43 protein-coding genes, 5 pseudogenes and 1 CRISPR repeat array (2 of these 49 only partly in view) are annotated in these 57,671 nt (G+C 66.9%); of the genes and pseudogenes, 26 read left to right on the forward strand and 22 right to left on the reverse strand.

Going from position 1 to position 57,671, the window contains the following annotated elements:
* From FHS42_RS22510 to FHS42_RS22560, 11 genes are all read left to right on the forward strand, one after another.
* Window positions 1-108, forward strand: the final stretch of a protein-coding gene (locus tag FHS42_RS22510; RefSeq protein ID WP_184574716.1) for an ATP-binding protein. Its footprint begins 1,365 nt before the window's first position; 108 of the gene's 1,473 nt are visible here — the last part of the coding sequence; its start codon lies off the left edge, out of view; the stop codon is at window positions 106-108.
* Entirely contained in the window at window positions 105-542 is a 438-nt protein-coding gene (locus FHS42_RS22515) for a roadblock/LC7 domain-containing protein (RefSeq protein ID WP_246495195.1), read from the forward strand. The genes FHS42_RS22510 and FHS42_RS22515 overlap by 4 nt, the downstream gene beginning before the upstream one ends.
* Window positions 539-895, forward strand: coding sequence for a DUF742 domain-containing protein (locus FHS42_RS22520; RefSeq protein ID WP_184574718.1), 357 nt, complete (start codon window positions 539-541; stop codon window positions 893-895). The genes FHS42_RS22515 and FHS42_RS22520 overlap by 4 nt, the downstream gene beginning before the upstream one ends.
* Window positions 873-1,475 carry a GTP-binding protein gene (locus FHS42_RS22525; RefSeq protein ID WP_184574720.1) on the forward strand — a complete coding sequence of 201 codons (603 nt, stop codon included), beginning with the start codon at window positions 873-875 and terminating at the stop codon, window positions 1,473-1,475. The genes FHS42_RS22520 and FHS42_RS22525 overlap by 23 nt, the downstream gene beginning before the upstream one ends.
* A gap of 402 nt (window positions 1,476-1,877) precedes the next feature.
* A complete protein-coding gene (locus FHS42_RS22530) occupies window positions 1,878-3,248 on the forward strand; it encodes a cytochrome P450 (RefSeq protein ID WP_246495242.1) in 1,371 nt (456 codons plus the stop codon).
* Between the two features lie 11 nt (window positions 3,249-3,259).
* The gene (locus FHS42_RS22535) at window positions 3,260-4,354 is read left to right on the forward strand and encodes a cytochrome P450 family protein (protein ID WP_246495197.1); all 1,095 of its coding nucleotides are present in this window, start codon (window positions 3,260-3,262) and stop codon (window positions 4,352-4,354) included.
* 71 nt (window positions 4,355-4,425) lie between these two features.
* Entirely contained in the window at window positions 4,426-6,480 is a 2,055-nt protein-coding gene (locus FHS42_RS22540; RefSeq protein ID WP_184574723.1) for an APC family permease, read from the forward strand.
* A 651-nt stretch (window positions 6,481-7,131) separates the two neighbouring features.
* Entirely contained in the window at window positions 7,132-8,451 is a 1,320-nt protein-coding gene (locus FHS42_RS22545) for a class I SAM-dependent RNA methyltransferase (RefSeq protein WP_184574888.1), read from the forward strand.
* Between the two features lie 570 nt (window positions 8,452-9,021).
* On the forward strand, window positions 9,022-9,585 hold the full coding sequence (locus tag FHS42_RS22550; RefSeq protein ID WP_184574725.1) for an AAA family ATPase: 564 nt from the start codon (window positions 9,022-9,024) through the stop codon (window positions 9,583-9,585).
* A gap of 45 nt (window positions 9,586-9,630) precedes the next feature.
* Window positions 9,631-10,902: an ATP-dependent nuclease gene (locus tag FHS42_RS22555; RefSeq protein WP_184574728.1), complete on the forward strand. Its 1,272-nt coding sequence runs from the start codon at window positions 9,631-9,633 to the stop codon at window positions 10,900-10,902.
* Entirely contained in the window at window positions 10,899-12,806 is a 1,908-nt protein-coding gene (locus tag FHS42_RS22560) for a UvrD-helicase domain-containing protein (protein ID WP_184574730.1), read from the forward strand. The genes FHS42_RS22555 and FHS42_RS22560 overlap by 4 nt, the downstream gene beginning before the upstream one ends.
* Before the next feature lie 245 nt (window positions 12,807-13,051).
* Here the strand turns inward: FHS42_RS22560 and FHS42_RS22565 are convergent.
* Window positions 13,052-13,515, reverse strand: a pseudogene (locus FHS42_RS22565) (IS5 family transposase); the annotation flags it as partial.
* 628 nt (window positions 13,516-14,143) lie between these two features.
* On the opposite strand from FHS42_RS22565, the gene FHS42_RS22570 reads away from it, so the two are divergent.
* Entirely contained in the window at window positions 14,144-14,500 is a 357-nt protein-coding gene (locus tag FHS42_RS22570) for a hypothetical protein (RefSeq protein ID WP_184574732.1), read from the forward strand.
* A gap of 250 nt (window positions 14,501-14,750) precedes the next feature.
* A complete protein-coding gene (locus tag FHS42_RS22575) occupies window positions 14,751-15,749 on the forward strand; it encodes a LysR family transcriptional regulator (RefSeq protein WP_184574735.1) in 999 nt (332 codons plus the stop codon).
* A gap of 329 nt (window positions 15,750-16,078) precedes the next feature.
* Here FHS42_RS22575 and FHS42_RS22580 read toward each other — a convergent pair whose 3' ends face one another.
* The gene (locus FHS42_RS22580; protein ID WP_184574737.1) at window positions 16,079-16,228 is read right to left on the reverse strand and encodes a hypothetical protein; all 150 of its coding nucleotides are present in this window, start codon (window positions 16,226-16,228) and stop codon (window positions 16,079-16,081) included.
* A 492-nt stretch (window positions 16,229-16,720) separates the two neighbouring features.
* Here FHS42_RS22580 and FHS42_RS22585 point away from each other — a divergent pair, with 492 nt between their 5' ends.
* From FHS42_RS22585 to FHS42_RS22595, 3 genes are all read left to right on the forward strand, one after another.
* Entirely contained in the window at window positions 16,721-17,491 is a 771-nt protein-coding gene (locus FHS42_RS22585; RefSeq protein WP_184574739.1) for an ABC transporter ATP-binding protein, read from the forward strand.
* 114 nt (window positions 17,492-17,605) lie between these two features.
* Entirely contained in the window at window positions 17,606-20,119 is a 2,514-nt protein-coding gene (locus FHS42_RS22590; protein ID WP_184574741.1) for an ABC transporter permease, read from the forward strand.
* Between the two features lie 851 nt (window positions 20,120-20,970).
* Complete coding sequence (locus FHS42_RS22595; protein WP_184574743.1) at window positions 20,971-21,123, forward strand: hypothetical protein; 153 nt, start codon at window positions 20,971-20,973, stop codon at window positions 21,121-21,123.
* 72 nt (window positions 21,124-21,195) lie between these two features.
* Here the strand turns inward: FHS42_RS22595 and FHS42_RS22600 are convergent, their stop codons facing one another.
* The 3 genes from FHS42_RS22600 to FHS42_RS37365 form a co-directional block, all read right to left on the reverse strand.
* On the reverse strand, window positions 21,196-21,690 hold the full coding sequence (locus tag FHS42_RS22600) for a hypothetical protein (protein ID WP_246495207.1): 495 nt from the start codon (window positions 21,688-21,690) through the stop codon (window positions 21,196-21,198).
* A gap of 78 nt (window positions 21,691-21,768) precedes the next feature.
* A complete protein-coding gene (locus FHS42_RS22605; protein ID WP_246495214.1) occupies window positions 21,769-22,374 on the reverse strand; it encodes a YqxI family protein in 606 nt (201 codons plus the stop codon).
* Window positions 22,375-23,254: 880 nt separating this feature from the next.
* Complete coding sequence (locus FHS42_RS37365; RefSeq protein ID WP_246495215.1) at window positions 23,255-23,491, reverse strand: hypothetical protein; 237 nt, start codon at window positions 23,489-23,491, stop codon at window positions 23,255-23,257.
* 983 nt (window positions 23,492-24,474) lie between these two features.
* Between FHS42_RS37365 and FHS42_RS22615 the strand changes: the two genes are divergently transcribed.
* Together FHS42_RS22615 and FHS42_RS22620 are read left to right on the forward strand one after the other, a co-directional pair.
* On the forward strand, window positions 24,475-26,046 hold the full coding sequence (locus tag FHS42_RS22615) for an alpha/beta hydrolase (RefSeq protein ID WP_184574745.1): 1,572 nt from the start codon (window positions 24,475-24,477) through the stop codon (window positions 26,044-26,046).
* Window positions 26,047-27,343: 1,297 nt separating this feature from the next.
* Entirely contained in the window at window positions 27,344-28,549 is a 1,206-nt protein-coding gene (locus FHS42_RS22620; protein ID WP_184574747.1) for an IS110 family RNA-guided transposase, read from the forward strand.
* Window positions 28,550-28,557: 8 nt separating this feature from the next.
* Here the strand turns inward: FHS42_RS22620 and FHS42_RS22625 are convergent.
* From FHS42_RS22625 to cas6, 9 genes and pseudogenes are all read right to left on the reverse strand, one after another.
* A pseudogene (locus tag FHS42_RS22625) lies at window positions 28,558-29,465 on the reverse strand (IS982 family transposase).
* A gap of 108 nt (window positions 29,466-29,573) precedes the next feature.
* Window positions 29,574-31,691: a CRISPR direct-repeat array (repeat unit 29 nt; unit sequence GTTGCGAACCCTCCTGGGCTGATGACGAC).
* Window positions 31,692-31,780: 89 nt separating this feature from the next.
* A complete protein-coding gene (cas2, locus tag FHS42_RS22630) occupies window positions 31,781-32,044 on the reverse strand; it encodes a CRISPR-associated endonuclease Cas2 (protein ID WP_184574749.1) in 264 nt (87 codons plus the stop codon).
* 6 nt (window positions 32,045-32,050) lie between these two features.
* Window positions 32,051-33,031 carry a type I-B CRISPR-associated endonuclease Cas1b gene (cas1b, locus tag FHS42_RS22635; RefSeq protein WP_184574751.1) on the reverse strand — a complete coding sequence of 327 codons (981 nt, stop codon included), beginning with the start codon at window positions 33,029-33,031 and terminating at the stop codon, window positions 32,051-32,053.
* Complete coding sequence (locus FHS42_RS22640) at window positions 33,031-33,558, reverse strand: CRISPR-associated protein Cas4 (RefSeq protein ID WP_312866989.1); 528 nt, start codon at window positions 33,556-33,558, stop codon at window positions 33,031-33,033. Before FHS42_RS22640 ends, cas1b begins: the two co-directional genes overlap by 1 nt.
* Window positions 33,555-35,978 carry a CRISPR-associated helicase Cas3' gene (gene cas3, locus FHS42_RS22645; RefSeq protein WP_184574753.1) on the reverse strand — a complete coding sequence of 808 codons (2,424 nt, stop codon included), beginning with the start codon at window positions 35,976-35,978 and terminating at the stop codon, window positions 33,555-33,557. Before cas3 ends, FHS42_RS22640 begins: the two co-directional genes overlap by 4 nt.
* Complete coding sequence (gene cas5, locus FHS42_RS22650) at window positions 35,960-36,658, reverse strand: CRISPR-associated protein Cas5 (protein ID WP_312866990.1); 699 nt, start codon at window positions 36,656-36,658, stop codon at window positions 35,960-35,962. Before cas5 ends, cas3 begins: the two co-directional genes overlap by 19 nt.
* Window positions 36,655-37,710 carry a type I-B CRISPR-associated protein Cas7/Cst2/DevR gene (cas7i, locus tag FHS42_RS22655; protein ID WP_184574757.1) on the reverse strand — a complete coding sequence of 352 codons (1,056 nt, stop codon included), beginning with the start codon at window positions 37,708-37,710 and terminating at the stop codon, window positions 36,655-36,657. Before cas7i ends, cas5 begins: the two co-directional genes overlap by 4 nt.
* Window positions 37,710-39,119: a hypothetical protein gene (locus tag FHS42_RS22660; protein ID WP_312866991.1), complete on the reverse strand. Its 1,410-nt coding sequence runs from the start codon at window positions 39,117-39,119 to the stop codon at window positions 37,710-37,712. Before FHS42_RS22660 ends, cas7i begins: the two co-directional genes overlap by 1 nt.
* Entirely contained in the window at window positions 39,116-39,769 is a 654-nt protein-coding gene (gene cas6, locus FHS42_RS22665; protein WP_246495217.1) for a CRISPR-associated endoribonuclease Cas6, read from the reverse strand. Before cas6 ends, FHS42_RS22660 begins: the two co-directional genes overlap by 4 nt.
* 1,285 nt (window positions 39,770-41,054) lie before the next feature.
* Here cas6 and FHS42_RS37370 point away from each other — a divergent pair.
* Window positions 41,055-41,318: pseudogene (locus tag FHS42_RS37370) on the forward strand (DUF5655 domain-containing protein); the annotation flags it as partial.
* A gap of 46 nt (window positions 41,319-41,364) precedes the next feature.
* Here FHS42_RS37370 and FHS42_RS22675 read toward each other — a convergent pair.
* The 4 genes from FHS42_RS22675 to FHS42_RS22685 all read right to left on the reverse strand — a co-directional run bounded on the left by FHS42_RS22675 (window position 41,365) and on the right by FHS42_RS22685 (window position 45,910).
* Window positions 41,365-42,030, reverse strand: a complete 666-nt coding sequence (locus FHS42_RS22675) for a nitroreductase (protein WP_184574763.1) — start codon at window positions 42,028-42,030, stop codon at window positions 41,365-41,367.
* Window positions 42,031-42,216: 186 nt separating this feature from the next.
* Window positions 42,217-43,311, reverse strand: coding sequence for a tyrosine-type recombinase/integrase (locus FHS42_RS36275; protein ID WP_312866992.1), 1,095 nt, complete (start codon window positions 43,309-43,311; stop codon window positions 42,217-42,219).
* On the reverse strand, window positions 43,203-44,702 hold the full coding sequence (locus FHS42_RS36280) for a hypothetical protein (RefSeq protein WP_221476756.1): 1,500 nt from the start codon (window positions 44,700-44,702) through the stop codon (window positions 43,203-43,205). The genes FHS42_RS36275 and FHS42_RS36280 overlap by 109 nt, the downstream gene beginning before the upstream one ends.
* A complete protein-coding gene (locus FHS42_RS22685; RefSeq protein ID WP_184574765.1) occupies window positions 44,699-45,910 on the reverse strand; it encodes a tyrosine-type recombinase/integrase in 1,212 nt (403 codons plus the stop codon). Before FHS42_RS22685 ends, FHS42_RS36280 begins: the two co-directional genes overlap by 4 nt.
* 71 nt (window positions 45,911-45,981) lie before the next feature.
* Between FHS42_RS22685 and FHS42_RS22690 the strand changes: the two are divergent.
* From FHS42_RS22690 to FHS42_RS22700, 3 genes and pseudogenes are all read left to right on the forward strand, one after another.
* Window positions 45,982-46,491: pseudogene (locus FHS42_RS22690) on the forward strand (DUF5655 domain-containing protein); the annotation flags it as partial.
* Window positions 46,492-47,125: 634 nt separating this feature from the next.
* Window positions 47,126-48,754 carry an Hsp70 family protein gene (locus FHS42_RS22695; protein WP_184574767.1) on the forward strand — a complete coding sequence of 543 codons (1,629 nt, stop codon included), beginning with the start codon at window positions 47,126-47,128 and terminating at the stop codon, window positions 48,752-48,754.
* 11 nt (window positions 48,755-48,765) lie between these two features.
* Window positions 48,766-49,497, forward strand: coding sequence for a hypothetical protein (locus tag FHS42_RS22700; protein WP_184574769.1), 732 nt, complete (start codon window positions 48,766-48,768; stop codon window positions 49,495-49,497).
* 161 nt (window positions 49,498-49,658) lie between these two features.
* Here FHS42_RS22700 and FHS42_RS22705 read toward each other — a convergent pair whose 3' ends face one another.
* Together FHS42_RS22705 and FHS42_RS22710 are read right to left on the reverse strand one after the other, a co-directional pair.
* The gene (locus FHS42_RS22705) at window positions 49,659-50,123 is read right to left on the reverse strand and encodes an SPDY domain-containing protein (protein WP_184574771.1); all 465 of its coding nucleotides are present in this window, start codon (window positions 50,121-50,123) and stop codon (window positions 49,659-49,661) included.
* 41 nt (window positions 50,124-50,164) lie between these two features.
* Window positions 50,165-50,353, reverse strand: a complete 189-nt coding sequence (locus FHS42_RS22710; protein WP_184574773.1) for a hypothetical protein — start codon at window positions 50,351-50,353, stop codon at window positions 50,165-50,167.
* 661 nt (window positions 50,354-51,014) lie between these two features.
* Here FHS42_RS22710 and FHS42_RS22715 point away from each other — a divergent pair.
* The 4 genes from FHS42_RS22715 to FHS42_RS22730 all read left to right on the forward strand — a co-directional run bounded on the left by FHS42_RS22715 (window position 51,015) and on the right by FHS42_RS22730 (window position 55,633).
* Window positions 51,015-51,674: a tyrosine-type recombinase/integrase gene (locus FHS42_RS22715; RefSeq protein WP_246495221.1), complete on the forward strand. Its 660-nt coding sequence runs from the start codon at window positions 51,015-51,017 to the stop codon at window positions 51,672-51,674.
* Window positions 51,675-51,902: 228 nt separating this feature from the next.
* Window positions 51,903-52,109 carry a helix-turn-helix domain-containing protein gene (locus FHS42_RS22720; RefSeq protein ID WP_184574777.1) on the forward strand — a complete coding sequence of 69 codons (207 nt, stop codon included), beginning with the start codon at window positions 51,903-51,905 and terminating at the stop codon, window positions 52,107-52,109.
* Window positions 52,110-52,175: 66 nt separating this feature from the next.
* On the forward strand, window positions 52,176-53,264 hold the full coding sequence (locus tag FHS42_RS22725; protein ID WP_184574779.1) for a tyrosine-type recombinase/integrase: 1,089 nt from the start codon (window positions 52,176-52,178) through the stop codon (window positions 53,262-53,264).
* Between the two features lie 512 nt (window positions 53,265-53,776).
* Complete coding sequence (locus tag FHS42_RS22730) at window positions 53,777-55,633, forward strand: hypothetical protein (protein WP_184574781.1); 1,857 nt, start codon at window positions 53,777-53,779, stop codon at window positions 55,631-55,633.
* Between the two features lie 253 nt (window positions 55,634-55,886).
* Here the strand turns inward: FHS42_RS22730 and FHS42_RS22735 are convergent, their stop codons facing one another.
* Together FHS42_RS22735 and FHS42_RS37375 are read right to left on the reverse strand one after the other, a co-directional pair.
* Complete coding sequence (locus tag FHS42_RS22735) at window positions 55,887-56,393, reverse strand: hypothetical protein (protein ID WP_184574783.1); 507 nt, start codon at window positions 56,391-56,393, stop codon at window positions 55,887-55,889.
* Between the two features lie 1,034 nt (window positions 56,394-57,427).
* Window positions 57,428-57,671, reverse strand: a pseudogene (locus FHS42_RS37375) (transposase); its annotated part runs 16 nt beyond the window's last position; the annotation flags it as partial.

Here is a 57,671-nt window from a genome sequence, read left to right on the forward strand (position 1 = left end):
GCGCGCTCAGCGGAGGAGACGGCGCGGCGAATGGGCGCGTTCGCCCGCGGCACCCGGTCAGGGCGCGCCACCGCCCCCAACGATGAGGAAGGGAACTCCCCGGCATGACCAGTGTGAACGATCACATGACCAACGACCTGGGCTGGATGCTCGACGAGGCCGTACGGATGCCGGAGGCGAGCCACGCCATCTTGCTGTCGGCTGACGGCATGTTGCGGGCGCACTCCCACGGCATCGGCAGGGACGAGGCGGAGCGGCAGGCAGCCGCGCTGTCCGGACTCCAGTCGATCAGCCGCAGCACCGCTGAGTTCTGTGCGCACGAGAACACCCCATGGCAGCAGACCTTGGTGGAGTTCGCCGATGGCTATGTCTTCCTCGTCGCGGCCGGACAGGGCGCCTATCTGGCGGTGTCCGCCACCGCGCAGGTGGACATGGAGGCCGTGACGTACCGGATGCAGAAGCTGGTGGACCGGCTCGGCAAGGAGCTGACCAGCCCGCCCCGGCGCGGCACCGCCGAGCAGGGGATCGGCAGCCCGGCATGACTCCGCCCCGGCGCGAGCGGGGGCTGGTACGCCCGTACGTCGTCACTGGCGGCCGGGCCTATCCGACCCGCAACATCTTCGACCTGGTCACGCTCGTCATCGCGCAGCACGATCGGCCGCTGAGCGGTCTGGGCCCTGAGCCGCGGCGGCTGATGGAGTTATGCCGAGGTGGCGCCCTGTCGGTCGCGGAGGTTGCCGGGCACCTGGGGCTGCCGGTCAGCGTCACCAAGGTGCTGCTCGGCGACCTCGTCGATAGCGGGCACATCGTCACTCGGGCCCCGATTCCCGAGGCCCAACTCCCCGAATCCCAGCTCTTGCAGGAGGTGCTCGATGGGCTCCGCGCTCGCCTCTGAAGACGTCTACTTGCGGCAAACGGTCCGCACCGCGGCCAAGCTCCTGGTCGTGGGTCACTTCGCGGTCGGCAAGACCACGTTCGTCGGGTCCCTGTCCGAGATCAAACCGCTACGCACCGAGGAGACCATGACGCAGGCCGGGGCGTTGGTGGACGACCTGGCCGGAATCGAAGGCAAGTCCACCACCACGGTCGCCATGGACTTTGGCCGGCTGACCCTCAGCGATCAACTGGTGCTCTATCTGTTCGGCGCGCCGGGCCAAAAGCGGTTCACCCGACTGTGGCAGGACATGACGCAGGGTGCACTGGGCGCGCTTGTGCTCGCCGACACCCGGCGGTTGGACCAGTCCTTCGATGTGATGGGCCTGCTGGAGGAGCACGAACTTCCGTACGCGGTCGCCGTCAACCACTTCGCGGGCGCGCCCACATATGACGACGCCGAGATACGCGAGGCGCTCGACCTGCTGCCCGAGACTCCGCTGATCACGTGTGACGCCAGGGACCGCGGCTCCTCCACCGAGGCGCTGATCTCCCTGGTGCAGTACCTCCAGGTCCGCAACGCCCGCCGGACGTCCGCCTAGCGCCCGGCTGCCCCCGCAGGCGCCAAGGGCCCCTGCACTCCACCTGGCAGGTGCGGACCACCAAGCGGTACGCATCTGCCGGGCACGAGCTCAACTCCCGCACAGCGCACCCGTATTCGTCCCCACTCACCACATGCCACCGACTCAGCCCCACGTGTCAGGTGTCGCCAACTGCGCCCCGCCGGTCATATATCAGCGACCTCGCCCCACGGGGCGCGTGCCGTGAAATCCGTACCATCGGTCACGCGCCGCCGATCCGGTCCCACCGGTTACGTGTCACTGACCGTGTCCCACCCGCCAGTTCCGTTCCGATCAGGAGCATGAGTGACCTCTCAACCAGACGTCGGCTCCGGGCCGCCGCCAGGCTGCCCCGCGCACACCGGCCAGCCCACCGGCGAGCTGATGTACGGTCCCGACTTCGCCGCCGACCCGGCCGCCGCGTACCAGCGCATGCGCCGCTTCGGCCCGGCGGCCCCGGTCCAACTCGCCCCCGGCGTGGACGCCACCCTCATCACCGGCTACCAGGCGGCTCTGAGCGTGCTGCGTAGCCCGGAGACGTTCGTCAAGGACCCTCGCCGCTGGCGGGCGCTGGCCAATGGCCAGGTGCCCATGGACAGTCCCGTCGTGCCGATGATGATGTACCGGCCCAACTGTCTGTTCTCCGACGGAGAGGAGCACCGCAGGCTGCGGCAGGTGGTCACCGACTCTTTGGAGCGGATCGACCCCAACGAGCTGCGCGGATACGTCGAGGAGAGCGCCGACACCCTCATCGACCAGTTCTGCGCACGCGGCGAGGCGGACCTGCTCGCCGAGTACGCACGGGCCATTCCGATGCTCGTGGCCAACCACATGTTCGGCTGCCCGCCCGACGTCGGTGAGCGGCTGTTGGCGGGCATGTCCGGGATCTTCGACGGCGTGGACGCCGAGAAGGCCAACGAAGTGCTTACCCAAGCCCTGGTCGAGTTGGTGGCGCTCAAGCGCGCCAAGCCGGGTGCGGACGTCACCTCCTGGATGATGGCCCACCCCGCGGGGCTGACCGACGAGGAGATGCTCCATCAGCTCGTGGTGCTCATGGGCGCGGGCACCGAGCCCGAGCAGAACCTGATCGCCAACGGGATGCGGCTGCTGCTGTCCGACGACCGGTTCGCCGGCAGCCTGTCCGGGGGCAGCCTGCCGGTGGACGACGCCCTGGACGAGGTGCTGTGGACGGACCCGCCGATGGCGAACTACGCCGTCCACTACGCCGTCCACGACGTGGACTTCTCCGGACTGCAACTGCGCGAGGGCGAACCGATCATGATCAGCTTCGCCGCCGCCAACACCGACCCCACCCTCGCATCGGACCAGCGCGCGGGTAACCGCGCGCACCTGGCCTGGAGCGCGGGCCCGCACGCCTGCCCGGCGCAAAGCAGCGCCCGGCTGGCCGCATCGGTGGCCGTGGAGAAGCTCCTTGACCGGCTGCCCGACCTCGAACTCGCCGTTCCCGTCGAAACATTGATGTGGCGGCCGGGACCGTTCCACCGCGCGCTCATCGCCCTGCCTGTCCGCTTTCCGCCGGTCGCCCCCCTGGCGGCCGGCACTTCGCACGCATCCGCCAGTTCAGCGCCTGCCCTGACCGACGAGACTTCTGGAGAGACCTCATGGAACGCCAGTCCTGCCCCGTCGTCATCGACCCCACCGGCCGCGACATTCACGGCGAAGGCGACGGGCTCCGCGCCCGCGGGCCGGCGACGCTGGTGGAACTCCCTGGCGGGGTGGTGGCGTGGGCGGTAACCAGCCAAACCATGCTCAGGGACGTGCTGGCCGACCCCCGCGTCTCCAAGGACCCGCGCCAGCACTGGCCCACCTGGATCAACGGCGAGATATCTCCTGAGTGGCCGCTGTTCACCTGGGTCGCGGTGCAGAACATGTTCACCGCGTACGGCACGGACCACACGCGGCTGCGGACGCTGGTCTCCAAGGCGTTCACGCTGCGCCGGAGCACCGCGCTGCGCCCGCGCATCGAAAAGATCACCGCGGACCTGCTCGACGGGTTCGCCGCCGCCGAGCCCGGCGCGACCGTGGACCTGCGAGAGGGGTACGCGTACCCGATCCCGATCCAGGTGATCTGCGAGCTGTTCGGCGTCGATGACGCCGCCATGCGCGATGGGCTACACACCTGTGTGGACAGCATCTTCCACACCTCCGCCGATCCGGAGGAGGTCACCGCCACCTACACCGAGATGTACCGGCTGCTCGGCGAGCTGGTCGCAGCCAAGCGCGAGCGGCCCGGCGACGACATGACCAGCGGACTGATCGCCGCCCGCGAGGAGGACGGCGACTCGCGGCTGACCGAACAGGAACTGGTGGACACCCTGCTGCTGATGATCAGCGCCGGGCACGAAACCACCGTGAACCTCCTCGACAACGCTATCCACGCCCTCCTCACCCACCCCGAGCAGCTCGCCTTGGTCCGCTCGGGGAAGGCCAGCTGGGACGATGTGATCGACGAGACACTGCGCTCACAGGCCCCGGTGGCCAACCTGCCGCTGCGGTACGCGGTGGAGGACATCGAGTTCGAAGGGGTGACGATCCGGCAGGGCGAGGCGATCGTCGCCGGGTACGCCGCCGCAGGGCGTGACGAGAAGGTGCACGGCCCTGACGCCGGCCGCTTCGATGTCACCCGGCTCAACAAGGAACACCTCTCCTTCGGCCACGGCGTGCACTTTTGCGTAGGCATGTCACTGGCCCGGCTTGAGGCGACCATCGCACTGCCCGCGCTCTTCGAACGCTTCCCTGATGTGGCGCTGGCCGTGCCGCCCGAGGAGCTGCTCCCGGTGGACTCCTTCATCTCCAATGGCCACCGCGCCCTGCCCGCGCGGTTGCACCAGCACCCCTAAGTGAAGTCAGGGGGCGCGCTGCACGGGTGGCGGGTGGGCGACCGCCAAGCGGACCGCCTACGATCCTCTGCGTGTCCAAACTGACCGACCTGCCGAAACGGATCTTGATCGGCAGGGCGCTGCGTAGCGACAAACTGGGCGAGACTCTTCTCCCCAAACGCATCGCCCTGCCGGTCTTCGCCTCCGATCCGCTCTCGTCCGTGGCGTACGCGCCGGGCGAGGTACTTCTCGTTCTCTCCGTGGCAGGCGTGTCGGCCTACCACTACAGTCCATGGATCGCCGTCGCGGTCGTCGTGCTGATGTTCACGGTGGTCGCCTCGTACCGCCAGAACGTGCGCGCCTATCCGAGCGGCGGCGGCGATTACGAAGTCGCCAACACCAACCTCGGCCCCAAGGCCGGGCTGACCGTCGCCAGTGCGCTCCTGGTGGACTACGTTCTGACGGTCGCGGTGTCGATCTCCTCCGGTGTGGAGAACCTCGGCTCCGCGGTGCCGTTCGTCATCGAGAACAAGACCCTGTTCGCGGTCGGCACCATCGTGCTGCTGACGCTGATGAACCTGCGCGGGGTCAGGGAGTCCGGCAAGCTCTTCGCAATCCCCACTTATGTGTTCGTCGCCGGGGTCTTCCTGCTCATCGCCTGGGGCGCCTTCCGCGGCCTGGTGTTGGACGACTCCATGCACGCGCCCACCTCCGACTACGAGATCCACCCGGAGAAGACCGGGCTCGCCGGTTTCGCGTTGGTCTTCCTCTTGCTCCGGGCGTTCTCCTCCGGCTGCGCGGCGCTCACCGGTGTCGAGGCGATCAGCAACGGAGTGCCCGCCTTCCGCAAGCCCAAGAGCAAGAACGCCGCCACCACCTTGCTGATGATGGGCACCTTCGCGGTCACCATGTTCTGCGGCATCATCGCGCTGGCCATGGTCACCGATGTGAAGATGGCCGAGGACCCGGCGAAGGACCTGCTGCGAAACGGCGAGCCGGTCGGCGCCGACTTCACCCAGGACCCGGTGATCTCGCAGGTGGCGGCGGCCGTCTTCGGAGACGGATCGTTCCTGTTCGTAGTGCTCGCCGCTGCCACCGCGCTGGTGCTGTTCCTGGCCGCCAACACCGCCTACAACGGCTTCCCCCTCCTCGGCTCGATCCTGGCCCAGGACCGCTACCTGCCGCGCCAACTCCACACTCGGGGCGACCGACTCGCCTTCTCCAACGGCATCGTGCTGCTCGCCCTGGCGGCGGCGATACTCGTGTACGCCTACGGCGCCGACTCCACCAAGCTCATCCAGCTCTACATCGTCGGCGTCTTCGTGTCCTTCACGCTCAGCCAGACCGGCATGGTCCGGCACTGGAACCGCCATCTGCGCGCCGAAAAGGACCCGGCCAAGCGTCGCCACATGGTCCGCTCCCGGGCCATCAACGCCTTCGGCGCCTCCTTCACCGGCCTGGTCCTGATCGTCGTCCTGGTGACCAAGTTCACCCACGGCGCCTGGGTCGCTCTCCTGGGCATGGTCATCTTCTACGTGACGATGAGCGCGATCCGCCGCCACTACGACCGGGTCGCCGAGGAACTGGCCAGCGACGAGGAGCCGGCGGACCTGGTACGTCCGTCCCGGGTGCACTCCATCGTCCTCGTCTCCAAGATCCACAAGCCGACATTGCGGGCCCTGGCCTACGCCAAGCTCATGCGCTCCGACCGGCTTGAGGCGCTCAGCATCAGCGTGGACCCGACCGAGACCAAGGCTCTCCAGGCCGAGTGGAGCGAACGCGGCATCGACGTACCGCTCAAGGTGCTCGACTCGCCCTACCGCGAGATCACCCGCCCGGTCATCGACTACGTCAAGAGCCTGCGCCGCGAGAGCCCGCGCGAGGTGATCAGCGTCTACATCCCCGAGTACGTGGTCGGCCACTGGTACGAGCACCTGCTGCACAACCAAAGCGCCCTGCGCCTCAAGGGCCGACTGCTGTTCACACCGGGCGTCATGGTGACCTCGGTCCCCTGGCAGCTCGACTCCTCGGAGGCAGCCAAGCTGCGCGCCCGCAAGCGGGCCGAATGGAGCGCACCTGGCGCAGTACGCCGCGGCCCGGCCCCGCGCGCCCCCCGTCAGGAGAAAACGGAGACCGGCAAGCCATAGCAGACTCGGCGGGGCGCGCCACTCATGGGCCCGCGGGCCGCTTGGGGGCGCGCCGTGGCGTTTGCGGGCCGGCTCTGCGGACGGGACGGGACGGGCCGGGCCGGTGCGGGCTTTGCGGGCTTCGGGCCGCGGGGGCGTGGAGTGGGCCTGAGCCGCGGGACTCTGGGGCCGAGGGGCTGCGGGGCCGAGGGGCTGCGGGGCTGCGGGGCTGCAAGGCTGCGGGGCTATGGGGCTGGGTCCCGGGGTGGGCTTGAGCCGCGGGCCTTGGCCGGCCGATGGCGGACCGGCTCAGCGTCGGTGATGGCGGTATCGGCGGTGTCGGTGTCGATGGCATCGGTGTCAGCGGCGATGGCATCGGTGGCGGCGGTGCCGGTCGCGGCGGACGGTGAGGCGCGGCAGCAGCGGCACGTAGACTGATGAGCTGGCGTTCTTGCGCCCCCTCACACCCGTGGCCCGCCGGCCACTCCTCGCCGCCCACCTCCCCCCGTCTTCTCGTTCCCTCCCGTCAGGAGCCCGTCCGCCGTGACACACCGCACGAACCGTACGCACCGGCCGAGCGCAAGCCACGCGCGGCAGGGAACCGCCGAGGCCGGCTCCGCAGACGGTCTCGGCACCGCAGCCGACGCCGACCGCGCGGACGCACCCGCATCGCTGGTCGGCGAGCGCTACGAGGTCGAGGTCGGGGCCGTCGCACACGGCGGGCACTGCGTGGCCCGCACCACCCTGCCCGGTGAGGACCGGCCGCGCGTGCTGTTCGTACGGCACACCCTGCCGGGGGAGCGGGTCATCGCCTGCGTCACCGATGGCGACGCCGACTCCCGCTTTCTGCGAGCCGACGCCGTCGAGGTGCTGGAGGCGTCACCGGACAGGGTGCCCGCACCCTGTCCGTTCTCCGGGCCCGGCGCGTGCGGTGGCTGTGACTGGCAACACGCGTCGCCCGGCGCGCAGCGCCGCCTCAAGGTCGAGGTGATCACCGAACAGCTCGCCCGATTGGCCGGCCTGACCCCCGAAGAGGCGGGCTGGAACGGCACGGTCGAGCCCGCGCCCGGAGACAAGGTACCCAAGGGCGAGGTGCCCGCCTGGCGCACCCGCGTGCAGTACGCGGTGGACGCGGACGGCTACGCCGGGCTGCGCCGCCACCGCTCGCACGAGGTCCAACGCGTGACCCACTGCCTGATCGCGGCGCCCGGCGTCAGCGAACTGGGCATCGAGTCCCGAGAGTGGCCGGGCGTGTCGGGTGTGCAGGCCATCGCGGCCACCGGTTCCTCGGACCGGCAGGTACTGGTCGAGCCGGAACCCGGTGGGCGGCTGCCGATCGTGGAGTTGGACAAGCCGGTGTCGGTGCTGCGGATCGATGAGCACGACGGCGGCGTCCACCGCGTCCATGGCCGCGGCTTCGTCCGCGAGCGCGCCGATGGCCGAACCTTCCGAGTCGGCTCCGGCGGCTTCTGGCAGGTCCACCACAAGGCGCCCGACCTGCTGGTGGAGGCAGTGATGCAGGGCCTGACGCCACGCAAGGGCGACATGGCACTCGACCTGTACTGCGGCGTCGGCCTCTTCGCGGGCGCACTCGGCGAACGGGTCGGAGAGAGCGGCGCCGTACTCGGCATCGAGTCGGGCAAGCGCGCGGTCGAAGACGCTCGACACAACCTGCGCGACCTGGAGCGGGTCCGCATCGAACACGGCAAGGTGGAAACGGTGCTCCCGCGCACCGGCATCACGGAGGCCGACATCATCGTCCTGGACCCACCCCGCGCGGGCGCAGGCAAGCAAACAGTGACCCACCTCGCAAGCCTGAACCCCCGCCGCATCGCCTACGTAGCCTGCGACCCGGCAGCCCTGGCCCGCGACCTGGCGTACTTCAAGGAAGCGGGCTACCGACCGCGCTTCCTGCGGGCGTTCGACCTGTTTCCTATGACGCAGCATGTGGAGTGTGTGGCCATCCTCGAACCGGCCGCAAAGGGCTCCTGACCTGCGGTTTTGCCCGTGCGCATTATGTGCGTTGTGGGCGTTACGGGCGATATCTTGACGCTGAAATGACGCTCGTGACGCTCATTTGACGCTCGTTCTGATGGGGTGTCAGACGCCCGTTCGGTAGGTCAGGCGGCATCAAGGCTGCGGGTGACGAAGTAATGACGAGGGCTGGTGATGCTCAACGCAGAGTCGCCGGGTCCTGCGGATCAGATGTCGCGGAAGAGGCCAACCAGCGCTGTGACCTGCCGCGATGGGGAGTTCTCGATCGCTGACCTGCGTAAATGGCTTTCGGTTGTTTCACGCTTATACCGGTTGATGGGGATATGTCGACCAGGTCGGCCTCGCTCTAGGTGGTCGACGTACGGTCGCGGGCGCCGCGAGCTACGTTGTCGCCTCTGGTGAGGTGCTCTTGCGCCGTTGGCGCCCACCGGTTTGCCGAATTTCCCCTGGGCGGGGACCACGGAGAGCGTAGGATTCCGGAAATATCGATCAAGGGCCGTGCCGCCCGGGGGCTCCTTCTTGGAGAAGAGGGTGGCACGGCTCCTGTCGGCGGGGGATTGTGTGTACTTGGCGCATCTGCGGGTCGAGAATTTCCGGGTCTTTGGACTTGCGGCGCAGGGCGAGGGTGAGCGTGATGATTCGCTGAGCCTGTCGTTCACGGCCGGGACGAACGTGCTTGTGGGGGAGAACGACAGCGGGAAGACAGCGATCGTCGACGCGATCCGGTTGTGCCTGCAGTCCGCGGCGGCGGATTACTACCGGGTCTCCTTGGATGACTTTCACCTTGGGACAAAGGAGAGGGCGGAGACCTTCACCATTAGGTGCGCCTTCACCGACCTGTCGACCGAGGAACAGGCTGTCTTCCTGGAGTTGCTCACCCACGACCGCGCCGGCGCCGCTTGGTTGTGTGTCACGTTCAAGGCCCAGCGGATGGATCCGCTGCGCAACCGGGTCTCGGTCACCACCCGGACCGGATCGGACGGCAACGGCCCAGCCTTGGACGGCGCTGCCCGCGAACTCCTGCGCGCCACCTATCTGCGCCCCCTTCGCGATGCGGAGGCGGAGCTGCGCTCGGGCCGCGGGTCACGGCTGTCCCAGATCCTCGCCGGCTACCCGGCCATGAAGGATTAGGATGTCGACGACTTCGACCCCGCCGGTGATGAACCTCCGTCGACCTTGAGGGGAATTCTGCGGCGGGCTGAGCGCGATATCCGCGACAACAAGGCTGTCGCGGAGGTGAGCGAGGACATCAACTCGGCCTACCTGCAGCGATTCGTGATCGGTGACGACGTCCTGCGCGCCGAGATCAGCGTTGCCACGGACGCGACGCTGGTCCGCGCGCTGGAGCGGCTGGAACTGAACCTCTTCACAGCATCCGACGAGTGGACGCGCCGCGGACTCGGTTACAACAACGCCCTGTTCATGGCTGCGGAACTCCTCCTGCTGGGCAAGAACGAACTGGCTCCTCTACTGCTGATCGAGGAGCCCGAGGCGCACCTCCACCCCCAGCTGCAGACCCGGATCATGGACCTGCTGCGGGACAAGGCGCAGGGGCCGCAGGATGGTGATAGGGCACCTGTGCAGGTCATCCTCACCACCCACAGTCCCAACCTCGCCTCCTCGACGCCGGTCGAGTGCCTGACCCTCGTCGCCCGGGGACGCACCTTTCCGCTGCGGCGCGGTGTGACGCGCCTGACTGAGGGGGACTACGCGTTCCTAACCCGGTTCCTGGACGTCACCAAGGCGAACATGTTCTTCGCCCGAGGGTTGGCGATGGTCGAGGGAGACGCCGAGGCGATATTCCTGCCCTCGCTCGCCGACGCCCTGGGCATGCCCTTCAACGAACACGGGGTCAGCGTGGTCAACGTCGGCCACGTCGGCCTGTTCCGCTACAGCCGGGTCTTCCAACGCGACGGTGAGCAGATCCCGGTCCGCGTGGCCTGTATCCGCGACCGCGATCTCGTGCCCGCCGACACTCCCGAGGGCATGAGGGGCAAGCTCGCGCGCTGGACCGATATGACGAAGGAGCAGATCTCCGCGCACGTCACGGCCCTCACCACCGGCGACGACGGGCCGGTGAAGACGTTCGTGTCCGACTGGTGGACGCTGGAGTACGACCTCGCGGTCACGTCCTGGACCATGGCCAGGCTGATGTACCGCGCGGTCAAGTTGGCATCCGTAGCCGCACCGTCCTGGCCGGACGCCGACAAGACGGAGAAGGCCATCGCACGGGCCGACCGGGTTGTCGACACGTGGATAGGGCAGGGCCTTTCCCTGGGAGAGGCTGCCCTGAAGATCTACCGGCCGCTCAAGCTGGATAACGTCAGCAAGCCGATCACCGCACAGTTCGCCGCACAACTGCTCACTTCGACGCCGCTGACTCGCAGCGACGTCCCGCCCTACCTGCTCGATGCCTTCACGTACCTGTGCGGCGAGGTGGCTCCGTGACCCGCACCTACCTGCCCAGTGCCTTCGCCACGGACAAGGTGGAGGCCATGGTGAAGCTCCTGGGGCTGGACCCGCTCGATGCCGAGCAGTGGGACTTCTTGCAGAGCGAGAGCACGCAGGACCTCCAGGCCGCCCCGGGATCGGGCAAGACGACCTTGATCGGGCTCAAGCTCACGCTGATGGCCGACGCGTGGACGTCCCCGACGCGGGGGGTGTGTGTGCTGTCGCACACCAACACGGCCAAGAACGAGATCGCCGACCGAGTGGGCCTTCTCGCCGCAGGACGGAGCCTTCTGCGCTATCCGCACTTCATCGGCACCATTCAGTCCTTCGTGCACACCTTCCTCGGGCTGCCGGCCGTGCGGGCCAGGGGAGTGGAGGTCCGGTCCGTCGACGACGCGGCCTTCGAGGCCGCAGCCCTCCGGCTTCTGCAGCGCCCCGAATACTCAACCCTGCGCAGCTTCGTAGCACACCACCAGCACGAGAGCACTGACATCGTCACTCGGGCGACGTTCACCTACCGGGACGGCGAACTCGCGGTCACCGGAGCGACCAGGGACCTGCCCTTCGGCGCCCAGTCGCCCAGCGGAAAACAACTAGCCGACCTCAAAAGGAATCTGGCACGCCGAGGCATCTTCCGCTTCCAGGACATGTACGCCATCGCCCAGGAGTATCTGGTCCGGCACCCGGGTATCGCCGCGGCGGTCACCACGCGCTTCCCGTTCGTTCTCCTCGACGAAACGCAGGACACCAGCGCCGCCCAGCACGAACTGCTGGACCTCGTGTTCGCCTCCTCGTCCACCGTCGTGCAGCGGGTGGGCGACACCAACCAGGGCATCTACAGCGACGCGGCCTCCGTAGGTGGGCCCGCCTCGCTGTTCCCGCTGCCGGGGGCACCGGAGCTGCAGGTCAGCCGCCGCTTCGGGCCGCAGATCGCGGCCGTGGCCAGCCGCTTGGCCGTCCGGCGACCCCAGGAGGTTCGCGGAGCCGGCCCCGACGGCCAGGTGGCGGTTCTGCTGTTCGACGAGACCACGGTGTCCGACGTCGTACCGACCTTCGAGCGCATGGCCGCTGTGACCGTCCCTGAGGACGTCTTGGTGCGACGTCCACCGCGTGTACTGGGTGCGCGACAAAGCCCGAAAACCTCACCGGTCTACCCGCAGTCGATCTCCTGCTACTTGCCCGGATACACCTCGACTAGCCGCCCGACGGCTCACCGCACCCTGATCGACGCGGCCCGCGCGGCAAGCGGGCAGTGGAGGTTGGGCCCGGACAGCCACGAAGCGGCCACCGAGTTGTGGAACGCTGTGCGCGCGTCCGTCTCGGCACCGACCGGCGACGGGCTTCCGGCCCTCGGCCGCCTGGAAAGGTCAGCGGCGACGACCGGAGGCAGGGTGCGGATCCTACTGCGTGAGCTCCTCGTCAACGCGGACGAGTTCGACGCAGCGGGCTGGAGGATGGCCTCCGAGCAGCTGGCCGTCCAGCTGAAGCTCCTCAACGGCTGTCAACTGCGCCACTCTGCAATGGAGTTCATCACCTGCGCCGCGGCAGGCACGACTGTCGGGCCCGCTCCTGCGGCCGTCGCTGCGGTACCTGCGGCGCGGGCCGTGCCCGGGACCATCCAGAGTGCGAAGGGCGAGACCCACGCGGCAACACTGATCCTGGAGTGCCTGGGGAAGACCGGCAGGAAGTTCGATGTGACCGAGGCGCTACGCATGATCGCCGAGGGGAGCGACCCGCTGCGGGAACTGAAGAGTGTCCAGGCCGCCGTGCAGCTCGTCTTCGTCGGCGCGACACGCCCCACACACCTGCTGGTGCTCGCCGCCCACCGCGACCGCAGCAAGAAGTACGCGGACGCGATGACCAGCGCTGGCTGGGACATCCGGGATCTCACCGAGCACTGACCGCACCCGCCCCGCCGTCCCTCCCCGGGTGCGGCGACGGTCTCTGCCGTTTCATGCCGGGTTCGGGGCGTGAGGGTGAGTGCTCCGCGTACGGCTGCGAATGCCCGCCGGGCGGCAGCCGGGTTGGGGGCTGGATGGGCGGCCCGCGACGGACCACGGCCGCGGCGACCGTCAGCCTCTTGCGCACCGCCGGGTGTCGGTGGAGAGCCGTCCGGCGGTGTAGCGGGAGCCCGGCTCTACGGTGCTTATCCTGACCCGGCTGGTGCACCACTTAGAGGTCCTAACAAAGCTCGTTGTACGTGGCGGTGGGTGATCAGGCAGGTGGCGAGGCCGAGGAAGGCTTCGGGATGTCGTCGCGCCGTTCCCAGCGGATCCGCAGCCGGCGGAAGTCGTGCAGCCAGGTGATCGTGCGCTCGACCACATAGCGGAAGATGCCCAGGCCGGAGCCGTGTGGCTGGCCTCGCTCGGCGATGACCGGGCGGATGCCGCGCGCCCACAGCAGACGCCGGTACTTGTCGTGGTCGTAGCCGCGATCGGCGAGGAGCGCGTCGGGTCGGCATCTGGGCCGGCCGATGACGCCGGCCACGGCCGGAACCTTGTCCAGCAGAGGCAGCAACTGCGTGACGTCGTTGCGGTTTCCGCCGGTCAGCGAGACAGCGAGCGGGATGCCCTGTCCGTCGGTGAGGACGTGGTGCTTGCTGCCCGGCCGTGCCCCGAGCCCTCACCTCGTCAGCAAGTGAGCAGACAGGGGTGGATGCTCTACGACAAGCCGTTCACGCTGAGAACAAGTGCGATTGGCAATGGGCATGTTCGCTGATACTTAGCTGCCTGGCCCCAACCGGTCACGATGGATTGTCGGGGCCAGGCCGATCCACGAGATACTCCGGTCCGGATGCCCTGATCGGGCCCCGAGACTGGAGCCCGCAATTTCCCGTGGAACGTTTGGGGGCGACTATGGCCGCTCAATTACCTGGAGTTGGATATTAACATCGGCTCTTTGAGTATTCAAGCCAAGGTCGGTCTTCGTGAGACCGGCAAGGAATTCCCGATAGGGCGAACGGAGATCCCTGTCGCTGGCCGCCCGTCCGGCCACTGAATCGCGGCTTATGATGACAGCCGGAGGTAGTCCACTGCGCGCGCCGGGAACAGCCAAAATACTAGCGCCAGCCATCAGGTGGGTCGTTGTATCGCGCCGCAGGGGGTCGGCGCCTGTCTCAGTCGACGCCAAATTAGAGGCCGAAAAAATTGACGCTCGCTAAGTGGGCGTGCCAGGCCAAGCAGCATCTCTCTCCACCGTTTGTTGACAGGAGAGTGCTACTCAGATCACGAGGATAGCGATGACGCACCTTTCGCCCGCTGCGCGAGACGCCGTTCAGGCTGCGGCGCGTGCCGTGCTGGGCCGTTGCGGCCCCGCGTGGCGAATCGACCCGAGAGTCCCGACGAGGGCCACCCGGGCGGCGCTGGATACCGGCGCCACGTACGCCGACATCGCCACCGCGATGAAGGAGATTCGTGATGCGGAAGGGCCGGATGCGATCCGCGCCGCCGCTGTGGCAACCGTCCGCTACGGCATCATCGGCGCCCCAATTCACCCTAAGTGGGAGGAGGCGATGAACACTGCCTACGCCTTAGGCGCTACAGCCGACGAAATCGCAACCGAGGCCCGCCGAGTACGGCTTGAAGCCGCCCGCTAAAGGTGTTCCCACATCCGCCAGTGCAAGCCCGTTGACCATCGCAAATCCAGAATCGCCCTCACATGGTGATCCTTCGGTCGGACGTGAGGTGCATCACGGGCGGTCGCCCACATCCTGTCCTAGCCGAATCCCGGGAAGGGCAACAAGCCGACCCTGCAAGGAATATCCGATGCGGCGAATGGTCAGCCCTTTCATCCTCCGATCGACCGACGCATTAGCCGGTTTATGATGGTCCTCGGAGGTAGCCGCTATGCGCATGGAACAGTTGGAATATCTGGCGGCCGTCACGAGGTTGGGTTCACTGCGCCGCGCCGCAGAGGAGCTACATCTGTCTCAGCCGGCGTTGAGTGAGACCCTTCGCAATCTTGAGCGGGAACTGGGAGTTGATCTCCTGGAGCGTAGGCGTTCCGGAGCAAAGATTAGCCGTGAGGGCCGCGAGTTGCTGCCGCACATCGCAGGCGTGCTGGAGGCGGTCGACCGGCTACGCCAGGCGGCCGACGAACAGCACCAGAACAGTCGACGGTTGCGCCTGGGCACGGTCAACGCTGCCACGGTCACGCTCCTCGCGCCGGCCATCCGTGAATTCCGGGCTACTCATCCCTCAACGCAGGTAGAAGTGATCACGGAGCGGCAGGATGGCATCCAACAGCACCTCACGGAGGGCAGTTTCGACCTCGGACTGGTCAGCTACCTGGGCGACGACGACCTGCCGCCCAGCCTGCACACCACCGAACTTCTGCGCGGTCACCCCGTCGTCTGTATCCGCCCGGACAGCCCACTGGCCGCGCTGAACGCAGTGACCGTCACTGACCTGCTGGTCCAACCATTGATCATGATGCGCTCCGGCTACGCCATGCACCGATACATCCACCGGCTCCTCCAAGGCGCCGCACCTCCCTTCTCGTACTCCGCCGACGGTGCCGAAATGTGCAAGCTGATGGTCGCCGAGGGACTCGGAGTCACCGTGTTGCCCGACTACAGCGTGCTTGATGACCCCCTTAAGCGCAGCGGACTCATCATCTGCCGCCCCTTGGCAAACGACACCACCGATCTGCGCGTCGTGATCCAACGACGCCACGCCCGCCCAGTGCCCACGGCAGAACAAGACCTGCACGCCATACTCGTGCGCCGGGCCACGGAACGACGCGCAAGCCAGCCCGCTGGCCAAGCCGGGGTTCACCCTGCCCAACCCGGCAACCGCATGGGACCCGCAGTTAACGGCCGGAGTCAGTCGGGCGATCCCTCATGACGTCGGCTACCGCCGCAACCACCGGAAAGACTTAGCTCAGCTAGTTTCACCGGAGCGTCAGGCTCTCTGGCCAGGCATGGCCGGCCGAGCGGAGTGGTAAGAGAAGGCGCACCCGAGTGGCGCGTGTTCCCGGCTTCGAGCAGTCGTTAACGTGGCAGTTTGTGGTAGGCGGTGGTGCAAGCCCGGGACGCGTTAGGCATGACTGCCCCCGCAGTCGCGACCAGGATCGCCTTGCGGGTGAACGGTGGGCCCCGCGGCCACTATCTCGCGCGGTGCAACTCCCCGCAGTACAGCAGGCCGTGCGGAATGCGATACCTCGTCACTCTCCGTTACGCGTCCCTGTCTGCGTCGCCGGCGTCCACGTAGAGCAGGGCGGCGCGGGCCGAGAACGGACAGGCACTCGCGCACAACAGTCGGACGCAGCACAGGGTGAGGTTCATCCGCCAGCAGGCGACGACCAGCATAACCCGGTCCTCCAACAGCAGGCTCCGGCAGCCAGGAAAGCCTGGGCGCCCGTGGCCCGATGGCCCGTTGCCCTGACCTGGCTGCTCCAGGCCACCCCATCCCCACCATAGGGCGGCACTTTCATCGGCCCCCGCCCGCACCGGAATCAGCCTCGGTGGCCCCAAGGCTGATTTGGGTGCTGCTCGTTCTCGTATCCAGCGGACTAAGTGACTACCTCACGGCAAGCTTGCCCGCCGCTGGAACCAGATCAGCGTGAGGTGTGACAGAGGAATGACAGCCATATTGCCTTGCTGGTCGTGGAAAGGCCGGCACGACCTTCTCTTTCTGTTTCCATGCTCCGTTCCTCGCTGGATACAGGAGTAGCGCCCACCCCAGGTATGACAGGGCGACCCTATATCGGACTGGAGATGGTCTCGGAAAGGGGAACAGCGGCTGACTCCAGGGCGGTGAGCGCACCGGACGATGGAGTACGTCGCCACTCGTCGTCCTGATAGGAGCACCTTCCTGTGACCACTAACCCCTACGCCGCCCGCGCCACTACCGCAGCCGCGCGCGCTACGGATCTTTCCAAGGTGTACGGACAGGGTGAGACTCAGGTGGTCGCCCTGGACCATGTTTCCGTTGATTTCGGGCGGGGCGATTTCACCGCGATCATGGGCCCGTCGGGCTCCGGTAAGTCGACGTTGATGCACTGCGTCGCGGGCTTGGATAGCTTTAGTTCCGGCTCCGTGCGCATCGGCGAGACGGAACTGTCCACGCTCAAGGACAGCGAGCTCACCAGGCTTCGCCGAGACAAGATCGGCTTCATCTTCCAGGCGTTCAACCTGCTGCCGACATTGACGGCGTTGGAGAACATCACGCTACCGATGGACATCGCGGGCCGCGAGCCGGACAAGCAGTGGTTGGAGCGGGTCATCGAGATGGTCGGCCTCTCTGGACGGCTCAGCCACCGGCCCACCGAGCTTTCCGGCGGCCAGCAGCAGCGCGTGGCCGTGGCCCGTGCGCTCGCCTCTCAGCCGGAGATTATCTTCGGTGACGAGCCGACCGGAAACCTAGACTCGCGTTCCGGCGCGGAGGTCCTCGGCTTCCTCCGCGACTCCGTGCGGGAGCTCGGGCAGACCGTTGTAATGGTCACGCACGACCCCGGGGCCGCGGCCTATGCGAACCGCGTGCTCTTTCTCGCGGACGGACGGGTCGTCGACGAGATACACCGGCCGACGGCCGACAGCGTCCTGGATCGGATGAAGCACTTCGACGCCAAGGGGCGTACCAGCTAGGCACCCTGCCACGTCTCAGCCGTACTTCGCCCCCGGGCTCGCCGTGGACTCGTCGCGCAGTTCCCGGCGCCGCTGACGGGGTGCTCCCTCTCTTCTCCCCCAGGACTTGAACTCATGTTCCGTACCGCCCTGAGCAACGTGTTGGCGCACAAAGCACGGTTGCTGATGACCACGCTCGCCGTCATGCTCGGCGTCGCGTTCGTCTCCGGCACCCTCGTCTTCACCGACACCTTCGGCAACGCCTACAAGAACAAGACGGCGAAGAGCTTTGACCACGTCTCCGTCGCCATCCGACCCGACGGCGACTCCTCCTCCCAGGGGGACGGGTCCAGGAAACCTTCACACCTCACCGACAACCTTCTGAAGAGGGCCGCGACGCTGCCTGGCGCCGAATACGCGATCGGTGTGGTCAACGGCTTCACCGCGCTCGCCGACAAGGACGGCAAGCTGGTCGGCGGCGAGTGGGGCGCCACCGGCTCCAACTACTACCCGGGCAAGGGCGGCAAGGACCCGCGGTACGCCTTCACGGAGGGCGCAGCCCCCAAGTCCGCCGCAGACATCGCCCTGGACTCCCGTACCGCCGAGCGCACTGGATTCAAGGTTGGCGACACCGTCCGCTATTCCACTGACGGGCACGTGCGCACCGCCAGGGTCTCCGGGATCTTCGACACCGGTGACGGTAGCGTCGTCGCGGGTGGCAGCCTCGTCGTACTCGACAACCAGACGGCGCTGAAGGTGCTGAACAAGAGCGAGTACGACGAGATCGACGTCAAGGCCGCCGCCGGTACCTCCGAGTCAAAGCTCAAGAGTTTTGTCGAGAAGATCCTGCCCAAGCGCACGGACGCCGTCACCGGCGATCAGCTCTCGGACGACCAAGAGCGAATGATCGAGCGGCAGACCGGAGCCATGAGCCATGTCCTGCTGACCTTCGCGGGCATCGCTCTCTTCGTCGGCATCTTCATCATCGCCAACACCTTCACCATGCTGGTCGGCCAGCGCACCAAGGAGCTCGCGCTGATGCGCGCCGTCGGTGCCTCGCGCTGCCAGGTGACGTGCTCCGTACTCACCGAGGCTTTCCTCGTCGGCCTGGTCGCCGCCGTGGCCGGATTCGGGCTCGGTCTCTGTATCTCCGCCAGCCTGGAGATCCTGATGGACTCCGACGACGCCTCGCTGCCCAAGGGCCCCATCGTCATCGCTCCGACGACGATCCTGGTGACGCTCCTGATGGGCGTCGGCGTCACCATGCTGGCCGCTTGGCTGCCGGGTCGCCGTGCCGCGAAGATCCCGCCAGTCGCCGCGATGAACAGCGTCCACGCGACGCCCGCGACGCGCGGTCTCCTCGTCCGTAACACCATCGGTTCGCTCTTCGTGGCTCTCGGCGTGGTCCTGCTGCTCATGGACGACATTTACACAATGGCGGCCGGCGCGGGCACCATCTGTGTCGGTGTCATCGTCCTCACCCCGCTGCTGTCTCGGCCGTTTATCGCCGCCTCCGCGCCGCTCCTGAAGCCGTTCGGCGTTACCGGCAAGCTGTCGCGCCTCAACTCGGTACGCAACCCGCGGCGTACTGCCTCCACCGCCGCCGCCCTGATGATCGGTCTCACCCTCATCACCGCGATGACGGTCATCGCCACCTCCATGAGTAGCGCGATCAACAAAATGGCTGCTGACTCCCTCAAGGCCGACTACAGCGTCTCCATGCCGAACTCGAAGTTGGCCCCTGAGATCCGCGAGAAGATCGACAAGCTCCCTGATGTCGAGGTGAGCTCCCCGCTGCGTAGCGCGACCGCCGAAGCGGACGGAAGCCACTCGAAGATCAACGGCGTCGAGCCGAAGTCGTTCGGCAAGCTCGTCAGCCTCGACTTCACGAGCGGCTCAGTGAACGGCCTGAAGATGGGCACCGCGCTGGTCGACACGGACACGGCAAAGGAAGAGAGCCTCAAGACAGGTGACACATTGCCGTTGAAGTTCGACGCAGACGGCAAGACCATTCGCCTGAAGGTCGCGGGCGTCTACAAGGGCAACGCGCTATTCAACGGCATCTTCGCCTCCACCTCCGTCATCGACCCGCACCTGTCCAAGCTCCTCGACGATCAGGTCTTGGTGAAGACGAAGGGCGGCGCGTCGGACCGCGCCGAGAAAGCCATCGTCGACGCCCTCGGCAGCCCGGCCATCACGGTGCAAGACAAGGACGACATCAGCAACGCGGTCGCGGGCGCAATCAGCCTCATCCTCAACATGCTGTACGGCCTCCTCGCGATGGCCATCCTGATCGCGGTCCTCGGCGTCATCAATACGCTGGCCATGTCGGTCTTCGAACGTAAGCACGAGATTGGCATGCTGCTCGCTATCGGCCTAGACCGCGCGAAGGTTAAGCAGATGGTGCGTCTGGAAGCGGTCGTTATCTCGTTGTTCGGCGCAGTGCTCGGTATCGGCCTCGGCCTCTTCATGGGCTGGGCCACGGGCGGCAGCATCGCCGAGAAGATCAAGACGTACTCGACGGAGATCCCGGTCGGTCGGATCGTGATCTTCCTGGCGACCGCCGTGGTGGTCGGTGTCATAGCGGCGGTCTGGCCGGCACGGAGCGCGGCCCGGCTGAACCCGCTGACGGCCATCAAGAGTGAGTAACCGCGCTGCTTAAGCGGTACGCCAGTGGGCCCCGGACATCGACGACCGTCCGAGGCCCACTCGTATGTCTCGTGGCGTGGCCGCGTGGGTTCGCCGGATTGCTCTGGCTGCCTGCCGCAGTTTCTGTCTTTCCGGATCGGCCAGTCTGCACACTCGGGCAGGGTCAGCCAGCGCAATTGCAACGGTGGAATGGACTTCACTGCCCATCCGACCGTCATGACCTCCGACCCGGCGAACCCACGCGGCCACAGCACCAGCGAACACTCGCTTCGCCACGGCGTGTTGGGCCGAGGAAGGGGCGGGCTTATGACGGAATACCTGGGTCGCGCACGGCTGCGGCTGAGCTTCCCGCCCAGGGCTTCAAGGGAACGGGCAACCACTCAACGTGGTGCGCGGGCATCGTGACGACCGCATCGGCACCAGTGCCTTGGCTGGGGACAGGAGGTACCCACGCCGACCCCGTACCGAGGGCTCCGGTGGACACACACCTTGCACCCACCGAAACGAGACACCCCCTCCCGGAAATACATAACCCGCAGTCAACTCGTGGCGCACGCCCTGCCCTTGAGGAAGCGGCGCAGGCCAGATCCGGGGCGCTGCCCGCACGGCACGTCTGACCCGTCACACCGGGCGAGGGTTGCAGAGGGCACATCTACAACAAGCGGCCCAAGTAACGCATATCAGACACTGCGTCACCTACTTCGCAAGAATGATCTTCCAGGGCGCGCCTCACCCCCCGAGCGGAGCCGCCGCCGTCGGCAAGTCCGGCGGCGCCTTCGGGCCACCGCTGATCGCCAACCTGCTCGGCCTGCCGGGCGGTATGCGCGCCGTCGCGCTCTTCGGCCGCCCCCATGACCGCCGTCGCCATCACCAGGCACTGGCCCCCGGACAAGGCGCAGAGCCCGGCCGACGATGGGCCGGCCTCCGGGACAGCCGAGCCGGTGGTCGGCCGGCAGGCCGTCGGGCAGCACGGTCCGAGCGCGGGCGCCGCACCGCGCGGTTGACGCTTTCCCACACCGAGGCCAACGACCGAACAGGCCGACAGTCGCGTGATCAACGACCTCTGTTAGCGACTCTCAGGAGGTGCAGCTTCCGTGGCGACTTCCACGACGTTCGAAATAATTAATCAGCAGATTGGCGAGAGCAATCAGCAGGGCGGCAAGTAGAGCTGGCAACCAGGGATGTTCGACGTGCAGCCCTGGGGTAGAAGATTCGACGAACAAAACTCCTAGAAAGGTCGTAGCCACGGAAAATGCTGCTTCCGCACGGAGCTTAAATGTGGCAGAAAAAGATGTCAGGCGCAGTGTAAGACGCAGGGGTAACGCCAACACGCTCGCAAGTAGTCCGCAAGGTAGGCAAAGACCAACAGCCCAGAAAAGTGAGCTCAGGCTGTCAGCTTTGATCAAGCCGCCAGACAGAAAGGTGACAACCACAGCGCCTGTCAACGTAACCGCGATTAGCGCAAGGAGGACACCGAGCCCGAGACCGGTTGCACCGATGGCAACAATGCATTTTCCGAAGGGAGGTAGGGATTCCCAGGTGGGTTCGTCATCAGCGCTGTCGGGTTCCATGTGTCTCCTTCGCACTTCAGAAGAGGGAGTGGGCGGCACTCGGCTTAGCCGATGTGCCGCCCCTGATAGCCAGGTATGCTATGCGATCAGCATGATCGCATGTGCAATATCCTTGGCAATGTCCGTTGGAACGCCCCCCTTGACCAGGGCCACGGTCAGTGCGGTCTCGCTCCACCCTTCGACATCCTCGATGATGTCGGCAATCTTGTTCCCGTTGTGCTTGAGGAACTCTCCAGACTTCTTGTGTAGCTTGCCGACAATCTTGCCGGCCCACTGGCCGCCGTGGCGTATACCAGCGACGATCAGTTTTCGGATGATCGTGGTAGACCCGAGGATGCGCTGGTCGCCCTTGGTATCGGCGCTCTCAAGCTGCTTCGCGTAAAGCTCGAATTCTTGGATGAGGCTGTGATCGGCGCCGTTTGCCCGCATGCGGGAGATGAGGTCACGGACATCGTCGGCTGTCGGCAGCAGCGAATCAGCAGCAGTCGAAGCTGCCGGCTGGTTGCGGTGAGCTTCAACTGCACTTGCCATTGGGGCGGCCAGCCCGAAAGTCAGTGCAGCCATTGCAGTAACGGTGGCTATCCGAATGTGATTCTGCTTCACGTGTAATTCCTCTGCGTTGTGTGAGTGGGGTAGAGGATCGGTTGGCGTGTTGACTGAACGTTCCGCCTTCTTTTCCTCCATGGATTCCGTTTGGCCAGACCCGAGGTCGTCATGCGATCCGATGTCGCCAGGTGCCTGAGCAACTAGTGAGGGCTTGCCTAGGTGCAGAGGTACCTCAGTAGCCGGCACCTCGCATGCCCTGTAGCTACTCCGCGGTAGTCCATCGATCGCCCCTTCACTTAGTTGATTGCGGTCGGTGCGCTATCAAGTCGGACGGTACAGGGAAACTGAACACTTCTCGATGGATCTTCGTACGGAAAATCCGATGTACAGGTATGGATTACCTTCTATGGTCTTCCTCAGGCACGTCAGCGGGATGTAGTCAGCCACTTGATCCTTGTTGCGGCTGCTGCGACCACCAGGTTGGCGATGGGCTGCACATCCCATCTCAGAGCGAACACCGCGATAGTTGCGCCCGCTCAAAGCTTGGCCTACCGGAAACGCCTCGGAGGACTTTGTCATTACCGTGTTACTAGTTCTCAGTGCTTAACCGGCCCGGCCAGATGCCGGGCCTAAAACAACAAGAGACGACTTGGGTGCACAGTGGATTTCTGGAAGGGCAGCATGACACTCCGGCGCGACAGTCGGATCGTGCGAAGAAGGTGAGCACGACAGCCTGATAGTCACCTTCGGTAATCAGTGGGCGGGGCGAGCACGGGTGAGGAACGCGGCGAGGGCGCCGGTGGCCTCCGGCTCGGTGATGGCGAAGCGGGTCGCGAACGCAAGCTGGTCGACGTCGACGTCGGGGACCAAGCGGGCGAGAGCGGCGAGCAGTGCGGCGAGGACTGGCGGGGTGAGAAGGCCGGCGGCCTCATCGCGGGCGGCCGGATCGCGGTAGTGCCCAAGGTCCGCGGCCAGGGCGTGGGCGAGCCAGCCGTCGACGTCGGCCTGGACGTAGCCGTCAGCTCGTCACGGACCGCTTCGTCCCGGCGCGGGGCCGGTCTGCTCCAGGGCGCCGAGCTCGCGCAGCGCTTGGAGCTCGTCGGCGCGTGCCGATGCGGGCGGCCCCGCCCAGGTCGGCCTCCCGGGCGGCGGTGGCCGCGGCGTCGGCTTCGAGCTCCGCTCGGACGACAGGGTCGGTGTCCGTGGCGCCGGTCGGCACGGCAGCGAGCAACTGCTCGATCCGCGCCGCGGACATCGTCGATCAGATCCTCGCGGCGGTAGTCCTGCCGCGCGTCGAACCGGGCGTGTCCTCAAGCGTCCGCGCCGGCGCCGGCGGCCATCCCATTCGCTCGGCGCCGTGCGACGCGGCGACCGATGCGGGCTGGGTCGCACGGGCTGCGGGGCGCGGCGATGTGCGGGGTGAGCGTTCGGTGAGGCCCCGCCGAAAAGCGGCCCACTCGTATGTCTCGTGGCGTGGCCGCGTGGGTTCGCCGGATTGCTCTGGCTGCCTGCCGCAGTTTCTGTCTTTCCGGATCGGCCAGTCTGCACACTCGGGCAGGGTCAGCCAGCGCAATTGCAACGGTGGAATGGACTTCACTGCCCATCCGACCGTCATGACCTCCGACCCGGCGAACCCACGCGGCCACAGCACCAGCGAACACTCGCTTCGCCACGGCGTGTTGGGCCGAGGAAGGGGCGGGCTTATGACGGAATACCTGGGGCGCGCACGGCCGCGGCTGAGCTTCCTGACTAGGACTTCAGCAGAACAGGCAACCACTCAATGTGGTGCGCGAGCATGGTGTCGACCGCATCGGCGCCAGTGCCTTGACTGGGAACAGGACGTACCACGCCAGCCCCATACCGAGGGCTCCGGTGGACACACCTTGCACCCACCGAAACGAGGCACGCTTTTCCAGAAATACATAGCCCAAGGTCAACTGGTCGAGCGCGCTCCGCCCTTGAAGAAGCGACGCAGGCCACATTCGGGGCGCTGCCCGCACGGAACGTCTAACCCGTCACACCGAGCGAGGGCCACAGAGAGCACATGCAACAAGCGACCCAAGTAACGCACATCAGACACCACGTCACCTACTTCGCGAGAATGATCTTCCAGAGCAAGGCTCACCCCCCGAGCGGAGGGGGTGTTGCGCCTGAAGTCGGATTCTTCGGTACGAGGGCGCATGTCAGGGTTGGTCCGGTTAGTCCCCCATGTCTCTTTGCTGACTCGAAGGACACCCCATGTGCAATAGGCCCCTGGCCTCGCTCCTCGCGGTGAGCGCTGTCGCCGCTCTGGTGCCCGCATTGGCGCCTGCTACCGCCAATGCGGCCCCGCGCTCGTTGGCGCAGTACGAACAGCAAAAGCCCAGTTGGCACCGGTGCAGCGTCGAATCCTCGGCGAAGATGCAGTGCGCCGACATCACGGTGCCACTCGATTACGCGAAGCCGAACGGCGAGAAGATCAAGATCGCGATATCCCGCATCAAGGCGGCCTCGACCACGGAGCGGCGCGGCGTGCTGCTGCTCAACCCGGGCGGGCCCGGCGGCGCGGGCCTTGACCTGCCGGTGGCCTTGGAGCCACAGCTGCCCCAGCCCGTGAAGAGCCAGTTCGACTTGATCGGGTTCGATCCGCGCGGCGTGGGCCACAGCTCCCCGGTGACCTGTGGGCTGACCGTCGAAGAGCAGGACACCGAGCGGCCGTACAAGCCGGCCACTTTCGCTAAGGATGTCGCCTGGTCCCGTACGGTCGCGCGCAAGTGCGAGGCCCAGCAGGGTGACAAGCTGCGCCACATAACCACCCGCAACACCGCCCGCGACCTGGACGTGATCCGGGCCGTGCTGGGGGAGAAGAAGATCTCCTACCTCGGCTACTCGTACGGCACCTACCTCGGCGCCGTGTACATGCAGATGTTCCCCTCGCGCACAGACCGCTTCGTGCTGGACAGCGCGGTGGACCCACATCGGATCTGGCGCGGCATGCTCCAGGTCTGGGCCGAGGGGGCCGAGCCGGCGTTCGACCGGTGGACCGAGTGGACCGCCAAGCGGGACGAGGAGTTCCGGCTCGGCGACACGCCGCAAAAGGTCCGCGACACCTTCTGGGACTTGGTGAAGCGTGCCGAAAACGAGCCCATCATCGCCGACGGCGTGCCCGTCACCGCCGATGAGATTCGCGGCTACCGCCCGATGTTCTTTCACGTGCGCACCGCCGCAGAGACAATCGCCGAGCTGAAGCGTGCCGCCGCCAGTCGCGAGGCCACGCCGCCCCGCGTGCCGCGGTCCATCACGCGGCCGACGCCGCCGCGGTTCGGCGAAGAGAACAGCGACAACGGCTCGACGAGCTTCTGGGCGGTGGTGTGCTCTGAAGGCCGTGACTGGCCGCGCGACCCCGAGCAGTACCGCCGCGACGCGATCCGCGACAAGGCCCGCTACCCGCTGTACGGCGACATCGCGTCGAACATCACGCCGTGCGCGTTCTGGAGCAAGGGCAGCGAGCCCGCCACCGAGATCAACAACAAGATCGGCGCGCTCATCGTGCAAAACGAGTGGGACCCGCAGACCCCACTGGACAGCGCCAAGGGCGCGCACCGCGCGCTCAAGGGCTCCCGCATGCTCACCGTGCTCGACGGCGAGGGCCACGGCATCTACGGCAGCGGTTCCTGTGCCGACAAGCCCACCACCAGCTACCTGACCACCGGCAAACTCCCGACCAAGGACCTCACCTGCCACACGCCGGCGGGCAAGCCCCGCACGGCCCTCAGCCTCCCCGTACCCGTACCGGCGGCCACGCCAGATCTCGTGCCTCAGGTCGGCTGACCCGTGCGCCTGCCGTGAGCTGACCGCTCCTCAGCTTGTGAGCCGGCTGGCCCCATCTCGTCCGGTGGGGCCAGCCGGCTCTTTCTGCTCCCGAGAGCGGTGGAGGGGACGGCCGGGGCCGTAGACCGGCCGGGCACGCAGCCCTCCCCCTTGCGTGCGCGGGATCTCATCCGGCGCATCTGCCCTTGCCCGACACTCCGCTCACCGCTGTCCTGTCGGGTGCGGAGCGGGCCGCATCGAAGGTGGGTACAGCGACGTTCCAGCCCGCGAACATGGGCTTCGCAGCGCCCGGTTGCTTTGGCCTGCACGGGCGATGCCGGCCGTAGCCCCTCCCGAGATTCAGGCGGCCGAACAACGCCGTCACGAACAGCGAGAAAGGTCGCTCGACGAGGTCCTGCGAGACCTGCGCCAGTACTCGCCGCCGACACAGTCGACGCGACGACCCGCATCGCGGCGGCGTTGTAAGCCGGCCGGACGGACGGGGCACGCTTCCCGTCTGCATGGCGCCCCCGGCAGGACTCGAACCTGCGGCCAAGCGCTTAGAAGGCGCCTGCGCTGTCCAGTGATTTATAGTGTCTGACCTGCTAAATCGCACTCTTCCTCCCGATCATCCCTGGAGTCTGTGGGACGTATGTGGGATGAGTGGGTTCCTAGCGGTGGCCGGCCAATGATCTTCTTGAGGCTCACGGAGTCAAAGGGTGAGTGCTGCGAGGTGGAGTCCTACCTGGCAGTGGGTGGCGAGGGTGGACACCGGAGAGCCCCACGAGGTGTTGCGAGCACTCCCGGGCAAGTGTCGACTGGTCGACTTGGCCTGTTCACGGAGACCGTCCGCTTGTCGCGAACCCACCTGGGCTGATATGACGGCGGCCTGGAGCGCCACTCGGGTCAGGTCGACGCCGCTGCGATCCCTCCTGGGCCGATGACGACCCTGGTCCAGGGCGGCCTCACCGACCTGAAGCTCACGTTGCGAACCTTCCTGGGCTGATGACGGCCATGGAACCGGCTCGCGCGGCTGCCCATCGTCGCGGGTTGCAAACCCCCCTAGATGATCGATTCCAAGGGGTCAGTGGTCCCTACCTTGTTGATCGGGATGAGCGAGCCATTCGTAGGGTTGGCTCACCCAGGGGTGTCGGGTGTGGCTTTCAGTGGTCTGCCGTCCGTGGCTTCCTACGATTCGCCGCCCGACCCCCCCGACGACTCGGCTGCTGATTAGGAAGTGCGATCTGATCGCTGAGTAGGGACTCGCCAGCGAGGTCGTCTGTGGTGCAGGTAGGCAAGCGACCCGTGGAGAGTGCGCGTGACAGCGATTTGGGCCGGTATCGACGCCGGTAAGACTCATCACCACTGCGTGGTGATCGATGGCGGCGGCAAGCGGCTGCTGTCGCGGCGGGTGGCCAATGACGAGCCGGAGCTGCTGCGGCTCCTGGCTGACGTCCTCGTCCTGGGTGACGAGGTCACCTGGGGCATCGACCTGGCCGACGGCGGTGCCGCGCTGCTGATCGATCTGCTCCTCAACCACGGTCAGCTCACGCTCTACATCCCTGGCATGGCCGTCAACCGGGCCTCCGAGGGCTACCGGGGCGAGGGCAAGACCGATGCCAAGGACGCTGCGGTCATTGCCGACCAGGCCCGCATCCGGCGGGACTTGCACCCCCTTCGGCACGGCGATGAACTGGTCACCGAACTCAAGATCCTCACCGTCCACCGCCGTGACCTCACCGACGACCGCACCCGTGCGATCAACCGGCTGCGTGGCCACCTCACCGGCATCTTCCCCGCCCTGGAGCGGGCCCTGGACCTGACCAACGCGGGCCCTCTCGTCCTGCTCACCGGCTATCAGACCCCGGCGGCCCTTCGCCGGACCGGAGCCAAACGGCTGGAGACCTGGCTGCGCAACCGCAAGGTCCGCAGCGCTGCCCAGCTGACCGAGACGGCCCTGGCGGCCGCCGAGCGCCAGCACACCAGCGTGACCGGAGAGAAGCCGACGGCCCAGCTCGTTCACACCCTGGTCAGGGAGGTGATGCGTCTCAACGAACAGCTCGCCGAGATCGACAAGCTTATCGAGGCCCGGTTTCGCGAACACAAGCACGCCGAAGTGATCGCCAGCATGCCCGGGATCGGCTCCCTGCTGGGCGCCGCATTCCTTGCTGCCACCAGCGGGGACATGACGGCCTTCGGCACTCCGGACCGCCTTGCTGGGTTCGCCGGCGTCGCGCCGGCACCCCGGGATTCTGGCAAGATCAGCGGGAATCTGCACCGGCCCAAGAGATACAGCCGAGGTCTTCAACGGGTTTTCTATACCTCGGCGTTGATCAGCATCCGCTGCTGCGACGAGTCCCGCCGCTTCTACGACCGCAAGCGCGCCGAGGGCAAGCGCGCCGAGGGCAAGCGGCACACCCAGGCTGTCCTCGCCCTCGCCCGAAGGCGCGTCAACGTTCTGTGGACCCTGCTGCGTGACGGACGGTGCTACGAGCCGATACCACCCGTCACGGCAGCTGCTTGACAACGAGATTAGGAATCATAGGCGGTCAGGGAGCGCGGGATGGGCTGGCCGGTGTGGTCGTTGTGCCAGATCGCGGCGGTCAGTGCGAGGATGCGCTGCATGACGCGCGCGATGACGCCGCCGGGGGTGCGCCCGCGGTGTTGTTCGAGGTCGAGTTGGCCCTTGAATGTCTCGTTGATCGACTCGATGACCTGCCGCAACGGCTTGTACAGCGGCGCACCGGGCCGTCTCGGCTCGTCCTTGCGGGCCGGTCGCAGCAGGCGGATGTCCTGCTCGGCGAGTTCGCGTTCGAAGGCGCGGCCGAAGTAGTTCTTGTCGCCGATCAGGGTCTGCCCGGGGCGGCCGGCGATGAGGTCCGGCTCGGCGGCAAGGAGGTCCAGCAGGGTCTCGCATTCGTCGGCCTTGGCCCCGGTCAGGGCGAAGGCGACGGGCAGGCCCTGCAAGGTGCAGACCAGGTGCAGGCCCACAAGAAGCGGCTGTGGCTGGCGCAGTACCCGTACTCGGCCCATCCGGCCAGGTCGGAGCGTTTCACGGTCTCGCGGGAGCGGCCGCACTCCACCGGCGTGGAGTCCACGACCCACACGTCGTCGCTCCACACCGTGGTGTCGGTGGCCAGCAGCCGGGTGACCCGCCGAAGCAACTCGGCGGCCTTGCGCAGGCGCTTGTTGTAGCCGGGCTGCTTAGGCAGGTACGGGAAGAGGTGCCGCAGATGGGAACGGGAGTGCCGCAGCCACCGGGCCTCGGAGGTGAAGCCGAGCATGGCCTGCATCATCGCGAGCGTGACCAACTCGGCATCACTGAGCTGCGGAGCAATCCCGATCGCTGGACGCCACGGAGCGGGATGCGGTAACTCCTTCAGCAGGTCGTCGGTCGTCACATAGAGTGCGGTCGCGAGGGAGTCCAACTCTGTCTTCACACACTGACGTTGGGCTCCCTCGCCTCATGCGCGCAGCCCACCCCTTGGAATCGATCATCTAGGCTGATGACGACGAGCTGCCGACGCCGTACACCCACATCTTGTGCTGTTGCGAACCCTCCTGGGCTGATGACGACCGGCCGGATGGACCCGTACGTGCGGTTCGTCCTGGAGTTGCGATCCCTCCTGGGCTGATGACGACCTCTTGCAACTCGGCGCCGAGGAGCGGGGCCATGCGTTGCGAACCCTTCTGGGCTGATGACGACCCAGGTCCTGAGTGCCGCTGAGCAGGTCGTCGTCATGTTGCGAACCCTCCTGGGCTGATGACGACGCGGGGTCGGAGAGTAGGGGGAAGATCTTGCAGTCCTGTTGCGAACCCTCCTGGGCTGATGACGACGGCTGGCCGGAGCTGGGGCGGCGTGCGTGGGCGCGGGGTTGCGAACCCTCCTGGGCTGATGACGACAGGACCTCCCAGTCATGAACCCGCACGTCCTCGTACGTTGCGAACCCTCCTGGGCTGATGACGACCCGCCTGTGAGCGCGGCCAGGTTGTCATCGGTCGCGAGTTGCGAACCCTCCTGGGCTGATGACGACACAGAACAGCCACGCCTCGCGAGGGGTCATGTGGCTGAGGTTGCGAACCCTCCTGGGCTGATGACGACTACGGCCATTCGCCGGGCGGTCGCCTACATACGCGGTTGCGAACCCTCCTGGGCTGATGACGACCGGCGCCGCGAAGCTCAACCGCTACGGCAAGGACAGGTTGCGAACCCTCCTGGGCTGATGACGACGCATCACCCGGGCGGCCGGCACCGGCCTACGCGGTGGTTGCGAACCCTCCTGGGCTGATGACGACCCGCGCCACTGCTCTCCGACCCGGCCGCCGTCGCCAGTTGCGAACCCTCCTGGGCTGATGACGACCGGTGATGTCGGCGCCCTGGAGGATGCCGGACCGGACGTTGCGAACCCTCCTGGGCTGATGACGACACGACCCGCGCCGCGCTGGAGTACGAGCCAGCCCAGCTCCGGTTGCGAACCCTCCTGGGCTGATGACGACGGGCGATCACCCCAGTGGTGCCGGTGACCGTACGGTCGTTGCGAACCCTCCTGGGCTGATGACGACCGGACGGCGTGGGCCTGGTCACCGCCTTCGCGCACACGTTGCGAACCCTCCTGGGCTGATGACGACCTCCGCCGCCGCGGCCGGCTCCTACGCACACCGCGCGTTGCGAACCCTCCTGGGCTGATGCCGACGGTGGCTGCGGTGGCCGCACTCCTAGCGGCTGCGACGTTGCGAACCCTCCTGGGCTGATGACGACGGACTGCGAGGGCGTGGGCGACTTGGACGGCCGCGTGTTGCGAACCCTCCTGGGCTGATGACGACGTCGGTGGCGAACGCGAGGCCGGTGAGGGCGTCGTGTTGCGAACCCTCCTGGGCTGATGACGACCTGGTCAGCCATGCGGTTTGCCCACCAAAGGGCGTCGTTGCGAACCCTCCTGGGCTGATGACGACGGACTACACCGCGGGCACGCCCCTGCCCGGGGCCGCGTTGCGAACCCTCCTGGGCTGATGACGACCGAGGCGCTGATCAGCGTGGTGGTGATGACGCAGGAGTTGCGAACCCTCCTGGGCTGATGACGACCAGCCTTCAACGGCTGAGCGCCACCAGCATGCCCACGTTGCGAACCCTCCTGGGCTGATGACGACTAGCGGGACCGGCCAGGGCATGCGCGTGGTCACTGGGTTGCGAACCCTCCTGGGCTGATGACGACCTCAACACAGGCCGTAGCAAAGAAGGAGACGAACGGTTGCGAACCCTCCTGGGCTGATGACGACACCTCGGGGGCCGGCGCGTCCTGCGCCGCTTCAATCAGTTGCGAACCCTCCTGGGCTGATGACGACTGGAACGCCTCAAAACAGGGCATCACACAGAGCTTGGTTGCGAACCCTCCTGGGCTGATGACGACCAAAGACCAGAGGGTCGGTGATGCTGCCCCCGGCGGCGTTGCGAACCCTCCTGGGCTGATGACGACTTCCAGGCGGGGCAGGTCGGACATCACGTCCTGTAGTTGCGAACCCTCCTGGGCTGATGACGACGGCCCAGGGCCACCGCCCCGCGTGGAGCGGCGAGGTTGCGAACCCTCCTGGGCTGATGACGACTCCCCATCACCAAGCCCAACCCCGTGCTGCCCGCGTGTTGCGAACCCTCCTGGGCTGATGACGACCCGAGGGTAAAACCCCAGGTCGGAAGGCTTCTGCGAAAGCCTGCGCGCCGCGATTCTGCAGTAGTCCGGCGGTGATGCATCTGCGCAGGTCAGAGGATGTCTCCGGGCCCGCCGAGCGCGACTCCGAGGGTCGCTGACTCGACCATGTCGGGTGAGCGGGCCCTGTAGGTGACGATGCTGTCGTACGCCGGGTCGATCACGCTGCCCAGCGCTGCCATCAGGGCCCTGTACTGCGCTGCGGACAGTTCGCCCTGGAAGACGCTCCGCTGCGTCCAGTGCAGGTACTTGCGGCAGGTCTTCAGCACTTTCGGATTGCGTTCTACAGCGGTGTCGTATACGAGGATGACGAACACGAGCGCTCACCACCACGGTCGGAACGGTTTGTACGGTGTGCCTTCGAGGCAGAGTCGTACGACTTTCAGGGCTTCCAGGTGGATCAGTTCCTCGTAGCTCACCTGGCGTTTGAGGCCCCGGTGGTGGACTGTTGTCGCGAGTTCTTCCCGCACCAGTGCGGCGATCTTCTTGCGGCCGTCCTTGCTGAGTGAGGCGCGACCGACATCGGTTTCGAAGTCGCTTTCCTTCAGGTGTTTCTGGCTGGCCGAGCGGCGTAGTAGGCGTTCTGCGAACAGTGGCTTGAAGGGCTCGGCCAGGTCCAGGGCGAGGGTGTTCCTGCGGCGGTCGGTGTCCGCGTGGAGGAAGCCGATCGCCGGGTGCAGGGGGGTGCTCCGCAGGGCGGTCAGCACGCGTGCGTATGTCAGGGCGTTGAGGTAGCTGATGAAGGCGTTGCCCGCGTTCGTTGGTGGGCGCCGCGAGCGGCCGTTCATCCGGAGCCACGGTGGCAGTCGGCTGTCGAGCACGGCCCAGGTCGTACGCCGGAAGTTGCCTTCCTGGCCCATGATCGCGTCATTGGACAGACATGTGGGCAGGGCGTCTTTCAGCGACTCCAGCGCGGAGTCGAGCAGATCGGTGTCGAGTGCCCATCGCAGATTCTCCGCGGTAGCCAGTACGAGAGAGCGGCTGATCGCGAGCCGTTGTTCCGCATCCGCTGTGATTTCGACCTGGCGTCGTACGGCCGTCGCCGACGACATGGACTCGGCGGGGCTGAAGTGCCCGGCGTGGTTGCCGTAGTGGTCGAGGACGTGCACGGCAACGCCGTTGCGGCTGAGCAGCGACAGCGCTGAGGTGTTGACGTCGACGTGGTCGAAGACGACCAGGTCGCGGATGTCGGTGATGGGGATACGGACCGGGCTGCCGTCCGGGCGCTCGATGCGGACGCTGTTGTCCTCGCGGCGGATTCGGCAGGGTTCGGTCAGCCAGTACGTACGGCCGACGGCGGGCATCAGTCTCCCCAGCAGTAGTCGAGGTAGGAACATCCACGGCACTTGCCGCGAAGTAGACGCTCGGGAGCCGTGGATGCGGCGATGACGGCTTGTGCCTTCGCCTCCGTTTCCTCTGCTTCGGCGCGGGCCTGGTCGTCCCAGACGACGTCCGTCGTACGGCGGATGAGGGGGTAGTGCACGACGCCGCCTCGGACGTTGACGCCCCGGCGCTCCAGCAGCAGGCAGTAGTGCCGTACCTGAGCGCTGTGCCCGGGTGCCGGGGCCCGGGAGGACTTCGTCTCGTGGACGACGGCTCCGGTCGTCACCCAGTCGATCTTCGCCTCGCCGAGGTCGACGTCGCGACGCCGGGTGAAGGTGGTGTCGTCCACCACCTCACCGAAGGCGACCAGGTCGCTTCGCTGCTCGGGGCGGTAGCCGCGGGCGTAGAGCCAAAGCTGTCGCGGGCAGTGGATGAGGTACTTGATGTGGACGCCGCCGACGGCGGTCTCGTCGTCGGCCGGCAGGTCGGGATCGGGGTCGGGGCTCACAGGATGGTCTCCTGGCTGGCCAGCGGGCGCAGGCCGAGGACGTTGTCGTACACGCCCTGACTGATGTGGACTTTCAGGTACGGGTCGTAGGTGCAGGCGAAGGCCGTCAACTGCCCCAGGCGCAGCGGGATCAGAAGTCGGGAGGCCAGGAGAGCGTCGCCCGACTTCCCTCTGGTCAGGGCCTGGTAGGCGGCTTTGTCCTCGTGGTGGAGTACCTCGACGCTGTCGAACGCCTTGGTCAGAGCGTGTGCGAACTCGCTCCGGTCGTGGAAGGGGTCGGGGAAGGTCAGAAAGCTCGCGGTGAACTCGTCCCGCTGTCGGCGAGCCTCCTGCGCCCACTCCTGCCCCCACTTGGTGTCGTACGCCCGCCTGAGTAGTTCGTCGATGTCCTGCTCGCTGAGCGTGGTCGCGCCATCGGCGACGAGGCTTCTGAGCGCTTCCCATGAGGCGTCCATCGCGCCCCGGGGATACGGGTTGGGCTTCCCGACCGGGTGGACACGAAAATCGACCGGCCCCTCGGGGTGCAGCCCGCGCCGGTTCACCCGGCCCGCGCGTTGGGCGACCGCCTCGGCTGGGGCGCACTCCACGGCCCCGCGATCGAGATCGAGTTGGAGGGACACCTCCACCACCTGGGTGGCGACCACCAGCCCGCCCCGACGCGCGCAGTCACCCTTCCGGCGCTCGGGATGGCGACGCAGCAGGGCCTTCTCGATGGCGTCTCGGTCACCGTTCTTGAAGCGCGAGTGCAGCAAGAGGGCCGGGCTGGAGTGGCCGGGGCTGGCCTCCCGCGCGTCCTCGGCGAGCTGCTCGAACAGATCCTGAGCGCGGGCGACCGTGTTCGCCACGACGAGGACGCTGCGCCCCTCCCGCAACTGCCCCCGCAGCGCTTCGATACTCTCCGGGGCATCAAGGGGGCGCTGGTCCAGCACGAGACGGTGCCGTACGGGGCTCGTACCCGCCGGCGCGCGATGAACGGTGACCGGCTGCTCGACGCTCTCCTCGATGATCTCGACCATGGGGTGGGCCAGCGTTGCCGACAGCACGGCGAATCGACTGCCGAGCCGCTCCCACAGCCGCATCGCCGCGCAGAGCCGCCCGAAGGTGTCGGGCTCGTACGCGTGCAGCTCGTCCAGAACGAAGAGGGCATTCGCCTGTTCGAGTAGCACGGAGGAGTACGTCGGCCCGGCGACGGCCCCGCTGAGGAGTTGGTGCGGGGTGGCGACCCGTAGCCGATGGGTGAACAGCCGCATCGCGCTCGCCTGCGCCCGTGCCTTTCGCGCTTGGTCCGCCGTCGGCTCGCTGTGCGGGTCCCCAGCGGCACAGTCGTCTTCCAGCGCCTCGGCGAGAAGCGTTTGGGCAACGGTGCCATGCAGCAGCCCGATGTCCGCGCTCCGCTCGCCTGGCGCGGGAATAAGGCTCTCGGCGAAGCGGCGGCGGATCGCGTTGAGCGACGCCCTGTACGGCAGGGTCCACACCACACGCGGGAGACCGGGCATCCTCGCCATCTGGCCGGCCGCCCACGCGAGGCCGGCCTCGGTCTTACCGCTCCCGGTGGGCGCGACCAGCACCAAGTGCCCCGAGGATTCAGCGGCCCGCCGCTGGTGGGCATGGGGTTCGTACGGCAGCCGGGCCAGGTAGTCGGACGCCAACGGCATGTGGGTCTGAAGGGGGACGTGCGCGGACCCCGACCGGTCGGCCAGCGTGAGCGCGCCCTGCGCGAGGACCGCCAGTAATCCCTGGTGGGGTTTGACGGGCTGCCGCCAAACGTTCAGCAGCTCCTCCAACATGTCCCGCGCGCGATGCGCCAATGGTGGGTCCCCGGGGGAAGTCGTGGGCGGGTCCGCCGCCAGATAGCCGCAGAGCCACGCCAACCACTCCCGGTGCAAAAAGCGCGGCACCTGCGGCACCGTCTCGCCCGTCCGTACGTCAGAACTGGTGCCGAACGCGTCGTTCCAGTCGGTCTCCTTGTTGTACTGCCGACTCAGGGCCGGCTTGCTCCCGTGGCCGCCGCCGTCGCCGCTGAGCAGGGCGCGATGATGAGTGGCCACGAGCGTCGCCACCATCAGACGATCCTCCCCGGTCCACCCAGCGGCTTCGGCGAGCAGATCGACGTAGGCCAGGGACAGCACCTCGTGACGCTCGCCCCACGGAACGCCCCCGATGTCCACCTGGCGCTGAAATCCCTCGGCGACCTTCCCGGCGTCGTGCAGGAGCGCGGCCCGCCGTACGCGCGACCAGAAGGCGGGCGCGTCAGCGAGGATGCCCGCGTTCCCCACCCGATCCTGGATCGGGCCCACCGCGGCATGGACCGCACGGGAGTGGGTGGTCAGCCGCTCCCGGTCGTGGGCCGGCGTGGACTTCGCCCGCAGGCCGCTGAGGGAGCCCCGCCGCGGTGGGCCTGTTACGGGTCTAGTAGCCACAGGGCCTGTCCCTCCCGCTGGTAGCTGGTGTCCTCGTAGGCGCCCCGGACCGGGTAGCGCCCTGCTGGGCTGTCGCACCACTGGTAGTCCGCCCAACGGCTGGTCAGACGATCTGTCGAGATGGACGCGGCCATCCGGTGCGCCGTCGCGTACGGCACGTCGTGACCGGCGGTCGGCGCCAGGGCTGACCCCACGACCGCCTCCGCGGCCGGTACGAGGGCGACCTCGACGCGCTCCTGGAGGTGGACCAGATCCTGCGATCGGCCCAGCCGAAGCCCCCACACCGGCCGCCGGAACGCCCGGGCGATGCGTTCACCCTCCGCCCCCGGCAGCCACACCGTCAGATGTACATCCGCGAGGAAGGGACGCACGCGCAGCGTCATCCCGCCCTTGCCCGCGCGCACCCGCCCCGAGATCGCGGGATTGGCCCCGCCCGCGTCGATCGGGTGGTACGTCTCCGCGTCCACCCCCTCACCCTCCGACCAGGCAACCATGGCAAAGGCCAGCGACTCGTAAGGGGCTCCGGTGGCCGCGGCGAGCAGGCCGCGCACCGTAGAGGGCGGCGGCACCGGAAGCCCCCGGGTGAGCCCGGGGAAGAACGGGTCCCGGAAGGACGCGACGGGCGCGCAGAACGTCAGCCTCCACGCCCGAAGCGACTCGGCGTACGACACCCCGGTCACCGGGCCGCGTCGTCGAACCAGGCGTCCCACGCGCCGTCGCGCATCTCGGACGCCAGACCGAGCAGGACCGTCCGCGGATGGTCCACGACGACGGTGCCGTCGGCGATCTCCTGCGCACACACCTTCTCGAAATCCACCCGCAGATCGTCACGGAACCCAGGCCGCCACCCCACCCGCACGGGCGGCTCCCACTCCCCGTCCCACGCGGCCAACTCCTTGCGCAGGACATCGCCCCGTACCACCAGGCCGTCCTCATCGCCGGCGATCACGTGCGCGAGCGGATTGACACCGCCCTTGAACGGCACCATGACGATCAGGGACGGGACCCGGTCCCCGTAATGCAGTGCCTGCTTGGCACCACCGCTGAGTTGGGCGATCGCCTCCAGCAGCAGCGCGGCCCGATGACGGCGCTGCTCGACCGGCAGCCGCACCGCGCCCTGACCGCGGAACACCTCGGTGCCGGCACCCAGCGCCGCGGCCTGGGCGACCTGGAGGGCCTGCTCCTGGCTGAGGTAGTTCGGCCGCCCCACACCATCGGAGTTCGGCAACGTGAACGTGCCGATCCGCGGCAGGTCGAGCAGGAACGGAGCGGCGAGATCGGCGGTGTAGAACTCGTGCCCGTGCAGCACGGGCTCACTAACCCCGCGCGACATCACCCCGAAGTCCTCCGTCGGGTGCATCGGCGCCACCGACATCAGCGTGCCCAACATAAACGGGCTGTCACGGAGCGTCGTCGCGGCATCGTCCTTCTTCGCACCCGCGCGCATGTACCCGAACAGATCATCATCGGCGTACGTGATCGGATCGGCATCCGTATTGGCCTTCTGCGCCCGGTTCTGCGCCTTGCCCACCCGGGTCACGGGCGACGCGGGCACACCCCGCTCCACCATCCCGTCCCGAATCCAACGACGCACGGCCTGAGCGGAGACATAAGGGTGACGACGACCGCGTACGGTCGCGTACTTCACCCGAGCCGTGGTGTCCTCGCCCTTGCCGTTGTTCGGGGCACCGGCCTCCACGGAAACCAACATCTTGCCTGCCAGATAAGCCATTACGCCCCTCCGAAGTAGTGCTCGTCATCCGCCACCAACACCGGCTGCTCCAACAGCGCCTCGACTCGCTCCCGCTCCCGCGGATCGTCGGGCGGCTCAGCGACCTCGACGCCGCGCTCACCGAGAACGCGCAACACCTCGGCCCCCAACAGCATGCGGTGCTCCCAGGCACGGAACTGCTTTCCGAGCAACGGTTGCCACGCTGCCGGATCAACTTCGACCTTCCGCCCGTCCAGCTTCAGCCGGTACCCCGCCTGGTAGAGGAGCTGGCCGAGTCGGTAGCCGCTCAGCCCGGCGTTGCGGTACTCCGCCAACCGGCCGCGCGGGCTGCCGCTTCCGTGCTCGATCCAATCGGCGATCAAGATCGCCACGCCTTTCAGGTCCGGCTCCATGCCGTGTACCTCCTTCTCGTAACGGAAAGCGAGCCGGGTGAGGGCCGCACGATCCCCACCGGTCCACCGATCGGTGTCCCACAGCAACCGGTGAACCTGCGACACGAGGGAACGGCTGCGCCCGTCCTCGGCCTCGAAGACCAGACGTGCCGCCTCGCCGACCCCCTCAACAGAGACCCTGCCGTCGCGGTCCCGCTGGGTGAGGGCCAGCTCCAGCAGCCGCCACCCCCGGCGCAGGCTCTTGTTGCCGTCCACGGTGGCGAGGAAGCGCGGCACCGCCCGCCGCGTCCGAGACACGCGCAGCCACGGCTCCTGGTTGTCGTTCTTGAAGCTCCACAGGGTCGTGCCCGACATGCCCCCCTCGACTGCGCGCAGCGCCCGCAGCGCGACCAACTCCGGACGAGCACTCGCGCCCAGACCAGAGAAGCCGACCTGCGCGATACGCCGAGCCCGCCTCACGTTCCGTGCCGCGAACTCGTATTCGGCAGCCGGGGTTTCACACGACAGCACCGTCGCCGAGCCCGCGGTGACCCACGCCCCGTACGGAAGAGCCCACATGGCGACCCGGCAACCCCGACACACGGGCCAGCCACGCAACCCCGGCGGCAAGGAGTTCAGCGCCTTGTTGGTGTCGAAGAGGGGCAGCATCGACTTGGCCCACAGAACCGATGCCGGGGCACCGCAGAAGGTACAGGGAGCCGGGGTTTCCGCGTCGCCGCCCGAGGCGAACATCGGCCCCAGCGCCTCCGAGAGAAGGGCCTTGTCACGAGACCGACCAGCATGCGTCGCCTTGGAATTCGGATAGAGGGCGAACAAGACCTTCCACCAGTCGTACGCCTTGTCCGTCTTCGCCGCGACGGCGCAATGCACGACATCGGTCAGCACGGAACAGGCGACGCCGTCGAGATCCTCCGACGTCACGTGCTCGGGTCGCTTCTTCCCAGCGATGACGGCCACGGCCCATGCCCCGGCGCGCTGCAATGGGTGCCCGGTCGCCGTCAGGGCCCCGCTGCTCACCGGACCCATCCGAAGCCCTGCACCGTGTCCAAGCCGAGCCCCCACGACCGAATGGCGTCCACGAACCGCGGATCGGCCTCCATCGCCACGCGCACCTGGGCCCCGACCCGTGGAGCCCCTCGCACTGAAAACCGCCTCCGAGGCCCCGCTTCCAGAACCCGCAGACCACGGGGAGCGGGGAGCCCCAACACGTCAGCCTTATGGCTGAGGTTGTGCTCCAGTCGCTCGATGTAGTGCGCGTCACCGGGCAACAACTCGCGGCCTTCGTGGCGCAGGACGACGGGGGTCGCTGTCGTCAAATCGACGGCCCCTTCGACGGGTGTAGGCACATCGATCTCGACGGTGAACCCTTGGATACGCAGGAGGGCAGTCCCCCAGACGATCTCCGTCCGGCGAGCCAGCGCTGAGACCAGCGCTGCGGCGATCTCCGGCACTGGCGACCCGAACCACACCGATCCCTGGGGCGAGGTGGTGTAGACCCCCCGCTTCCGTGGAGCTCCCCTGAACTGCGGACCGGCCACCCCGACCGGCTTGAGCGGATGGCCACCCCACCCCTCGTCGTGCAACGAGCGGGCGAGGACCGGATCGTGCTCCTCCAGCAACCCGTAGACAACCCCACGTGCAGGCTGGTGCACGTCGTCCCACTTCAACCGGGAAGCGTCTGTGACGACGTCGACTCTTATGCGCATGCGAAACCTACCGAAGGTATGCGGATCTTCGCGCCAGACCCTGCTAACTGGCACGACGTGCAGGGTAGATAGGACAACCTGACCACTGGTCATTTCTCGACACTTCTCACCCGAACGGTTCTTGTGTGTTAAGAGGTCGCGTGAGGGCGTTGATGATCTTGGCGTGGTGCGGAGGCCACCAGAGCCCGGTCGGCACAGTCAGCAGTGTGTTCTGCGGAGATGAATCTGAGCAAATCAGCTTGACCTGCGGGTCTGCATTACCAATGAGTTGCCGCAGGCCCGCGTGGCGTTGGTGCAGGGCAGGTGGGCGCAGGTTGGTTGCGTGGGGGAATGATGTGATGCTCCGGGTGGGCTGGCGGCCGAGTCGAAGAGAATGACGATCGGGCTATGCGAATGCGCGAAACCGAAGCTGCCGGACTATCATGCTCGCGCCCTGCTTACTTCGGTGGCAAGGGGTTGTTGCTCGCCCTGGAGGGATTGCAACAGCGCAGTGGCTTCTGATTTTTGCTGATTATTACCCTTATCGGGTTGAGGGAGGGTTGGCGGCCAGGTTGGGTGCCGACCTTCCTTCGGCCCGGCATTGAGCCGAACGGCTGGCGTGTCGTGACGTTGTGGTCTGAATCCGTGGGCAGAATTCAGAGACCACGGCGCTCGACCGTGCTTACCCGGCCGGAGGGCCTCATGAATCGTTCCGCATATCTCCCTTCTACAGTTGCAGCGCGCTGCCGGTGGCGGACCCTCACAGGGCTGCTCACCATGTATATGAACGGGCGAGCAGTTGCGAGCGCCACCAAGCCTCAAGCGCAATGGCTGGCGGCGTTTGCTGCGATTGCCATTGCCTGGGCTGTGTCGGGTAGCGAGCCTCAGCATGAGCGACAAGGAGGCGACGGGACCAACACCCACGTCCCTTCGCCGCGTAACCCCGGCGGCGCTTCGTAATGCGGTGGCTTCGGGCCCTCCGATGCTGATTCGTGGAGGGGGCTATTCGCCTGCCGTCCGCAGCAGATCACGGCTCCTTCTGCCCACGTGAGGACCGGTGTCGCGCTGGATCGCCCGTGGGACTGCCGATTGACCGTTAGCAGGGCGAGGAGGTCTGCGGGCGTCGATCGAGTGTGACGGCAGGTGCCATCTGGCGGCCGATGGCCCGGACGAGCCTTCCAGTGTCAACTTCACAGGTCCGAAGATGTTCGCGGAAACAATTCCGCCCTTACTCGGCGTTGATGGTCTCCGAGCCGAGTAGGGGAAGGTGACGGTCCTGAAGCTGTACTGCACGGACGTGACGAATAGCGGCATCACGGAGGTCATGCCGCGTCTTGCTGAGATCGAAGCCGACGTGCAGGGGTTCGTCGAGACGCACATGGAGACGCTGCTGGGCGTCCGGTTCCTGGCGAGCGAGTACAGCACCGGACCGGTGCACGGAGGCAGGATCGACTCGCTCGGGCTGGACGAGAACGGATCGCCGGTCATTGTCGAGTACAAACGCGGTGTCGACGCCGGCATCTTCTCTGAACTACGAGTTGAGAGGATCCGGGCCGACGCCAGACCGACATGCCCGGTCACCCTCCGATGAAGCTCACTGTTTCTGTCATGTCAGCCCGCCCGGTACGCAGCCGTGGCACGCCCTCCTTCTCGAATCCCACCGAGACACCGCAGAACAGCACGAGCCCGTCATCGGCTCCGACGATCTGGCTGACAGTCTTGCGATACATCGTCCACATCACCTGAGGGCAGCTGTGCAGCCCTTCCGCCCGCAGTAACAGCATGACCGTCTGCAAGTGCATCCCCGCGTCCCCCCACTGCCCGGGCCCCATCGTCCGGTCGAGGTAGCAGAACAGTACGACCGGTGCTCCGAATGCCTCCGAGTTCAAGGCGGCGATCTTCTTGGGCCTGTCGGGGTCGTCGCGCTCGATCCCCAGCGCCTTGTACCGCTGGGCAGCCGCGGCGGAGAAACGGTCCACATACGGCGAGGGCAGTTCGGCCGGGTACATCGGATACTCCCGCTCATCCCCCGGGTCTCCCGTCAGTGCCCTGGCCGTTGCGCGCCTCTTCAGCTCGGCCAAGGGCTCGCCGGTCACGACATACACATGCCACGGCTGGAGGTTTCCGCTCGACGGAGCCCGCGTCGCTGCGGCCATCACACGTTCGAGTATCTCTTTGGATACCGGCTCATCGCTGAACGCCCGCACAGCCCGGCGAGTGTCCACAGCTTCATACACATCCACGTCTGCTCTTCCCCTCACTCAACGACAACCACCTCTCTACCGTCTTCAGCACTCACGAGAGGCAACAGGTGATCCGGACCACACTTCGGATCTGCGGCAGGCGGCAGCGCTGTTCCTTGGTCTGTCGATGCGATCGGCCTCCGCCTGCTCCACGGCGGTGGACCGGTTCGTCGGTGATCGGACGAATCATGGAGCGGGCTCCTCAACGTCACCGGTGCGGATCGCGATCTGGGCGAAGGTGGGCATCCCGAGGTCGACGGCAGTGCCACGCCGAGTCTGCTCAGCATCAAGCTGGGCGAGTTTGTCCTCCGCCCCGGCAAGGCTCACCTGGAGCCCTTCCACCTCGCCGAGCCATCCTTCGCGTTCGGCCTCGGCAACGCGGGCGAGGAGGTTGTCTCGGATCTCGACGAGCCGGTCACGCTGGGCGGGGTCGGGCCAGAGCATCGGGCAGCGCACGCAGGCATGCTCATGGATGCAGGGGGTGCCGAAAGCGCGGCCGCATGCACCGATGGAGACTTTGCGGCGCTCGAAGTGGCCGAGGAATTCCTGCCATTCATCGTCGGTGGGGACGCGGTATCCCTCGCTTGGGCGAAGGGACCGGCGGCGGGCCAGGAAGGCCATGTGCGCCTGGATCGCCTCCTCGGGGTAGGCGGCCTTGTAGCCGAGAGTCACGTTGATGTCCTGGTGACCTGCGATCACCTGGGCGATATGCAGCGGCAGTCCGTTGAGGATGGCATCGGTGATGAACAGCCGGCGGAAGTCGTGCGGTGTGTAACGGAGTGGTTCGCCGGCGGCGTCGGTCAGCCCGGTGTCGATGAGCGCCTGGTCCAGCATGGTGCGGACGGTTTTGTCGGTGAACGCCCGGTCCTCTCCGCAGATGCGCCGTTGGAACAGCAGTGGGGCGGCCTCCTGCCACGCGCATTCGCCTCGGTCGTAGGAGGGGACCAGGGGAACGGCGCCGGTGGTGTTCCGGACTCGGCAGATGATCGCGCTGAGGGCGTCGGCGAGCTCGGGGCTGACGAGCAGGAGCCGCTCGGTGTCCGTCTTGGACAGAATGATCTGTAGAAGGGGGATGAGTTCACCGGTGGTGGGCAGCCGGTACTGGACCAGGCTGTGGTGGCTGAGTTCCAGCAGCTCCTCGATGCGGATGCCGGTGGCCCGCAGGACCTCGACTACGGCCCAGGTCCAGAAGGCGCGCTCGTCCTGAAGTCCCAGATCGCGGCGCTTTCCGGTGTGTGGGTCCTCGGCCCAGATCCGGCCGGCCGTTCCGTGCGGAACCACGGCGCGTACGAGTCGCTGACCGGCAGCGGTGATTGCTTCGCCGGGTCGGCATTCCGGGCGGCTTCCAGTACCGCGGCTGCGTATCTGCGGCGCTGGTCGACCGAGCGGACGAGGATGGGCAGGACCGGCAGGCGCTCGCGGGTGCGGGCGTCCATCCTGGCCTTGCGCCGTCGTTGTACTTTGCGGTTCTCCAACTCGTCAGCCCTCACCGGGCTCGGTGCCACCCACGGGCCCCAGCGGCCGGGGTCTTCCAGGGCCCACTGAGCGATGTCGAGGTAGAAGGCCCGCACCTGGGTGAGCGTGTCCCGGTGGTTGAGCCTCTCGACCTTGACGCTCGTGCGGAGGCCATCGGGGGTGGTGACGGTCTTGTCCTTGGTGCGGATCCTCTGCTTCCACTGCCCGATGACGTCCGAGGCGAGGCGGAGGCCGTCGGCGTCGGGGTGGTGGTGCTCGATGTCCTGCCAGAAGCGTTTGCCCAGGTGGTAGGAGAGGGACTTCAAGCTGTTGTAGTCCAGCGCGGGCTGACGTTCACGGAGATAGTCCACCAGCAGGTCACGGACAGCACGGCAGCGTAGGCCGTAGCGGTCGATCAGCTCCTCCGGGGTCCGTTGTCCCAGGTAGCGGACCTCGCGCAGATTCCGCGGGGCAGCCCCTCCGAGGGCTCCGAACTGGTGAAGCAGCCGATAGAACATCTCAGTCCCCACCATCGCCCGCTTGAGCACCACGGCTTGGGTCTCAAGAAGTTCCAGAACGTCGCCGACGGTGATGTCGGCGATCGTTCCGCCCTTCGCCGCGAGAATAAGGGCGCTGCGGCAGAGCGTTGTAGTGACGGCGCCCGGCCGCACGCCTTGAGCTTGAGCACCCAGCTCTCGCAGGCGCTCAAATCCGTCTGGGTCTCGGCTGTGCGCCATGGAGCGGACCAGCACTCCTTGGCGGCTGGCCCCGGCGGCCAGCCAGTCCACCGAAGGCCGCAGCAGCTCAGCACTGATCACCGTTGTCAGGGCCCGGCCCACCACCGGCATGCGCCAATCTGCTCTCAGGCCGCGCTCGTGAAGCCATTGCTTGATCACCGGCCGCCAGGCGGCACCGGCCTGCTCGATGCCGCTGGCCTTCCACCGCTCCTGCCAAGTCTGCCCGGGCTGATCTTCCAGCCAGTCCAGCACCAGGACGATGCCGTGCTTGTGGTGCAGTTCGCTGCTGGCGTTCTCCAGCGTGTAGGGCGGACGGGACAGCAAACGGGCTGCCTCGGGGGAGCGCTCGGTGCCCGGCCAGTTGTCGGGAACACTGCGGGCGGGGAAGCGCTGCCGGGCGACCATGGCGCGGGTGAGTTGAGGCTCCAGTCCAGCAGCCGGTGTGCGGCGGCTGGCGCTCGGCGACGAGGTGATGGTCATCGGGTACCGGTTCCGAACAGCACATCGAGACTTTCCGGCCGGTAGTCGGCTGCCGGAGGTGGAGCGATGCGGGCGGCTGCCTGCCGTGTCTGCTCAGCATGGTGGGCTAGCAGCCGCCGGATCACCACCTCCTTGCGAGGCGTGAGGTAAAGCTGTGGTGTGGTCAACTGAGCGTGACCGAGGACGAACTGGACATCGGTGAGTGGGAGAGTCGGGTCCTCGGCCATCCGGTAGGCGGCGGTGTGCCGCAGCGCGTGCAGCGTCGCGGACGTCCCCGCCTTGGCATTCGCCCGCTCGAACATGCGATGAACCGCGTGGTAGGTCAGTGGCCTCGACGGCGAGCGCAATGTCCACCACAGCGGGAGGCGCCGCCCGCGCGGGATCACATCGTCCATCTCCAGCTGGTAGAGCCGCAGCCAAACGAACGCGTCGGTCGAAGCGGGCATTTCCTGGACCTCGCCGGCGCCCTTACGGACCACCGAGATCAGCTGGCGCCCCGGATCGGCACCGGCCTGCCAGGTGCTGAGCAGTTCGCTCGCACGCGCGCCGGTGGAGACGTAGAAGGCGACCAGGACCCTGTCCCGGTGCGACGGGAGCCGGGCGAAAATCTCGTTGAACTCCTCGTCGGAGACACTGCGGGGCACCCGCTTGGGCACTCTCGGCCGGTAGAGCCCGGTGCGTTCATTGCGGGGCGGGTCCATCGGGTTGCGGTGAGCATGAGCTCGCCGGCCGCGACGTGATCGGTCCAGCAGGAAAGGGTTCAGGACCGGCCCTGTACCGATGTCGCGGTGGAAGTCGTAGAAACTCCGCAACACCGTCTCACTGTGCGCCCACACCGACGGGGCGTACGGCTTGCCCCCTGCCGCCCACCGGCCCGCATCGCTCGGACGTCGCCAGTGCGGACGCCTCGGCTGCCCGGCGACCTGAAGCCAGCGGGAGAAGTCCCTCACCTCAATGCGGCTCGCTCGGTCCCACGGCACCTCGACAGCCCAGAGGAAACGGAACCAGCGCAGCAGATCCATCCCGTAGGAACGGGCCGTCGCCGCCGAGCGACCGGCTCCTTGCAGGTCCCGCAGGAATGCATGTGCTCCTTCAACCGGCTCCTCGGCGGGGTCGATGAGCCGGTAGGGATCCCACGGACCATCCATGGCCACCAGTTCCCCGACCAGAGGGACAGACAGGGCCGCCAGGTCTCGCGATGCCTCCATGGCCGACTCAACGACGCTCCTCCCACAAGGTCACTGACCTGCGGAAACTCCGCTACTAGTTCAGTCAACAGGTCATCAACCAGGGCCTGTTCTACCTGCCCTGGTTGAGAGACCACCGCCCCGAGTTCGAGCAGGTGGTTCGCGACCGCCTGGGAGCGACGGCCGCGTCCCAGGTCCTGTGGAGCAGCCTGCGCCTCATCTGCATCGCTGGTGACTTCACTCGCTATGACGTGCATGCCATGCGTGAGCACAGGCGCTTGATCGACCTCGTTCGCTACCGACTTTCCGGCAGCGACCTGCTCGACCTTGAGACCGTGGCCTCCGTAAGCGGTGGCATACAGGTGGCCCGTCGGGCGCGGCCCCACTCTGTTCCTCAGGCGGTAGACGTCCAGGGCGCGACGATGGCGTAGTTGGCTGGCGCGGTCGACGAGTTCCTGCTCGGGCTCGGGGACGGCGTGAACCGCGTGGAGCGCAAGACCTACCGGGCGTACCAGCGGTTGCGGAACTTTGCCTGCCTCTGCCCGCCGCAGCGCACCAAGGCGCTGGTCTATTTGAAGGCCAACCCGGCGGGCGTCGGCCTAAACGACTTCTTAGGAGACTCCGTGGTTTCTCAGGACACTCCGCACCGTGTTGCGAGAGTGCCCTGAAAGCTCGGCGATGGCCACCTCTGTGAGACCGCCTTGCTTCGCCTCCAGGATCAGACGATCCCGTTCTCTGCACTTGTTCCGATATTCCGTGAGCTTGGCCCGGATCAATGCTTCGGTCGTCGGTTTCGCTGGCGGTGCGATCCAGGTAGGGGGCCCCGGCGCGCACATGTTGCGCGTGTCAAGTTCCATGCGCGGCAGCGTAGAGCAGTTCCCGGAGTGCTCGGGGCCGCCGCGCTGCGCAGAAATGAACAATGCGCAAAGTTGCACACCAGGGTTGGTCTGCTTGGGTGAACCTAGCGCCCCCGTCGGGGTCGGAGGTTGAAGGGTGCAGCCTCCTGCTGGGACATCTTTACTGCTCCGCCTCTGGCGGACCCGCCGGGGGAGCTCATCCTGCGGCGCCATCCGAGTAAGGAAACGCCCAGTGTTCAACGCGCGCGTCTTCGCCGCAGTAGATATCGGGACCCACGCGATCGGTGGAGGCTGGACAACGGCTTCACCGGAAAACGACGCTCCCGAAACACGAAAGTTCCATTTCTTCAACAGCTGGGAATCGCAGCCGAGTCCCACTGTGAAAAACCTCTCGGCACTCCTCCTGGACGCCAGAGGCGAGATGATCGCTTGGGGCTTCGAGGCTCGCCGGATGTGGCTCACCCAGGGCATGGCCCTGCGCACCGCGGGAGCCAGGTACTACCACGGCTTCAAAATGGACCTCGGCACACTGGAGGAAGCCACCAGGTCGGAGGCGAGCGCAGACCCGGCGGACGACGCCGCCGAGTCCGGACGGACCGACAACGCCTGCGGCGTGAGCTCCCGGGACCTCCTGACCACGAACCTGCTCACGATGCTGCTCCGCCAGGTCGTGCAGACGATGCTTCACCAGATCACCGCGAGCGGCTACGACGAGGACGACATCCGCTGGGTTATCACGGTGCCCGCCTGCTTCACCGACTATCAGAAGGCCATCTACCGCGATGTGATCAAGAACGCCGGGTTGCCCGGCGAAGACGGCCGGGTCCTGCTCTCACTCGAACCCGAAGCCGCAGCCCACTACGCCCGCGTATCCGGAGCACGCACGGGAGACGACGGGCCCCCACTGGTGGCCCCCGGTGCTCGCTTCATGGTTGTCGACTGCGGTGGTGGCACGGTCGACATCACTGCCTACCAGAACGACCAGGACGGCAAGATGATCGAGATCGGGCGCTCCCTGGGTGACCGTCTCGGCTCCGACTTCCTCAACCGGCGTATCGAGAGCGAGTACATTCTCGAAGCTTTCGGCAAGGACGTCATGGAAGGCATCCGCGAAGAGTGCCCCGATGCCCTGCTGCACATGATCGACCAGTGGGAACGAGCCAAGGTAGCAGTGAGGCTCGACCAGGAGGAGAACATCAACCTCCTCATCCCCACCGGGATCGACCGAAAGATGGGAGCAACTGGTCGGCGTCGGCTGGCCCGCCGCCAGAACAAGGTCGATGACGCCCTCGTCTTCACCCCGGCACAACTGCACGCACTCTTCGACACCGTCGTACCGGGGACGCTTGGCCTCATCGAGGCTCAGCTGACCGAGATGGAATCCACGCAAGGCGACCCTGATGTCCCCAACGTGATCGTCCTCGCTGGCGGCTTCAGTAACTCGCCCTACCTCCAACAGGCCATCAAGGAGCGCTTCTCGGCCCGGGCCACGATCGTCGTGCCGCCGAACCCCGACATCGCCGTGCTGGCCGGTGCCGTCCACTTCTGCTACGACCCTCAGATCCGTGCCCGCCGCAGCCGGTTCACCTACGGCATCGACACCGCCATGGCCTTTGAAGAGGGTGTTGACCCCGAATCGTCCCGCGTGAGCGCACCGCACGGGGAGCGTTGCGTGGACCGGTTCAACGTCTTCGCCACAGCCGGGCAGTCAGTGCCGACGGACGCCGAGGTGTGCCACGTGATCTTCCCGATGTTCGACGACCAAAAGAGGATCACGTTTGGTGTCTACGCCACCGGGGATGCCGAGCCCCGATACGTCACCGACGATGGCTGCGACCAGCTGGCCGAGGTCACCATCGATCTCGGCCCGGTCATGCGCTTCGACCGCACGGAGCGCGGAGTGCGGACCTTCATGAAGTTCGGCGAGACCGAAGTCAAGGTACGTGCCGAGCTGGTGCAGGGAGGCGGCGAAGCCGCTACCCAGGTCCGCTTCCACTCCAACTACTGATCTGAGCAGCCATGTTCTTCCTTGAGCCCAGGGAAAAGCCGCAGCAGCCCGCCAGCTGGCGAGAGGACGACGGCGACGTTCAGCTCCCCCCCGTTGCCGTACCAAGCACCGAAGAAGCTCTGGAAGCCGCGCTCCAGAGGATCGGGACGCTGGAGTTCGAGGTGCGGCGTGGAGCAGGCGAGCACCAGCGCATGTGGTCACACATCAGTCGCCTCGAACGGCAGCTCGGCACCCTTCTTGCCTCTCAACTCGACCAACGTGATGACCTCGCGGGAACACAGCACTGCGAGCACCAGGAACTCGCGCGGCAAACCCGGACACTGGTCGAGCAGCAGTTCCAGAACTTCGCCCGTCGGTACAGCGACAGAACCGACCTCGCTCCCCACCGGCCCCGCCGGGAGCGCACCGCCTACCTGATGTCCGTCCTCACCCGACAGCTTCTGGGCAAACGGCCGGCGTCCAGCTGGTCCATCCAGCAGACCCTGCGTCTAACGGAGGAGCCAGCCATCGAGGCGACGATCAACCGGCTGCGCACGGGCTGCGTCGACCTGATGGAGCGCATCGCCCAGGCCGGACTCTCACATGAATGGAACTACGACCACATCGCAGGAAAGCACCTGGACCTCGACAGACAGGAAGCGTGGGGGGCGTGCGACCCCAAAGCACCCGTCTCCTTCCTCGTAGCGCCGGCGTACCTCGTCAACGGACGCTTCTACGGCCGTCAGCTCGTCTACACGGCCTGACACATCGGGGCCCACAGCTGTGGGCCCCGATGTGCATCCTCTCTTGCGGTCGTCACCATTCAGACGGCCGTTACGGCCTCAGGCCCAGCGGGTCCTCCAGGGGAATACGGGGAGAATGGGGTGCAGTGAAGGCGGAGGATGTGGCCTCGCTGCCACCGGCCTCAGGGCCTGGGGGCGTGCGAGCCGGTGGATGGAGGTCTGACGGCGGGCGCCACGAGACCGTCCAGGTCGCGTGTCGGTCGTGCTGGAGGCGGCACCCTTCGTCGGGTGAGTCCAGACTGGGCCTGACTCGGTAGCCGGCGAGGGACAGGACGGCCTTGGTCCGGAGGGGCGGTGGATGCCGTCCAGGTGGTGCTGCCCCAGTCGTGTTCGTCGCCGAGGCTTTTCAGAAGGGTCATGATGATGCCCTCGGGGGTGCCGGCGGTCGCGGTGGCGTGCCAGAGGCGGTCGCCGACAGGTGACTCGTAGGCCGCCACGGTCCAGAGTTCGTCTCGTGGTCCGGCGCCGGGGTGATGGTAGAGCTCCACGCGCAGGACTAGGGACTCGTGGAGGGCGTAGGTGGCTTCTCCGGGCCACTGGTAGTGCTTCTCCCACGACGAGTTCTCGGCGAGGAACTGCTCCAGCACGGTGGCGGGGTCGGCCGGATCAGCCGCCTAGGCCGGTACGCTCACCCATCGGGCAGGGCCGGGGCGTTCGCGGGCCGGGCCGCCAGAGGCTCACGCGTCTGGTCGGCCTCGCGCTCGGTGCCGGTTAGGGGCGCGGGGCCGAGGCGTACGGCTTCGCCGTAGAGCCGCCGGAATTCCGCGATGGCCTCCTTTCGCGCGCCTTCCGCGCTGCCGTAGGAGTAGTTCTCCATGCGGAGGTGGTCTTCGCCGTGGAGGTGGATGCTCTCTCCGGTGGTGTAGGTGCCGACTGCGACGGTGGTGTGCCCGTCGGGGCGTGGATCCGCAGGCGTCCATGGCTGATGGCGTCGTAGATCTGCTGGGCCTGATCGGAGACCATTTGCCGAGGGGCCGTGACGACGCCCTTCGGCGACCGCGCCGGGATCGGCCAGGCCATGGGCCGTACAGTCAGTAGCGTGTTGCGTGCGATGGGGGACGTTCGGCCTTGGCCCGTAGTCGGTGGTGACGCCGCAGCAAATCACGACTTCCGCGCGTCGCCTAGCGGCGACCTCGTACAGGGTGTCGAAGCGCTGTTTGGACGGCGGTCTGTGCCGACCCGATCGCTTAATGGGAAAGAGTAGGCGCTTAGAAGGCGCCTGCTCTATCCTCACGTTTCCTGGTCGCCGAGGTGCGGGTATGGGTGGGTTTGGTCAGATTCGCCGACGGCAGACACATTGGGTCCCATACGGACTGGATTAACTCGGCGAAGGAAGCGAACCTAGAACGGCCTTGGGAAAGCAGAACCTGCTTCCTGTCCATCAGCCGGACCGCGACAGGCGCGTCACGGGCGCAACATAGCCGTCGATCGCCGGTTGGCCAAACCGGCCCTTCTCCAGATCATTGAATGACCAGGGGATGCCGACGCTTCCCGATGTCTCGTGTGAGGAGTTATGTAGCTTGTCGAAGCTGGCAATAGGTGAATCGTCCTTGCTCTCTGCGGACCAAGTTCGCGCCCTTCTGGAGTGGATCCAGGAGCAATCTTCGGGGGCCGTTTTCCCTTTCCTTGCCTTCACGGCGGGCACCGCGCTTTCGCCGGGCGAAGCGGCTTCGGTTCGAGTGCAGGACGTGACGCTCCCGGAAGGGGAGCTCGGGGAGGTGTTGGTCCGTGCCGGCCAGGGCCGGAGGGTTCCTGTCTCCCCTGACATCGTGGGTGTGCTGAGGCGCTGGATCAACGAGGCGGGTTTGGAAGCTGAGGATCTACTGTTCCCGGCCGAGCGGGGTGGGCCGTTGGCGTCCTCCGAGTACAAGAGCGTTTGGAGTCAAGCTCGCCAAGCGGTGTTGAGCTCGGGCGAGGTGCGGGCGCACTTGGGGGAGCGGGTCTCCAGCCTGCGTGACTCCTGTCTAGACCGGTGGCTTGAGGCGGGCGTTCCTGCATGGGGTGTCGCCGAGTGGGGCGGCGTGAGTGCGAGCTGGATTGCGCTGCGGTACCCGCACCGCTTCCGGCTGGAAGACATCGAACTCGACTGGGACCACCTGGAAGAGATCCTGCGTCTCCCGGACGTTCCCGAGCGGTAGTTTCCCATCCCGCGCTCCGACTCACGATCCGAGCGCGGAAGCACCGCATGCATCCCGAACGTCGGCGGCCCACGCCTCATGCGGCCGTGTCACCTGGCTCGGCCCCTCAGCGATCTGGTCCCACTGCCCTGACAGGACCGGGGTTGACCTGCGCCATGGACCGCCGACAGCCCGGCTGAATCCATTCGCCGGCTTGGCCCTTCCCTCTCTGTGTCCGAGGACTCGCGCATGCCTGCCCATTTGCTGTCCATCCCCGCTGTCGCCGCCGCCCTGGATGTCGACCGCCGCACCGTCTACCGCTTCATCGCCGCCGGAGACCTCCCCGTCGTCGATCTACGCACCGGGTCGGAGCGCTCCCGCGTCCGTGTCCCCGCTGCCGGGCTGGAGGAGTTCATCGCCAGGAGGCTGGTTGGTTCTCCGCGCCCCCGTCGGTGATCTCTCACCCCCAATCCAGCCCTCACCGCTTCCGAACAAAGGAGTAGTACCGCGTACCTGCGAAAATTGAAGTCCGGCAAGTGGCAGGCGACCGTTCGCAACCGGGCCGGAGACCGGTTCAGCGAGTCCTTCCCCCTCAAGGCCCAGGCACGGGCCTGGGGTATCGAGCTGGAGACCCAGTTCGCCCGCGGAGGCATGCGCGACCCGCGGGCCGGCGAGATCACGTTCCGGGAGTGGCACGACCGGTGGTGGAACGCCCGCATCGTCGAACCCCACACCCTCCGGGGCGACGGGTCCAGCATCAAAAACCACGTCATGCCCTACTGGGCGGACTGGGAAATGCGGGCCATCACCCGCATGGACGTCCAGAGCTGGATCCGCTCCCTGGTTGAGAAGGGCGCAGGCCCTGCCGCGATCAAGCGGGCCTACAACCTGACGTCGTCCATCATGCGCGCGGCGGTCGACGACGATGTGATCGCGGTGAGCCCGTGCCGCAATATCGATCTGCCACCCATCGCGGTCAAACCGCCGCAGTGGTTCACACCCGACCAGGCGCAGAGCATCCTCGACGGACTCGCCCCCGCCTGGCGGACGATGTGCCTGCTCGGCTTCTACACCGGACTGCGCTGGGGAGAGCTCTCCGGCCTGCACCGCCACCGCATCGACACCCGCCGCTCCCGCCTGTTCGTGGTGGAGGTCAACACCAAGAGCGGCATCAAGGAGTACCCCAAGAGCTCCAAGAGCCGCCGGGAAGTCCCGCTCCCGCCCCACGCCCTGGAGGCCCTCGAACGCCACATCCACCGACTCGATCGCGACGCAGTGGTCTTCACGACCATCACCAAGGGCCGCTCCGGACGCCTACTCGCCGACAGCAACTGGCGCCGGCAGACCTGGTGGCCCGCTGTCGAGGCCGCCTACCACTTCGGCGGCGACGGCGAGTTGCAACTCGTCCCGCACTACCCACCGCACTCCATGCGCCACACCTGCGCCTCGTGGCTGGTCCAAAGGGGAGTCTCGCTCTACGAGGTCCAACACCTCCTCGGCCACGAAAGCTTCCAAACCACCCAGCGCTACGCCCACCTCCAGCCGGACGCCCACAAGGCCGTCCTCGGAGCATGGGAACGCATGGAAACCCCGCTCACCATCGCCGCATGAACGCTTCTTTGCCCTGTCCTGAACGGAAGGGGCAAAGGTGTCTCGCGGCCGAGCAACCCGAGAAGCTTGTGTATCAGCTCCGGGCGGGCCGACCGGGGGTCGCTGTCCCGCCTTCACTGGGCCCTCCTCCATCGCCCTGGTCCGGGTCGGTGCCAAGCTCAAGAACTGCCAGGTCGTGCAGAGAGGAAGACGCGGCCCGATGCCGGGGCCCGGAGTGGCGTAGCGACGGGCAAGTCGACGAACTCGCCGAGGCGGCGCTATAGGGCCCTGGCTTCGTCCGGACCAGCCATCCGGGCGGGTGGTGTGGGCGCGTGGGTGCTCGCGACCGGGCGTACGTGAGCTACGGTATGTCGTGCCTGGCCTCTGACGCGGCCAGTTCTGGATGCTGACCCGACCTTCAAGCATCGGCAGAGAACCCACGTCCGTCGTTCAAATCCTGTTCGTCGCGTTCTATTTCTGTGTTGAAATGCGGCTTCGCCGCCAAGGTCGGGGGCGGCTCGGAGGACCGCATCATGTTCGACATCGATCAGATCAGCAACGCGGCCGCGGAGTTCACCGGCGAGTCCCTGGTGGATGCGCGTCGACGGCTAGGCAACCGCAGCCGGTACGACCACTTGATCCCTGACGCCGACTGGTCGGGCCAGGCGCTGCTGGAGTCCACACTGCTGTCCGCACTGGGCGCGACGACCGGCGGCGACCGTCCGTTCGGGATCCGCGAAGCCAAAATCACTGACCATGGCCTGGACCTACGTGTCGAGCGGGCAGAAGACGTGCGGGTCCTGCTCGGGCTTCTGCCGCTGCGTACGAAGCGGGGGCCGTGGCGGGGCGTGCGCGAACTGACCGCTCAGCCGGTGCGCACCCGACTGCGGTTCGGGCTCCGCGAGTGGGTGTACAACCCGGAGGGGTACGGTCGTAGCCCGGCACCTGGGGTGCGAGTCGCCGGACCGCACGGAGTGGACCTGGAGGTTCTGCTCGCTGCCCATAGGAAGCAGACCGAGTCGGCGGGACACGCCGTGCGCTGGGATCCGCTGGACACTGAACCCCGGCCCAAGCGGCAGGAACCTGTCGCACGAAGCCTGGTGCGGCAACTCGGCGCGTCCTCCGCCATGGGGAGCCGCCTGCTCCGGCGTCCGCGCCTGTGGGACCGCCTAGCCGGCTATGCCGGGGTACACCTGAGCACCCACATCACTGACTACGGGCTCGACTGGATCCTCGAACGCCAGGTCGCCGGGCCGCACCTCGACCACGAACGCCTTCTTGCCGTACTCACCGACCCGGTGGTCGGCTACGGCTTCGCGGCGCTCGACCACGTATGCAGCACCGAGGAGTGCACGATCCGAGCGGCCCACCCGGGACGCTGGAACAGCCGGGGTGTGCTCACCGTGCGCAGCCGCCAGGCGCCGATCACCGCGGAGCCGCCGCGCCCCAGCCTGCCGCTCACAATGCTGGGTGAACGCCGCCGCGTCAGCCGCCCATGCGTACAGCGGCAGTCAGGGCCGGTCGAGACCGACCGCTCCGGTCCAGTCCTGCAGTTGTTGGGCGACGGCGGCCGGGACCAACTCGTATGGGTGGCCGAACGGATCGCGGCGGCCTGGGCGGCCGAGGGCCTGGTTACCGCCGTGGTCGCAGCCCGGGCCCACGAAAGATTCGTCTTCCGGGATCCGAGTCGGCCGGACTGGGCTACCGCGTCAAGCCCCACAGCGGAGGCCGGGTGGCAGAGGCTGCGCGTTGTTTCCCCGCCCGGGCAACTGTGGCTGCGGGAGCCCGCACGGTCCGCGGGACCGGTCGCCTCCGCCGTGGCGGAAGCACGTCGCTTTGCCGACCGGGTCGTGCTGGTCTCCCGGGACTCGGACTATGTCCTGGAGGAAGCGGAGTATGCCCAACTCGCCGATGTCCGCCTCCTGGTACGAGGGGCCAGCCGTTACCAGCGGCACCTCGATCTTCCTCCTTCCTCATGCGGGGCCGCTGGTGCCGTGGCGCTCACCCTGGCCGAGTCCGCCATCGCCTGGCGCCAGAAGAACTGGTCATACGAGACAACGCGTCTCCCCGTGACCGGTCTGCTCCTCCTACCCCGGGCTGATGAGGACGAGGCTCCCGACGAGTTCGATCACGCGGTGGAGGAGCAACTCGCCCGCTACGGCACCCCGGTCCTCGGACGGTTCCCGGATCACGGCCCGATCGTTCGCGGCATGAGTCACAGCACGCACCCTCCGACCGTCCTGGATCCGGAATCGGCTCCGTCAGCGCACGCCCGCATGATGAAAGCCGCCGCTGATCTCGCGCGGCGCCTATGGCCCGAACTGCTCGCTGGCACCAGGGCGACGCCGCCGGACGAGGTGGCAACGGCACCGGTGACACCGACGCCGTAAGCCGCAGAAGCTGCAATCAAGTGAACCCCGGCCTGTAGGCGCCACTTGGGATACCTGCCGCACGTTGGCACGCACAGCTACATGGAGAGGAGCATGCTGTGCCGGCGTGGCAGGACGATCCCGGAGCCAAGCAGTGGCGGCAAGCCGAGGACGCGAAGGACCAACTTCGCCGAGGACGTGCTGTTCGACCCAACGGACTAGTCACCCGCCGACCGACCCGCAGTGGGTCCACTCCAGAGGACCAGCCTCAGTCCTACTGGGATTCCTCGGAACCGTCTTCGCTCGCTCCAGCGATCTTGCCGCCGACGAATACCACGCCCAGCCCGAGGGCGGCTGCACCGGCGGCTGCCACCACCTTCATCCCTACCCCCAGGAACTGCTTGCTCTCGCTGTCCTTCTCGCCTACCCGCTGTACGTTTTGGTCGAGGCGCTCATGGAGGGCCTCCCGTTGCGCCCAGCTGAGGTCGTCCCGACCGAGGTCGGCCTGCAGAGCGTCCCGCTGGTCCTGCGAAGCCTTGTAGAAGTGGTTCTGGCTGTTCTCGTTGGCTACAAGAGTGGACTTGTGGGCCTCTGTGACCGCATCGATGTCGGCCTTGCCCAGGTCCTTGAAGGCGGGGAACTGCTCGATGAGCTTGAGCCGCACCTCGGTGGCCATCTCGGGCATCGCTGCCGCGAACTTGAGCACCTTGTCCTTGGACAGGTTCCGCCAGTTCGGGATACCCAACTTCCGCTTGACCGCAGCTTCGTCCAAGTAGCCCATTCCCTGACTCCGTTCGTCGTCCCGTGAGGCATCCTGGATAGTAGCGGTGCACACCGACAAGCCCCTCTTCCTCGGCCTGCTCGCCATGACACTGTGAGCCGTATTCGGGGGTCAGGTGCCACCCACTGCGCGCCCGTCAACGGCACGACCCGACCGACGGTCGCATGGTCGGGACGGCACGACCGTAGAAAACAGCTCATCTCCGAAGGCCGGTCAAGGTGGAGTACCGGGGCCGGCCCCAGGTCGAATCCGCAGATCTCCATCCCGGCGAACGAGGCATGGTCCCGGTCCAAATGAAGCCGCACGCGAGGCTCCTCGTAGACGAGAATGATCTAGGCAGCGCCCGTTGCACGGCCAGCTCCCCCTTGCCCGTCCACGGGACGGCGACGCCTCGCACCCCCGTCGCCCGGATGGTCTTGAGCCCCACAGCATGTTCGAGTCCAGATGATCAAAGTAGGTGGCGTCGTCCCCGGGCGGCATGCAACAGGCGGGACGAGCCTCCCAGGCCCGGAGCGGCCTCGTCAGCGATTCTCGATCACACACTGCCCCTGTGACGGCGGGACTCTCGTACTCACTGGGCGCACCGACGTGAATCCACCGGCGTGAGACTCCGTACCGGTGGAGGGCTTCGTACGCCGGGGAGCCATGATGCGCCAGAGTTTCGGTGCCGAACCGACGTAGGGCCGTGACGCTCATTTGACGCTCTGGGCGCCCGGCGGCTCTCATCCGGGCCCCAAAAGCATCTCTGACCTGCTGCTTTCCTGCTTGCGTCCAGGCCGACATCTTTCCGATGACGCAGCATGTGGAGTGCGTGGCGGTGCTGGAGCCGGTGAAGAAGAGCGCCTGACCTGCGGGTTCGGGTGGTGTGCGTGATGTGCGGTGTGGGCGTTACGGGCGATGTAATGACGCTCTACGAGGTATCTCGGCGCTCGTTCTGATGAACCGTCAGGTGCATCGCGCAGCTGGTCAGGCGATCTCTTGGCTGTGCAGGTGTAGCAAGTTACCGGAGCATTTCTTGGTGCCGAGCGGTCCTCTCAGCCACATGCCGGTGGTGCCAAGGCGAGGAAGCACTTGGCCGTGCGCTCGTAGCGGCGGTGTAGGCGTCGGTATCCAGCTAGCCAGGACACTGTCCTCTGGACAACCCAGCGATGGCGGCTCAGTCGCTGTGAGGAGTCGATGCCATTGCGGGCGATGCGGTGGTGGACGCCCCGCCTGCCTAGCCATCGGCGCAGGTGGTCGTACTCGTATCCTTGTCGGCGTGGAGCTTGGATGGTCTGC

Origin of the sequence: Streptomyces zagrosensis (assembly GCF_014203645.1) — a bacterium.
Taxonomy (GTDB): Bacteria; Actinomycetota; Actinomycetes; order Streptomycetales; family Streptomycetaceae; genus Streptomyces; species Streptomyces zagrosensis.

Excerpts from the sequence above, each read along its gene's own strand:
- FHS42_RS22515 (WP_246495195.1), top strand. The coding sequence starts at position 105 with ATGACCAGTGTGAACGATCACATGACCAACGACCTGGGCTGGATGCTC.
- FHS42_RS22520 (WP_184574718.1), top strand. The coding sequence starts at position 539 with ATGACTCCGCCCCGGCGCGAGCGGGGGCTGGTACGCCCGTACGTCGTC.
- FHS42_RS22525 (WP_184574720.1), top strand. The coding sequence starts at position 873 with ATGGGCTCCGCGCTCGCCTCTGAAGACGTCTACTTGCGGCAAACGGTC.
- FHS42_RS22530 (WP_246495242.1), top strand. The coding sequence starts at position 1,878 with ATGTACGGTCCCGACTTCGCCGCCGACCCGGCCGCCGCGTACCAGCGC.
- FHS42_RS22535 (WP_246495197.1), top strand. The coding sequence starts at position 3,260 with ATGCTCAGGGACGTGCTGGCCGACCCCCGCGTCTCCAAGGACCCGCGC.
- FHS42_RS22570 (WP_184574732.1), top strand. The coding sequence starts at position 14,144 with ATGACGCACCTTTCGCCCGCTGCGCGAGACGCCGTTCAGGCTGCGGCG.
- FHS42_RS22575 (WP_184574735.1), top strand. The coding sequence starts at position 14,751 with ATGCGCATGGAACAGTTGGAATATCTGGCGGCCGTCACGAGGTTGGGT.
- FHS42_RS22590 (WP_184574741.1), top strand. The coding sequence starts at position 17,606 with ATGTTCCGTACCGCCCTGAGCAACGTGTTGGCGCACAAAGCACGGTTG.
- FHS42_RS22595 (WP_184574743.1), top strand. The coding sequence starts at position 20,971 with ATGACCGCCGTCGCCATCACCAGGCACTGGCCCCCGGACAAGGCGCAG.
- FHS42_RS22600 (WP_246495207.1), bottom strand. The coding sequence starts at position 21,690 with ATGGAACCCGACAGCGCTGATGACGAACCCACCTGGGAATCCCTACCT.
- FHS42_RS22605 (WP_246495214.1), bottom strand. The coding sequence starts at position 22,374 with ATGGAGGAAAAGAAGGCGGAACGTTCAGTCAACACGCCAACCGATCCT.
- FHS42_RS37365 (WP_246495215.1), bottom strand. The coding sequence starts at position 23,491 with ATGTCCGCGGCGCGGATCGAGCAGTTGCTCGCTGCCGTGCCGACCGGC.
- FHS42_RS22615 (WP_184574745.1), top strand. The coding sequence starts at position 24,475 with ATGTGCAATAGGCCCCTGGCCTCGCTCCTCGCGGTGAGCGCTGTCGCC.
- cas1b (WP_184574751.1), bottom strand. The coding sequence starts at position 33,031 with ATGCCCGCCGTCGGCCGTACGTACTGGCTGACCGAACCCTGCCGAATC.
- cas7i (WP_184574757.1), bottom strand. The coding sequence starts at position 37,710 with ATGGCTTATCTGGCAGGCAAGATGTTGGTTTCCGTGGAGGCCGGTGCC.
- FHS42_RS36280 (WP_221476756.1), bottom strand. The coding sequence starts at position 44,702 with ATGACCATCACCTCGTCGCCGAGCGCCAGCCGCCGCACACCGGCTGCT.
- FHS42_RS22685 (WP_184574765.1), bottom strand. The coding sequence starts at position 45,910 with ATGGAGGCATCGCGAGACCTGGCGGCCCTGTCTGTCCCTCTGGTCGGG.
- FHS42_RS22700 (WP_184574769.1), top strand. The coding sequence starts at position 48,766 with ATGTTCTTCCTTGAGCCCAGGGAAAAGCCGCAGCAGCCCGCCAGCTGG.
- FHS42_RS22710 (WP_184574773.1), bottom strand. The coding sequence starts at position 50,353 with ATGGAGAACTACTCCTACGGCAGCGCGGAAGGCGCGCGAAAGGAGGCC.
- FHS42_RS22715 (WP_246495221.1), top strand. The coding sequence starts at position 51,015 with ATGCCGACGCTTCCCGATGTCTCGTGTGAGGAGTTATGTAGCTTGTCG.
- FHS42_RS22720 (WP_184574777.1), top strand. The coding sequence starts at position 51,903 with ATGCCTGCCCATTTGCTGTCCATCCCCGCTGTCGCCGCCGCCCTGGAT.
- FHS42_RS22730 (WP_184574781.1), top strand. The coding sequence starts at position 53,777 with ATGTTCGACATCGATCAGATCAGCAACGCGGCCGCGGAGTTCACCGGC.
- FHS42_RS22735 (WP_184574783.1), bottom strand. The coding sequence starts at position 56,393 with ATGGGCTACTTGGACGAAGCTGCGGTCAAGCGGAAGTTGGGTATCCCG.